The sequence below is a fragment of the Massilia sp. MS-15 genome (assembly GCF_020176695.1).
GTDB lineage: Bacteria > Pseudomonadota > Gammaproteobacteria > Burkholderiales > Burkholderiaceae_D > Telluria > Telluria hydrophila.
The window spans coordinates 171,950-223,333 of sequence record NZ_JAIWIA010000018.1; the positions used below are offsets into that span (position 1 = coordinate 171,950).

Sequence of the window (51,384 nt, forward strand, 5' to 3'; positions counted from 1 at the left end):
CCATAAGGACCGGCCGGCCGTTGCCGGCGGGTCGCCATTCCGTGGGGCGCGATTGTGCCGGCAAAACCAGGGCCTTGCCGGCAGGGTGATCCGGCGCGCGGCCGGATTCAGGGAAACTCAGTGCTGGACCGAGGTGATCGCATACCCTTTTTCGCCGATCTGGCCGGCCACGTTGCGGATGTCGTAGTCGTCCAGCTGGTCGGCATCGTCGGCCACTTCGATGGCGCGGACCTCGATCTCCCAGTCGGTGTTGGTGGCTTCTTCGGGGATGTTGCGTGCTTCGGGTACTGCCAGGTAGGACAGCTTTCCGTTGGTTTCTGCTCTACGGTAAATATCCAGGCGCATAGTCGTTTCCTCAAAGTCAAAGCCCGCTTTCCCAATGAAAGCCGGCAATTCCACAGTAGAAGATCCAGGCACTGTCGTCTGTTAACTGGGCCACGCAGCCATGCGCCCGGCGCAGGCCGCGCCGCCGCTCAGCGGCCGGGAGAGGCCCCGAGGATCCGGGCCGGCAGCATCACGATGGCGCGCAGCAGTTCGAACACGGCGTCGACGCCGATGCCGAGCAGCCGGAACGGCAGCAGCAGCAGCCAGACCAGCGGATACAGCACCAGGGCCAGCAGCGCGATCGGCCAGCACAGGAACAGCAGTAGCAACCATAGCAGGAAACCCAACATTGTTCTCGCTCCTTTGAATGCCGTCACAACCGCTGCGGGTTGACGGCGCAGGGATACTATAGTTCCCTGTTGCGCAGCAGACAATCCATCTGCGACGGATGGGGCAAATGGCAGGGCGAACGGAGGAAATGCGCGCCTGGATGGCACGGCTGGATAGCGCCGGGATGCAGGCGCGCGGCGGGGCCGCCGCTGCGCCTGCTCCGGCTAGTGAAGGGGCTGGCGGGAGGGGCCGGCCTTGCCGGCCCGGGAGATCAGGCGAACGCGGCCAGCTGTTCGTGGACGCGCTGGTTGACGACCTGGGCCCGCAGCGAGGCCTGCAGCGACGGAATCGAGCCGCCGGCGCGGTACTGGAAGGCGATGTGCAGCAGGTCGCCCGCCTCCACCTTCAGCGGCTGGGCCAGCGGCAGGGTCATGTAATGGTTCAGCCAGTCGATCGTGGTGGCGCGCTCCTGCAGCACGGCCAGCACGTTCTTGGTGATGAAGCGCATCGCGTTCAGGGTACCGCTGCGTTCGGCCACGATTCCGCCTTCCCAGGAGAACACGCTGTCCACCTGCTGGCTGAAGTCGATCAGGCTGTACACGGCCGGCTGTCCCAGCTCGACGGTACCCGGATAGACGACGCCGGTTTCCTGGAACTGGACGATGGGCGCGTAAAAGCCCTCGAAATCGTATTCCTGTTCGATCGGCTGGGCCGCCATGATCACCGCTTCCGGCATGAACACCGGCAGCGGGCCGCCGAATTTCGCCAGGTAGCGGCGCTTGAAGGATTCGATCACCTCGACCTGCTTTTCACGCAACATGCCGACATGGATCATCTCGCAGATCACCACGTCCACCGGTTCCGGCGGCAGGTAGTCGAAAGCGTCGGCATGGATCACCTCGACCTTGTGGCCGTTCGGATTCATCGCCAGGAACTTGCGCGCCTCGCGCACCATGTCGGGGTTGAACTCCACGCAGTACACCTTGGCGGCCTGCTGGGCCGCGAAGAAGGACAGCACGCCGGTGCCGCCGCCCAGTTCCAGCACCTTGGCGCCGGGGCGCACGGCGTAGTGGATTGCCGACTTGAAGCTGTGCATCCGGTTCTGGTCCATCAGCATGTTGTGATGGTAGTGCACTGGAATGAACTGCCCCAGGTAGCAGCTTTCGATTTCGCGTTCGTTCAGCATGGTAAGTCCTTGTCCTTCAGGGTCGTTGTACCGTGAAGACATTATGGCCAAGGATGCATGCCGCCCATGCGTGGAGCTGCGGGGTGTTTACCGCCCAGTTTTGAACGAACGTGGAAAATTCAGCGCCCGGACGCTGGAACGGCGGCGGAAATGGCGGCGGCGATGTCGGTGTGGCCGGCCCGGTCGGCGATCCGGGCCGCGCTCAAGCCCTCGGTGTTGCGCAACCCCGGACTGGCGCCGGCTTCCAGCAGCAGGCGCACCATGCCCGGCTGGCCCTCGCGCGCCGCCATCATCAGCGGCGTATATGCACCGCTAGCGCGCGGCGACAGGGCGTCGAGCCTGGCCCGGCGCGCGATCAGGAGGCGCGCGATATCCTCGCTGCCGCTGGCCGCGGCATAGTGCAGCGGCGTCCAGCCCTCGCGGTCGGCCTTCGCGCCCCTGGCGAGCAGGGCTTCGGCGGCGCGCCGGTTGCCCTTGTAGGCCGCCATCATCAGTGCGGTGTTGCCGTTCATGGCCTGGGCTTCGAGGTCGATGCCGGGCAGGCGCAGCAGCGCCTCGAACACCCGCATCGACCCTTCGCGCACGGCCAGCACCAGGGCCGGCTCGCCGCCCAGCGGATTGACGGTGTTCGGATCGACCTCGGCGCCGGCCAGCTCGCGCACCTCATCGACATTGTCGAGCTGTACCGCGCGGAAGAAACTGGCCACCTGGGCGGGCGTTGCCGCGGCGGCCAGTCCGGCCTGCGATGCGGCTGCCGCCAGGCAGGCGAGGAAAATGGCGCGGCGCAGGATCGTCATGGTCTCACGCCCGGGCAGTCTGGAACAGGTGGAAGAAATTCGCACTGGTGCGCTCCGCGACCTCGCGCAGCGACACGCCTTTCAGGTTGGCGATGAACTCGCCCACGTGGGCGACATAGCCGGGTTCGTTCATCTTGCCGCGGAAGGGCACCGGCGCCAGGTAGGGCGAGTCGGTCTCGATCAGCATGCGCTCGAGCGGCACGGCCTTGGCCACTTCCTGCAATTCCCTGGCGCTCTTGAAGGTGACGATGCCGGAGAAAGAAATATAGAAACCCTGCTCCATGGCGGCCTGCGCGACCTCGAGCGATTCGGTGAAGCAATGCATCACGCCAGCCACGCCGCCGGCGTCAAGGCCGGCGCCCTCTTCCCGCATGATGCGGATGGTATCGGCAGACGCGGAACGGGTGTGGATGATCAAGGGCTTGCGCGTCTCGCGCGAGGCGCGGATGTGGGTGCGGAAGCGCTCGCGCTGCCATTCGAGGTCGCCTTCCAGGCGATAGTAGTCGAGGCCGGTCTCGCCGATGGCGACGACCTTCGGATGGTCCGCCAGCGCAACCAGCTGCTGCACGCTTGGCTCGGGGGTGTCTTCGTAGTCGGGGTGCACGCCGACCGAGGCGAAGATGTGCGGGTGCTGCTCGGCAAGGGCCAGCACCTGCGGGAAGTCCGGCAGGTCGACCGACACGCACAGCGCGTGGGTCACCTTGTTCTCGGCCATCCTGGCCAGGATCTCGGGCATCCGGGCCGCCAGTTCCGGAAAATTGATGTGGCAGTGGGAATCGATGAACATGGCGGTATTGTACGCGAGGCCACGGCGCGGCTCAGGCCACCCGCTTGCCAAGGATGACCAGGTCGCGCTCGATCCCGTCCAGGTTCGCCACGCGCGGGAAATGCGCCCACTTCTCGAAGCCGTACTTGCCGAACAGCGCCAGGCTGCGCGCGTTGTGGCCGAAGATGAAGCCCAGCAGGGTATGCACGGCCACCTGCGGCGCATGGGCGATCGCCAGTTCCAGGCAATAGCGTCCCAGGCCACGGCCGCGCGCGCTTTCCGCGATATAGATCGAGACCTCGGCCGTGCCCGCGTAGGCCGGGCGGCCATAGAAATTCGAGTAGGACAGCCAGCCCAGCACTTCCGGCTGGGCGCGCCCGTCCTCGGCGGCGTGGATCACCCACAAGGGCCGGCGCTCCGGCGTGTGATCGGCGAACCATTGCTCGCGCGATGCGACCGTGATCGGCTCGGTGTCGGCCGTGACTTCGCGCGAAGCGACGGTGGAGTTGTAGATGTCGACGATGACGGGCAGATCGTCACGGGTGGCGAGGCGGTGGACGTAGGACGGCATGGAAGGGAGAGAAGCGGAAACGGAAGCGAAACTACAGGGTATGGGTTGCGCGCGCCGAGCGCAGCGCCGCGCCGAGGATTTCCTCGATGCGCAGCCTGGCCTTCTGCCCGGCTTCGTCCGCCGGGAAGTGCACGCCGATGCCCTGCGCCTTGTTGTGGTTGGCGCCGGCCGGCGTGATCCAGGCCACCTTGCCGGCGATCGGGTACTTGTTCGGGTCGTCCATCAGCGACAGGATCAGGTAGATCTCGTCGCCGATCTTGTAGGGCTTGGTGGTGGGCACGAACATGCCGCCGTTCTTCAGGAACGGCATGTAGGCCGCGTACAGCGCCGCCTTTTCCTTGATCGCCAGCGACAGCACGGACGGCCGCGGCGGCTGCGGGGCGCTCGGGTCGGCGGGCATGGGGTTCATCGACATCCTTTCAGGCACAGCACGAAGTGTACTCAAGCAACATATCTTCGACAAACAATTTTGCCGACAGGGGATGGTCGGCCACCGCGCGCCGTTCGCCGGCCGCCTTGATCGCACGGTTCAGGCTGGCTACGGGCACGCGCGCGGCCAGCGCCGCCAGTTCCTTGCGGTAGCGCGGATAGTAGCGCACCTGGCCCGACAGCTTGAGCGCGAACACATCGTACAGCCAGCGCTGCTGCCACGCCACCAGCGCCGGCAAGGAGGCTTTCGCCAGCTTCTCGGCGGTGCGCAGGGCGCCATCGACCGCGGGCCGGGCCAGGAACTGGAGCAGGGTGTCGAGCTCCTCGCGGCTGCCGGCTTCGGCCTCGGCCAGGGCCGCCAGCGGCGCCCCGCCCTGCTCGCGCAGCCAGCTGTCGGCGTCCTGCACGCCCTGCGCCGAGAGCCAGGCCAGCGCCTCCTCGTGCGCAGGCATGGGCAGGGCGAACTTGCGGCAGCGCGACAGGATCGTCGGCAGCAGGCGGTCCAGGCTGTTCGAGGCGAGCAGGAACACGGTGCCGGGCGGCGGCTCCTCGAGGGTCTTGAGGAGCGCGTTCGAGGCCGGCATGTTCAGGCTTTCCGCCGGATACAGCAGCACCACGCGCAGGCCCTGGCGGTGGGTGGAGATGTTCATGAAGTCGGACAGGGCCCGCACCTGCTCGATCTTGATCTCCTTCGAGGGCGCCTTGCCGGCCTTGCCCGATTTGCCGGCCGGGGCGGGTTCCGCGCCGTCCTCGGCCTCGGCCGGAAGCTCGTCTTCCAGCGCTTCCGGGCGCACCCGGCGGTAGTCGGGATGGTTGTTCTGCGCGAACCAGCCGCAGGACACGCAGGCGCCGCAGGCGTGGCCGTCGGGCCGGCCGTTCTCGCACAGCAGGGCCTGGGCGAAGCTTTCCATGAAGCCGGCCTTGCCGACGCCTGCCGGACCGTGGAACAGGATGGCGTGCGGCAGGCGCGCGCGCATCTGCTGCAGGCGCGTCCAGGCGCCGGCCTGCCAGGGGTACATCGTCACAGCAGTTTCTCCAGCACGTGGCCGAGCTGCTCCTGGATCGCGGGAATGCTGCGGGTCGAATCGACCACCACGATGCGCCCCGGATCCTGGGCCGCCCGGCGCAGGTATTCATTGCGGCATTTTTCGAAGAAATCCGCCTCCTCGCGCTCGAACTTGTCGAGGCTGCGGGTGGCGTCCAGGCGTTCACGCGCCACCGCCAGCGGCACGTCGAACAGCAGGGTCAGGTCGGGCTGCAGGCGCGGGTGCACCCAGGCTTCGAGCGCTTCCAGCTTGGCGCGGTCCAGGCCGCGCCCCCCGCTCTGGTAGGCGAAGCTGGCATCGGTGAAGCGGTCCGACAGCACCCAGTCGCCGCGCGCCAGCGCCGGCTCGATGACCTGGGCCAGGTGCTCGCGCCGGCTGGCGAACATCAAGAGGGCCTCGGTCTCGAGGTGCATCGTTTCATGCAGCAGCAATTCGCGCAGCTTTTCACCGAGCGCCGTGCCGCCCGGTTCGCGGGTGGCGACCACGCGCTTGCCGCGTCCCGCCAGCCAGTCGCGCACGAAGCCGATGTGGGTCGACTTGCCGGCGCCGTCGATGCCCTCAAAAGTGATGAACTTGCCTGTCAATTCCGTTGCGCCCCGCTTCATTGCCTGATCCGGCGCTGGTACTGGTTCACGGCGCGGTTGTGGTCGTTCAGGTTGTCCGAGAACTGGCTGGTGCCGTCGCCCCGCGAGACGAAGTACAGGGCCCCGGTCTTGGCCGGCGCCAGCGCCGCCGCCAGCGACTGCACGCCGGGCAGCGAGATCGGGGTCGGCGGCAGCCCGGCCCGGGTATAGGTATTGTAGGGCGTATCGGTCTGCAGGTCTTTCTTGCGGATGTCGCCCGCGTAGCGCTCGCCCATGCCGTAGATCACGGCCGGATCGGTCTGCAGCATCATGCCGACCCGCAGGCGGTTGACGAACACGCCGGCGATCATGCCACGCTCGCTTTTCTGGCCGGTTTCCTTCTCGATGATCGAGGCCATGGTCAAGGCTTCGTAGGGCGTCTTGTACGGCAGGCTCGGGTCGCGCGACTCCCAGGCAGCCTTCAGGTGCTCCAGCATGGCCTGGTGGGCCTGCTTGTAGATCGCCAGTTCCGACGAGCCCTTGGCGAACAGGTAGGTATCCGGGAAGAACAGGCCTTCGGGCTGGGTATAGTCGGCCGAGATCTTCTTCATCAGCGCTTCGTCCGACAGCTGCACGGTGTCGTGCCGCAGGCGCGGGTGGGCGGCCAGCGCGGCGCGCATCTGCCTGAAGGTCCAGCCTTCCACGATGGTCACGGCTTCCTGCGCGAACTCGCCGCGCACCAGCTGGCTCAGCAGGCGGCGCGGCGAAGTGTTCGGCTTGAGCTCGTAGCTGCCGGCCTTGATCCGGCCGGCCTCGCCCGTGACCCGCGCCAGGATGTTGAACAGCTGCGGGTTGAGCGGCACGCCGGCCTTGGCCATCTGCTGCGCCGCGGCACCCACGCCGCTGCCGGGTTCGATCGTGAACGGGATCTCCGGCCCCGCCGTCGTCAGCGGACGCTTGGCCCAGTACGAGAAACCGGACCCCGCCGCCACCGCGACGATGACGCCGGTAACCAGGAGTTTTTTGATGAATGCCATAGATTGTTTTGGTTTGCGCCCTGGCTTTCCGCCCTTCCGGCGCGATTTTGCCGACATCTTTATAATGAGCCCGTAATGATAATGCTTAATCGCTCATACTAACCGGATTTATGCCTAACTGGACAGACACTCTCTCCGCGCTCGGCGCCCGCTTCCACATCGACGAGGCGGCCACGGTCGAGGACTTCGGCCGGCCGCTCGCTGCCGCTGAACTGGCCGACGGGTTCGTGGCCGTGGTCACCGACCTCGGCATCATTGCCGCCGACGGTCCCGATGCCGCCAGTTTCCTGCACAGCCAGCTCACCAACGACGTTACCCACCTGGGCCGTCAACAGGCGCGCCTGGCCGGCTACTGCAGCCCGAAAGGCCGCCTGCAGGCCAGCTTCCTGGTGTGGCGCGGCGCCGGCAGCGACATGGACTCCATCTACCTGCAGTTGCCGCGCGCGCTCCAGGCGCCGCTGCAAAAGCGCCTGTCGATGTTCGTGCTGCGGGCCAAGGCCAGGCTGCGCGACGCCACCGGGGATGCCGCGTTCGCGGCCGTGCTCGGCCTTGGCGGCGCGCGCGCCGAAGCCGCGCTGCGTCGCCACGTGCCCAGCCTGCCGGACGCGCCATATGGCAAGACCGAGGATGCGACCGGCACCGTGATCCGCCTGGCCGACGCGTTCGGCGCGCCGCGCTACCTGTGGCTGACGAGCGAGGAAGCGGCCGCCGCGGCCCTGCCCACGCTGGCCGCCGCGCAGTCGGCAGGACTCGTGCTGGGCGGCAGCCAGGCCTGGCAGCTGGCGGCGATCCATGCCGGCGTGCCGGGCATAACCGCCGCGACCCAGGAGCAATTCGTGCCGCAAATGGTCAACTTCGAGCTGCTGGGCGGCGTCGACTTCAAGAAGGGCTGCTATCCGGGCCAGGAGATCGTCGCGCGCAGCCAGTATCTCGGCAAGCTCAAGCGCCGTACGGCGCTGGCCACGGTCGCCAATCCGGCCGCCCGCGCCGGCGACGAAGTGTACTCGATGGCCGACCCTGGCCAGCCCTGCGGAATGGTGGTCAACGCCACCGCGAACGGCCTGGGCGGCGCCGACCTGCTGGTCGAGCTGAAGCTGGGCGCGCTGGGCGAGGATGTACGCCACGGCGCCCCTGGCGGGCCGGCCCTGGCCTTCCAGCAGCTGCCCTATCACCTCGACCCGCTCGAGCTCTAGGGTCCGCCGCCGATGATCGACCTGTACGTCTACTACAAGGTGCGCGACACCGACGCCGCCCACCTTGCACCCCGGGTGCGCGCCATGCAGGCGCAGCTGGGCTCGCCTGCACAGCTGAAGCGCCGCCCCGAGGCGCGCGCGGGCCTGCAGACCTGGATGGAGGTTTACCCGTCCGTACCAGCCGCGTTCGCCGGCGCCGTCGAGCAGGCGGCGCTGGAAGCCGGCCTGCACTCCTTCATCGACGGACCGCGCCGGTCCGAAGTCTTCACGGATCTGCCCAGTTCCCTATAAACCATGTGCCTGATCGTTTTTGCCTGGCAAGTGCTGCCTGGCGTGCCCGTCATCGCCGCCGCCAACCGCGACGAATTCTACGACCGCCCGGCGGCCCCGGCCGCGCCCTGGCCGGACCATCCCCATGTCATCGCCGGCCGCGACCTGCAAGGCGGCGGCAGCTGGATGGGAGTGACGACCGTGGGTCCGAACGGCCCGCGCTTCGCCGCCCTCACGAATATCCGCGGTCCGGCCGAGCGCCGGCCGGATGCGCCCTCGCGCGGCGAACTGGTGGCCGGCTTCCTCACCGGCAGCCTGGATGCGGCCGCCTACCTGGAGGGGGTGATCGCGCGCGGCGACGTCTACAACGGCTACAACCTGGTGCTGGGCGACCGCGATGCCCTGTACTGGTATTCGAACCGCGGCGCGGGCGATCCGCGCAACGGCCAGCCGCTCGAGCCAGGCCGCATCTACGGCATCTCGAACGGCCTGCTGGATGCGTCCTGGCCGAAGGTGCTACGCACGAAAGCGCAGTTCGCCAGCCTGCTGTGCCAGGGAGCGCCGGAAGACGCCTATTTCGAGATGCTGGCCGACACCACGCGCGCACCGGACCTGCGCCTGCCGGAAACCGGCATGCCGATCGAGGTCGAGCGCATGCTGTCCCCGGTCTGCATCGAGTCCGACGGCTACGGTACCCGTACCTCGACCGTGGTCAAGCTCTACCACGAGGGTGTGCCGGAACTGCACGAGCGCGTGCTCCAGCCCTGCCCGTGAGCGGGTGGCGGCACGGGCCCGGTTGCGTCACGCGCGCCGCGGCTTGAGCGCGGCTTTCAGCATGCCGGTCAGTTCCGGCATGGCGGCGTAGGGATCGGCGGGCTGCTTGCCCTGCACGATGGCGGCGAAGCGTTCCTCGGCCGTGCGCAGCGCCTGTGGATGGGAGTAGATGTAGAAGCGTCCATCGCGGATCGCATCGAAGGTGATGCGCGCCACGTCCCCGGCCGTCACCTTGCCCGACTGCACCGCCTTCTCTGTCATCGCCTGGGCCGCCATCTGGCTGGCCGTGATGCCTTCCTCGCTGGCCAGGTCGTCCGGCCGGGTGCGGTGCGACCGGGCGATCCCGGTCGGCACGAAATAAGGGCACAGCACCGAGGCCCCGATCGGCGCCTCGACCAGCGCCAGGTCGTGGTACAGGGTTTCCGTGAGCGCCACCACCGCGTGCTTGGAAACGTTATAGACCCCCATCGCCGGCGGCGCCAGCAGCCCGGCCATCGAGGCCGTGTTGACGATGTGGCCCGCATAGCCGGGATCGCGCGCCGCGCACTCCAGCATGACCCGGGTGAACACCCGTACTCCGTGGATCACGCCCCACAGGTTCACGCCCAGCACCCATTCCCAGTCCTGCTCCGAGTTTTCCCACACCAGGCCGCCGGAACCGACTCCGGCATTGTTGAACACCAGGTGCACGCAGCCGAAGCGGGCGATCGCGGAATCGGCCAGTTCCTGCACGTGCGCGCCCTTGCTGACATCGCACACCATGGCCAGCACCTCGGCCCCGCCATCCAGCAATTCCGCGGCAGCCCCTTCCAGGGCCTTGGCCTGCACGTCGGCCAGCACCAGCTTCATGCCCAGGCCGGCGGCGATGCTGGCGAATTCGCGCCCCAGGCCGCTGGCGGCCCCGGTGATGACGGCCACCTTGCCGTGAAAGTCCTTCATGTCCTTTTCTCCTCCATGCCGTGCGCCGGCTCAGACACAGGACACGCCGCCGTCCACCGCCAGCGTCTGGCCCGTGATGTGCTTGCCCGCGTCGGAAGCGAACAGCACCACCGCGCCCTTCAGGTCCTCGTCGTCGCCCAGGCGGTTCAGGGGCGCGTCCTTGGCCAGGCTCTCGGCGCCGAAGGCTGCCAGCACCGCCTTGGTCATCTTCGAGGGGAAGAAGCCGGGTGCGATCGAATTCACCGTGATGCCGTAGCGTCCCCATTCGCCAGCGAGCGCGCGCGTGAAGTTCACCACCGCACCCTTCGAGGTGTTATAGGCGATGGTCTGCATCGTGCCCGGCGGATTGCCGGCCAGCCCGGCGATCGACGAGATGCTGATGATACGCCCGTAGCGGCGTGGAATCATGGACAGCTTGCCCACCGCCTGGGTCACCAGGAAGATGCTGCGCACGTTCAGGTCCATCACCTTGTCCCAGGCTTCGAGCGGGTAGTCCTCGGCCGGCGCGCCCCAGCTGGCGCCCGCATTGTTGACCAGGATGTCGATCTGGCCGAGGCGCGCCATGGCCTCGGCGACGAAGGCGTGCACCTGGGCTTCGTCGGACAGGTCGGCGGCAATGCTCGACGCGTCGATGCCGCGCCCCTGCAGGTGGGCCACGGCGGCGTCGAGCTCGTCCTGCTTGCGCGCCGAGACCAGCACGCGCGCGCCCTGCTCGCCGAGCGCCTCGGCCATCTGCAGGCCGAGTCCGCGCGAGCCGCCGGTGACGATGGCGGTCTTGCCCTTGAGTGAGAAAAGTTCCTGGCTACTGCGCATGCTGGGTCTCCGTTGATGATCGGTTGCGTTGTTCCTGGTACGACCGGGCCTGTGCCTGCCCGTTCAGACTTCGTAATCCATGCACTGGCGTTCGGCCCGCACCGCGCCGATGAAGGGCACGACCGCCTGATGGACCGGATGCCCGGCATAGGCCTGCAGGGCGGCCCGGTCCGCGAATTCCGAATACAGCACCACATCGTAGCTCGCCTCGAGCCCGGGCTGCGCCAGCATCACCTCGAAGGCGAGCTGGCCCGGCACGAGCGCCGCGCAGGCATCGAGCCGGCGCTTCATTTCGCGCGCATTGGTGGCCTTGTCCGCACCCTCGGCTTCGTCCTTGAGCTTCCACATCACGATATGCTTGATCATTCGTCTTCCTTTGTACATGAATAGGCCTTCGCCGCGCACAGGGCCGGCGGCCGACGGCCGGATCAGCATAGCATGCTTTAGTACGGTCGTTCGTAAAATAATGGCAATCCCGCATTCCGCAATGCAGCATCCCATCCTCCAGAGTGAAGCAGTACGCGGCGCGGCGGGATGGCCATGCCATCAGCATGTCTTTGTCAGCTTCGTGTAAGTTTCAAGTAATTATCGTGTAAGGAAAGCGGCACACACTCCGCGACAGCTGACCGACAATCAGCGATCCGGTGACACAAAAACTTATACGGAGACACACATGGCAATTACACCCGGCATGACCGCCGGAGGGAAAGCTGCACCTTCCTCCGCCGGAATTACCAAAGAAGAGCGCAAGGTCATCTTCGCTTCTTCCCTCGGCACCGTGTTCGAATGGTACGATTTCTACCTCTACGGCTCGCTCGCCGCCATCATCGCCAAGCAGTTCTTCATCGGCGACCCCACCACCACCTTCATTTTCGCCCTGATGGCCTTCGCCGCCGGCTTCATCGTGCGCCCCTTCGGCGCGCTGGTGTTCGGCCGGCTCGGCGACATGATCGGCCGCAAGTACACCTTCCTGATCACGATCCTGATCATGGGCGCATCGACCTTCCTGGTCGGCCTGCTGCCCAGCCACGCGCAGATCGGCATCGCGGCGCCGATCATCCTGGTCACGCTGCGCATCCTGCAAGGCCTGGCGCTGGGCGGCGAGTATGGCGGCGCCGCCACCTACGTGGCCGAACACGCGCCGGAAGGCAAGCGCGGCTACTTCACCTCTTTCATCCAGACCACCGCGACCCTGGGCCTGTTCCTGTCGCTGCTGGTGATCCTGGGGACCCGCACGATCGTCGGCGAGGAAGACTTCGCGGCCTGGGGCTGGCGTATTCCCTTCCTGGTGTCGGTGCTGCTGCTGGGCATCTCGGTCTGGATCCGGCTCTCGATGAACGAGTCGCCGGCCTTCGCCAAGATGAAGGCCGAGGGCAAGACCTCGAAGGCGCCGCTGTCGGAAGCCTTCCTGAACTGGAAAAACGGCAAGATCGTCCTGCTGGCCCTGATCGGCCTGACCATGGGCCAGGCCGTGGTGTGGTACACCGGGCAGTTCTATGCCCTGTTCTTCCTGACCCAGACCCTGAAGATCGATGGCCCCACCGCCAACATCCTGATCGCCATCGCCCTGCTGCTGGCCACGCCCTTCTTCATCGTGTTCGGTGCGCTGTCGGACCGGATCGGGCGCAAGTGGATCATCCTGGGCGGTTGCGTGATCGCCGCGGCCACCTATTTTCCGATCTTCAAGGCCATCACCCATTACGGCAACCCGGCGCTGGAGCAGGCCATCAACAGCTCGCCGGTGGTGGTCGTGGCCGACCCGGCCTCCTGCCACTTCCAGGTCGACCCGAGCGGCACCCGCAAGTTCCCCTCGTCCTGCGACATCGCCACCCGCATGCTGACCAACGCCTCGGTGAGCTATACGACAGTGGCGGCGCCGGCCGGCAGCGTGGCGCAGATCAAGGTGGGCGAGCAGGTGATCGACTCGTTCAACGCGACCCTAACGCCTGACGGCCTCGACTTCGTCGCCGCCGACAAGGCGCGCCAGACGGCGCTGAACAAGGACGTGGTGGCCACGCTGAAGACCGCCGGCTATCCGGACAAGGCCGACCCGGCCCAGGTCAACAAGCCGATGCTGGTGCTGCTGCTGTTCATCCTGGTGCTCTACGTGACCATGGTGTATGGCCCGATCGCCGCCATGCTGGTCGAGATGTTCCCGACCCGCATCCGCTACAGCTCGATGTCGCTGCCCTACCACATCGGCAACGGCTGGTTCGGCGGCCTGCTGCCGACCATCTCGTTCGCCCTCGTGGCCGCCAACGGCAACATCTACTATGGCCTGTGGTATCCGATCATCATCGCCCTGGTGACGGTCGTGATCGGTGCGCTGTTCGTGCGCGAGACCAAGGACAACAACATCTACGCGGCCGACTGATTTGCCGCTGTCAAGGAACAATGCCGCTGGGAGCGCGAACCGCCCCCAGCGGCATGTTTCATGGCTTCGCGCCCGGGCGCCGTCCAGGTGCGCTATCGAGCAAGGGGCTCGACGGCCTGGCCAGCAGCAGCGCCAGCCAGGCGAGGAAGGAGAACGCGCGCGTAAAGCCGATGAAGCAGCAGAAATACACGAGCCATTGCGCAACACCGTCGGGCGAGCCGATGCCCGCCGCGCGCAGGGTCCACCAGGTGCAGGCCGTGCCGACCGCCCCCGACAGGCCTGCAAACCACCATTTCCGTTCCAGATTCGACATCGTTACCGCTCATGGTTGTGATCGAGTCGACGATGCTAGCACGCGATGCGCAGGGAAAAATCCGCATAAAACCACGCGCGCCTCCCGCAGGGGCGCTCAAGGCCTGCGCGGCAGCTCGATGCCGCCCAGCTTCCAGCTCCACGGGCCGTGGCGGTGCAGGATGAAGGCGCCGCCAACGCGGTCCTCGCGCGCGATCGCCACGCGGTTCCAGCTCCGGTACGACAGGGCATAGCGTGCTTCCCGGCGTCCTGCGTCGGCCGCAGGCTCCGCATCGTGGCCAGCATTGCGCCCCGAATGACGGGCGACGCGCAGTTCGCCCGCCTCCAGCATGGCCAGCACGCCTGCCGGCGACACCGCCGCATCGACCACCGGGTCGATCACCGCCAGCGCCATCGCCTTGCCAAAGGCGGCGAAGGGGTTGTCGCGCGCCGCACCGGGCTGCGCCGTCTCTTCCATGCTGGCCACCACCTGCGCCTTGACGCTCGCGCGCAGCGCCGGGAAATCGACGAAGGCCGCTACCCGGGCCGCATCGCGCTGCGCGACCGCGCCCTGCAACTGGTACAGGCGCCACCATGGACTGGCGTAGCTGGTCGCGGCCAGCAGCAGCGCCGCCACGGCGACAGCGGTCAGGAGCCGCTTGCCACCCCTGCCCTTGCCGGCCGCGTTCATCCGGCGAAGCCCTTGCCTTCCTGCGCCAGGCGCTCCAGCAAGGGCGCTGGCGTCCAGGCTTCGCCATGGCGGCCCGCCGCGTAGCCGCGGATCGCCTCGAGCACCTTCGGCAGGCCGACCGTCTCGGCGTAGAACATCGGTCCGCCGCGGTGCAGCGGGAAGCCATAGCCGCTCAGGTAGACCATGTCGATGTCGGACGCGCGCAGCGCGATGCCTTCCTCCAGGATCTTCGCGCCCTCGTTCACCAGCGCGTAGACCAGGCGCTCGACGATCTCGCTGTCGGCAATCGGGCGGCGCGCCAGGCCGAGCCCGGCGCTATGGCGCTCGACCATGTCCCTGACCAAGGCCGAGGGCTGCGCCTTGCGCTCGCCCGGCTGGTAGTCGTACCAGCCGGCCCCGGTCTTCTGGCCGAAGCGGCCCTGCTCGCACAGCAGGTCGGCGGTCTTCGAATAGGCGATGTGCGGCGACTCGACGGCGCGGCGCTTGCGGATGTACCAGCCGATGTCGTTGCCGGCCAGGTCGCTCATGCGGAACGGTCCCATCGCAAAGCCGAAGTCTTCCATGGCCGCATCGACCTGCTCCGGCAGCGCCCCTTCCTCGAGCAGGAAGAAGGCCTGGCGCAGGTATTGTTCCAGCATGCGGTTGCCGATGAAGCCATCGCACACCCCCGAGACCACGCCCAGCTTCTTGATTTTCTTGGACAACGCCATGGCGGTGGCCAGCACGTCCTTGCCGGTTTTCTTGCCGCGCACGATCTCGAGCAGGCGCATCACGTTGGCCGGGCTGAAGAAATGCAGGCCGATCACGTCCTGCGGGCGCGCGGTGAATGCGGCGATGCGGTCCAGGTCGAGGGTCGAGGTGTTCGAGGCCAGGATCGCACCCGGCTTCATCACCGCATCCAGCTGGCGGAACACGCTTTCCTTCACGCCCATGTCCTCGAACACGGCCTCGATCACGATGTCCGCCCCGGCGATGTCTTCATACGACAGGGTGCCGGTGATCAGGCCGATGCGCTGCTCGGCCTTGTCCTGGGCCAGCTTGCCCTTCCTGACACTGTTCTCGTAGTTCTTGCGGATCGTGGCCAGGCCCTTGTCGAGCGCTTCCTGCGAAGTCTCGAGGATCGTCACGGGAATGCCGGCGTTGGCGAAGTTCATCGCGATGCCGCCGCCCATGGTGCCGGCGCCGACCACGGCTGCGCGCTCGATGCGGCGCACCGGCGTGTCGGCCGGGACGTCGGGCAGCTTGCTGGCGGCGCGCTCGGCCATGAAGGCATGGCGCAGGGCCTTCGATTCGGGCGTCTGCATCAGGTGCAGGAAGCGGGAACGCTCGAACGCCAGGCCTTCCTCGAACGGCAGGGTCGCCGACGCGGCCACCGTCTCGACGCACTCAAGTGGTGCGGGGAAGGCGCCGGACCTGGCCTTGACCGCGGCGCGCGCCGTGGCCAGGAAAGCGTCGCGGTCCGGGTGGCCGACCGCGCGCGCGCGCACTTTCGGCAGCGGACGCAGGGCCGCCACCTTGCCGGCGAAGACGACGCTGGCCGCCAGCAGGTCGGTGCCGGCCGGGAAGACTTCGTTAAACAGCGCGGTGCCGGCCAGCTTCTCGGACAGGACCGGAGTGCCCGTCACCACCATGTCGAGCGCCATTTCCAGGCCGACCACGCGCGGCAGGCGCTGGGTGCCGCCGGCGCCCGGCAGCAGGCCAAGCTTGACTTCTGGCAGCGCGATCTGCGCGCCCGGCAGTGCCACCCGGTAATGGCAGCCGAGCGCCAGTTCCAGTCCGCCGCCCATGCACACGCTATGGACCGCGGCCACCACCGGCTTGCTGCAGTCCTCGACCACGCGGATCAAGGTGTGCAGGGTGGGCTCGGTGAGTGCCTTTGGAGAATTGAACTCGCGGATATCGGCACCGCCCGAAAAGGCCTTGCCGGCGCCGGTCAGGACGATGGCCTCGATGCCGGGATCGGCCTCGGCGCGGCGGATCGCATCCACGGCGGCGCTGCGGGTTGCCAGGCCCAGCCCATTGACCGGCGGATTATTCAACGTAACTACGGCAACGCTGCCTTGGACGGTATAGTCGGCGCTCATGTCTCTTGTTTCTCCTTGTCAGTGGCCGGGTGCGGCCCGGATCGTTTCACTATACCAAAATTAAAAGAACGTTCGTATTATTCGCTGGCCCGCGCCGCTGCCGGTGCATGCCGCGCGTGTGCCACAATAGCGCCTTCATCCAGCACCGCTACCACCATGGACAAACTGATCGCCGCCCTGACCCGCCTGTACCTGATGCCGCAGGCCGCCACGCCGGAAGCGCTGGCGCAGCACTTCCAGGGCGTGCATCCGCTTGCCGTCCCGCTAGCGTCGGACGAGGGCGACACGCGCGCCATCGTAATCGACTTCCCGCCGCGTCGCGACGTCGGTCCCGGGCAGCACTGGACCGACCTGTGCGCGGTGGCAAACCGCCTGCAGGAAGCCTTCGGTTTTCCGGCACCGGCCGTGAGCATCAGCGGCGCCTCTTCATTCCGGCTCTGGCTGTCGTTGGCGGAGTCCGTGCCGGTGGGCGACGCGCGCCGCCTGACCGCGCTGCTGCGCGAGGCCTATTTCCCCGACCTGGCGCTGCAGGGGCTGGACGCGGTGGAATTGCCGCCCTTTCTCAATCCAGCCAGCGGGAAGTGGGCTGCTTTCATCCACCCGGGCATGGGCGCCGCGTTCGCGGAAGAATCGGGCCTGGAACTTGCGCCGCCACCAGCCGCCCAGCTCGCTTTCCTGGCAGGCCTGGACAGCATCAGTAAGGCCATCTTCTTCGATGCGCTCGGCGCAATGAAGCAGGCGGATGCGGCAAGCGGCGTGCCAGCGGCGCCGGCTGCCGTGCCGGCCGCTGCCGATGCCGGCCTGCTGCTGAAGGATGCGACGCTGGAAGACATCGTGCGCCACCTGCATGAGCGCGACATCGAGCCGAGCTTTCGCTATGTGCTCCGTCCTCCTCGGCATTGACTACGCACGTGGCCATTGCATGCCTCGCCCATCACCATCACTGTCGAATCGCTTTACACCTGCATCGCCTGAACGCCGCTGACAGGCGCCAGCCGCTTGATATACAAGGCGTTTTCGATTTGGGCCTGAATCTTGCTTGGCACACCCCAAGCGCTTGGTCCGGCGAGATCCACTTGCCGTGGTGAAAACGCGAACACGGAGGGCAATGCAATGAAGCCTAGATTTCTCAAGTTTCTTGTGGCGGCCAGCTTGCTGGCTGGCTCTGCTGCCTCACAGGCTGGCGTACTCTTCAGCGATAACTTCGATGCCTCTGCGGGTGGCCTGAACGTCACCCCGACCGGCTGGACGGTCAGCGATGGTACGGTGGATGTCGTGTCTGGCGGCTTCTGCCTGGCCGGTCGCTGCATCGACCTCGATGGTTCATCAGGCAATGCCGGTGTACTCTCGCGCACGTTCGCACTCCTTGGCGGAGTGGAATATGTGCTGAGCTTCGACCTGGCCGGCAACCGGCGTAGTGGCATCGACGATGTCCTTGTCAGCTTCGGGAGCGCCAGCCGCTTCTTCGATGACCTGGCATCGAACTCCCCCTACACTGGGTATACGTTGAATTTCACGCCGGACAGTGACGGCATGTACTCCATCTCCTTTGCCAACGCCGGCGGCGACAATGTCGGCGCATTGCTGGAAAACGTCGTCATCACCGCCCTGGACGGGAACCAGGGCGAAGTGCCCGAACCTGCCAGCGTTGCACTGGCCGGACTGGGACTGGCCGCCTTGTACCTGACCCGCCGCAAACGGGCCAAGCCGAACAGCTGAGACGCGTTCCGACCGGGACCCGCCTGCCGGCGGGTTCCCGCCGATGCCCGGGCTTGTCGCTTTTTACGGCTCAGGCCGTCGGGAGGCGGTGCCCCTGATACGCTTCGCGCAGTTTGTTCTTCTGGATCTTGCCGGTGCCGCCCACCGGCAGCGCCTCGGTGAACACGACGTCGTCCGGGATCCACCACTTGGCGACCTTCCCTTCGAAGAAGCCGAGCAGTTCCTCGCGCGCCAGCTCGGCGCCTGGCCGCTTCACCACCACCAGCAGCGGCCGCTCGTCCCATTTCGGGTGCGGCACGCCGATGCAGGCGGCCTGCAGCACCGCCGGATGCGACATGGCGATGTTCTCCAGGTCGATCGAGCCGATCCACTCGCCGCCGGACTTGATCACATCCTTGCTGCGGTCGGTGATCGCGAGGTAGCCGTCCGGGTCGATGGTGGCCACGTCGCCGGTGGGAAACCAGCCATCCTGCAGGATGTCGCCGCCTTCGCCCCGGAAATACCCCGACACCACCCACGGGCCTTTCACCAGCAGGTGTCCATACGTGGCGCCGTCCCAGGGCAGTTCGCTGCCATCGTCGTCCACGATCTTCATGTCGACGCCGTAGATGGCGTGGCCCTGCTTGCGCAGCACAGCCCGCTGCTGCGCGGGCGGCAGCGCCGCATGCCTGCCGAGCAGGGTGCAGGCGGTACCGAGCGGCGACATTTCCGTCATGCCCCAGGCATGCACGACTTCCACGTCCAGCGCGTCGATCAGGGTATCCATCATCGCCGGCGGGCAGGCCGAGCCGCCGATCACGGTGCGGCGGAAGGTGGAAAAGCGCAGGCCATGCTGCATCACGTGGTTGATCAGCCCGAGCCAGACGGTTGGCACCCCGGCCGAGAAGGTGACGCCTTCCGCCTCGAACAGGTCGTACAGCGACTTGCCGTCCAGCGCCGGCCCCGGGAACACCAGCTTGGCCCCGGACAGCGGCACCGAATACGGCAGGCCCCAGGCATTGACATGGAACATCGGCACCACCGGCAGCACGGTGTCGCGTGCCGAGACGTTCAGCCCGTTCGGCATCGCCGAGGCATAGGCGTGCAGCACGGTCGAGCGGTGCGAGTACAAGGCCCCCTTCGGGTTGCCGGTCGTGCCCGAGGTATAGCACAGCGCGGCCGCGGAGCGCTCGTCGAACTGCGGCCAGGCATAGCCGGGGTCGCCGCTCTCGAGCAGGTCTTCGTAGCACATCAGGCCTGGTAGCGCGCCGTCGGGCGGCATGGCGGCGCGCCCGCACAGCGCGACAAAGCCCTTGACCGTCTTGCAGTGGCGCGCCATGGCCTCGATCGCCGGCAAGAAACTCAGGTCGAAGAACAGGTACTGGTCTTCGGCATGGTTGATGATGTAGGCGATCTGTTCCGGATGCAGGCGCGGATTGATCGTGTGCAGCACTGCGCCCGAGCCCGACACCGCATAGTACAGCTCCATGTGGCGGTAGCCGTTCCAGGCCAGGGTCGCGACCCGGTCGCCCATCGCCACGCCCAGTCCCTGCAAGGCGCTCGCCAGGCGGCGCGCGCGGGCCTCGCAGTCGCGGTAGGTGTAGCGGTGGATGTCGCCCTCGACCCGGCGCGACACGATTTCGCTGGCGCCATGGTGGCGGGCGGCGAACTCCAGGATACCGGACACCAGCAGCGGCTGGTCCATCATCTGGCCCATCAGCGGGCTGGTGGGAAAGGCGTGCGGGCTGGCGCTCATCGGGATTCCTGGAATGGCTGACAGAAGCAGTCTGATCCGCCGCTTGACCTTACGTCAATGCAATTCGATGCGGCGGCGCAGCAAGGCGCGCTGCAGGCGTGCGCCGAGGGAAGCGGCCCGGTACGGTAGAATCCTGCCCATGCCACCCGCATGTCCGAACCACGACCGCCCGCACGAAGGAGCCGCCATCACTGCCGACGAACTCCCCTTCAGCAATTCCTTTGCCGAATTGCCGCCAGCCTTTTATACCCGGCTGATGCCGACTCCCCTGCCCGCGCCCTATTTCATCGCGGCCAGCGCGGGCGCCGCCGCGCTGGTCGGGCTCGATGGGCAGACCCTGGCGCAGGACGATTTCCTTGCCCTGTTCACCGGCAACCGGGTCGCGCCGCGCTCCCAGCCGCTGTCGGCCGTGTATTCGGGCCACCAGTTCGGGGTCTGGGCCGGCCAGCTGGGTGACGGGCGTGCGATCCTGCTCGGCGAGCTGCCCGGCCCCCAGGGCCCGATGGAGCTACAGCTCAAGGGGGCGGGCCTGACGCCCTATTCGCGCATGGGCGATGGACGGGCAGTGCTGCGCTCCTCGATCCGCGAATTCCTGTGCTCGGAGGCCATGGCTGCGCTCGGCATTCCGACGACCCGGGCGCTGACCATCACCGGCTCGCACCAGCGCGTGATGCGCGAGTCGGTCGAGACCGCCGCGGTGGTGACCCGCATGGCGCCCAGTTTCGTGCGTTTCGGTTCATTCGAACATTGGCACTACCGTAACAAGCAGGATGAGCTGCGCCTGCTGGCCGACCACGTCATCCAGCACTGGTATCCGGAACTGGCGGGCACCGCCAATCCCTACAAGGCACTCCTGGCCGAGGTCACGCGCCGCACGGCGGTCATGATCGCGCACTGGCAGGCGGTCGGTTTCATGCATGGCGTGATGAATACCGACAACATGTCGATCCTGGGCCTGACGCTGGACTACGGGCCCTTCGGCTTCATGGAAGCCTTCGACGCCCAGCACATCTGCAACCATACCGACCAGGGTGGCCGCTATTCCTACGCCAACCAGGTGCCGGTCGGCCATTGGAACTGCTATGCGCTCGGCAATGCCTTGCTGCCCCTGATCGGCACCCCGGAGGATGCCGAGGAAGCGCTGGATGTCTACCGTTCCGCCTTCGGCGCCAGGCTCGACGAACTGCTGCATGCGAAGCTCGGCCTGTTCGACTCGCGCGAGGACGATGGCGCGCTGTTCGACGCCACCTTCGGCCTGCTGCAGGCCAATCATGCCGACTTCACCCTGTTCTTCCGGCGCCTCGGCGAGCTGCGGCTGGAAGGCGGCCCGGACGGGGACGCGCCGCTGCGCGACCTGTTCATCGACCGCGCCGCCTTCGACGCCTGGGCCGCCCGCTACCGCGCGCGCCTGCGCGCCGAGCACAGCGTGGACGAGCGGCGCCGCGCCGCCATGCACCGCGCCAATCCGAAATACGTGCTGCGCAACTACCTGGCGCAGAACGCCATCGAGCAGGCCCAGAACGGCGACTACGCCGAAGTGCGCAAGCTGCTCGCCATCCTCGAGCGGCCTTTCGACGAACAGCCGGAACACGACGCCTATGCGGCCCTGCCGCCCGACTGGGCAGCCCACCTGGAAGTGAGCTGCTCTTCCTGACGACACCAGCGAGAACGACATGAACGACGACTCCAGCAAGGACACCCGACGCGTGAGCAAGAGCGATGCCGAATGGCGCGCCCAGCTCGATCCGATGCAATACCAGGTGACGCGCCACGCCGCCACCGAGCGCGCCTTTACCGGTAAATATTGGGACCACCACGAGCACGGCATCTACCATTGCGTGTGCTGCGGCACGGCGCTATTCGAATCGGACGCCAAGTTCGAGTCCGGCTGCGGCTGGCCCAGCTATTTCCGCACCCTCGACCCGGCCAATGTCATCGAGAAGGAAGACCGCAGCCATGGCATGCTGCGCACCGAGATCATCTGCGCCGTGTGCGACGCCCACCTGGGCCACGTGTTCCCCGACGGCCCGCCACCGACCGGCCTGCGCTACTGCATCAATTCGGCCGCGCTGCGCTTCGACCCCCTCTAAGACTAGCTATGATCAAGTTCTTGTTCGACATGTTGCCGGTGATCCTGTTCTTCGGCATTTACAAATACGGCGAAAGCCACCAGGACTGGGCCCACGGCCTGGTCGGCGACTATCTCGGCTTCCTGATCTCGGGCGGCGCGGTGCCGGCCAGCCAGGCCCCGATCCTGCTGGCCACCGCGGTGACGATCGTAGCCACGGTGCTGCAGATCGCCTACCTCCTGCTGCGCCGCAGGAAAGTGGACGGGATGCTCTGGCTGTCGCTGGGCGTGGTGGTGTTAGCCGGCGGCGCCACGATTTACTTCCATGACGACACCTTCATCAAGTGGAAACCGACCATCCTGTACTGGGCCTTCGGCGCCGCCCTGCTGCTGGCGCACCTGCTTTACCGCAAGAACCTGATGCGCTCGGCGCTGGGCAGCGCCATGCGCCTGCCGGACGCGGTCTGGACGCGCGTGCTGTACGCCTGGATCGCCTTCTTCGTCGGCCTGGGCCTGCTGAACCTCCTGATGGCCTTCGTGGTCTTCCGTAGCGATACCGGGGCCTGGGTCAGCTTCAAGCTATTCGGCATCACCGGCCTGCTGTTCGCCTTCATCATCATCCAGTCGCTGTTCCTGTCCAAACACATCCAGGAGGACATCCACAATGGAAGCTAACCGTACCGAGCGCCTGCGCGAACGCCTGCAGGCCGAACTGAACCCCTCCGTGCTCGAGATCACGGACGACTCGCACCTGCATGCGGGCCACGCCGGCGCCGCCGGCGGCGGCAGCCACTACAGCGTGAAAATCGTGTCCGACAAGTTCCAGGGCCTCACGCTGGTCATGCGTCATCGTCTTGTGTATGATGCCGTTCACGAAATGATCAACAAGGCGGAAATCCATGCGCTGGCCATCACGGCCCTCGCACCCGCCGAACAGGGTTGAACAACGGTCGGCTTCAGCCAGTTTTAAGAATTGGGGCCGACAATCGGTAACGCGAAGTACCAGAATCACCAGTACAAATAATCAACGAATCTCGTCCAAGCTCTCATCCCCCACAGGAATTCCAGAAATGACTTTTAAGCCAGCACGCCTGCTGTTAGCGCTGATCGCCGTCGCCGCCGCCCCTGCCTTCGCACAGAACCTCGCCGTCGTGAACGGCAAAGCCATCCCGTCCTCGCGCGTGGATGAAGCCGTCAAGCAGCTGGTCGCCGCCGGCCAGGGCCAGGATTCGGTGCAGCTGCGCATGGCCATCAAGGAAGAGATGATCGCGCGCGAAGTGCTGATGCAGGAAGCGGTCAAGCAGGGCTACGACAAGAAGCCCGACGTCAAGCAGGCGCTCGACAACGCGCGCCAGGCCATCGTCGTGAACCAGCTGGCCCGTGACTTCATCACCAAGAACCCGGTGACCGACGCCGAGATCAAGGCGGAGTACGACAAGTTCAAGGCCCAGACCGGCGACAAGGAATACCACGTGCGCCACATCCTGCTGGACAGTGAAGCCGATGCGAAGGCCGTGATCGCCAAGATCAAGGGCGGCGCCAGGTTCGAAGAGCTGGCCAAGCAGTCGAAGGACACCGGCACCGCCGCCACCGGCGGCGACCTGGACTGGGCCACCCCGTCCTCCTTCCCGCCCGAGTTCGCGGCCGGTTTCACCGGCCTGCAGAAAGGCGCCGTTACCGAGACTCCGGTGAAGACCGCGAACGGCTTCCACGTGATCAAGCTGGACGACACCCGTCCGGCCAAGTTCCCTGCGCTGGAAGAAGTCAAGCCGCAGATCGCCGATGCCCTGGCCCAGAAGAAGCTGGCGGACTACCGCGAGCAAATGGTCAAAAAGGCAAAGGTGCAGTAAGATGTACTACCGCCGGTGCCCGAAGGCACCGGTTCCTGCCGCCGCGCGGCGGATTTTTCGTGTTTTGATAGGACCTCAACAATGATTTTGAAGCCAGCCCGACTGTCCTTGGCAATCAGCTTCGCCGTGAGCGCACTCGTCGCCGCGCCCGCTTTCGCGCAAAACGTCGCAACCGTGAACGGCAAGCCGATCCCGGCGGCAAAGCTCGACCAGGTGGTCAAGCAGGTGGTCGCACAAGGCCGCGCCACCGACTCGCCGCAACTGCGCGAAGCGATCAAGCGCGACCTGATCGGCCGTGAAGTGCTGATCCAGGAAGCCGACAAGCAGGGCGTCGGCGGCCGCGCCGACGTCAAGGCAGCGATCGACAATGCGCGCCAGAGCATCATCATCAACGCGATGCTGGCCGACTACGTGAAGAAGAACCCGATCAAGGATGCCGAGATCAAGGCCGAGTACGACCGCTACAAGGCGCAGATGGGCGACAAGGAATACCGCGCCCGCCACATCCTGGTGGCGACCGAGGACGAAGCCAAGGCCATCATCACCAAGCTCAAGGGCGGCGCCAAGTTCGAAGACCTGGCCAAGGCCCAGTCGAAGGACGGCTCGGCGGCCAACGGCGGCGACCTGGACTGGGCAAGCCCGGCCAACTACGTGCCGGAGTTCTCGAAGGCCATGGTTGCCCTGCAAAAAGGCGCGATCACCGACACCCCGGTCAAGAGCCAGTACGGTTTCCACGTGATCAAGCTGGAAGACGTCCGTGCGGCCAAGATCCCGGCCCTGGACGAAGTCAAGCAACAGGTCGCGGAACAGCTGCAGCAGCGCCAGCTGGCGCAGTACCGCGAGAGCCTGGTCAAGAAGGCCAAGATCCAGTAAATTCCGGTCGCTCCGGCAGAAAGGCGCTCCTTCGGGAGCGCTTTTTTTTTGCTTAAGAACTGTCCTACGGCAGCCCGCTGCGTGCGCCTATTCCCTCTTTTCCCCCAAGGGCTAAGATCGGGGTCGAAACCACTCACGATTTGGGAGACCGGCATGGCAAACGACAGGCAGAACGAGCAGAAGGCGATGGACGGCGGGCGCGAAGGCCCGGGCGACGGCATGGGCGCGGGAGAAGGCGGCGACCAGGTGTGGCGCTACCAGGTGCCCCCTCCGGGCCATGGAGCAGAAGCGGGAGCGGGAGCGGGAGCGGGCACCGGCGAATCGAATGCCGGCCACTACACGCCGAACGCGGCGGGCCGGGGCGGCGGGATCGTCAGTGCGCCGGCCGAGAGCAACGTCAACCCGCCGGGCCAGCCGATGAGCGGTGCCGGCAGCGCCACCGATCCCGCGCCGGGCACGATCAGCGGCATCCAGGCCAGCCGCGAGGCTGCGGCCAAGGGCGGCGTCGAGGGCATGCCGGACGACATGGCCTCGAATGCGGACGGCAACATGAGCGGCTCGGCCGGCACTGATCGCAACTAGGAGGACAGCATGGACAAGCAGGAAAGGAAACCCGGCGGCCGGGACCCGGTCGGCAAGCGCCAGCCGGGCGCGGGTACCCCGGCGAGGGATGCGGACGGGATGCCAGGCGGCGCCAGTGCTGGCGATGGCAGTGCCGGCCCGGGCGCCACCGGGACGGGCGGCGCCGGCGGCGGCGCGCCGGCGCCGGTTGGCAATGGCACCCGGGACGAGCCGATCTGGGGCAGCTGAAGAAGCTCGCCCCCCGGCATTCGGACCCGTAGGGTGGGCGGATTCTCCGCCCACGCGGTGGTCGTTAAACCTGGATAAGCAGCGAGCGTGCCGGCGCGCGCTGGACGCGTGGGCGGGAAGACCCGCCCACCCTACGGCTCACCGAGACGCCGGTGCAAGGCAGCCCCGGGTTCAGCCGACCCACTTGCGCGCGTTGCGGAACATGCGCAGCCATGGGGCCTCGTCCGGCCAGCTGTCCGGCGCCCAGGAATGCACCAGTGTGCGGAACACCCGTTCGCCGTGCGGCATCATGGCGGTGAAACGCCCGTCCTCGGTGGTGACCGCGGTCAGGCCGCCCGGCGAGCCGTTCGGGTTGAACGGATAGGCCTCCGTGGCCTGGCCGCGGTTGTCCACGTAGCGCATGGCCTTCACCACCGCATCGCGGTCGCCGGTGAGCGAGAAGTCGGCATAGCCCTCGCCGTGCGCGATCGCGATCGGCGCCTGGGTGCCCGCCATGCCGGCGAAGAAGATCGACGGCGACTCCAGCACCTCGACCATGCCGAAGCGCGCCTCGAACTGTTCCGACTTGTTGCGGGTGAACTTCGGCCAGGCCTGGGCACCCGGGATGATCGACTTCAGGTTGCTCAGCATCTGGCAGCCATTGCACACGCCCATGCCGAAGGTGTCCGGACGAGCGAAGAAGGCGGCGAACTGCTCGGCCAGTCGCGGATTGAACAGGATGGTCTTGGCCCAGCCCTCGCCCGCGCCCAGCACGTCGCCATAGGAGAAACCGCCGACCGCGATCATGCCCTGGAAGTCGGCCAGCTTCGCGCGTCCGGCAATCAGGTCGCTCATGTGCACGTCGATCGCGGCAAAGCCCGCCTCGTGCATGGCCCAGGCGGTCTCGACGTGCGAGTTCACGCCCTGCTCGCGCAGGATGGCCACGCACGGACGCACGCCGGTGGCGATGAAGGGCGCCGCCACGTTCTCGCGCAGGTCGAAGCTCAACACTGGCGACATGCCCGGATCGCTCTCGTCCAGCAGGCGGTCGTATTCCTGGTCCACGCATTCCGGATTGTCGCGCAGGCGCGCGATGCGCCAGCTGGTCTCGCTCCACAGGCGGTGCAGCACGCTGCGCTTTTCCTGATAGATGAGCTTGGCGTCACGGGTGAATTCGATCACGCCGCGCTCGTTATGCTTGCCGATGATATGGCTGCAGGGGCCCAGGCCCAGTTCGCGCAGCACGGCCATGGTGGCCGACTTGTCGTCGGCGCGCACCTGCAGTACCGCGCCCAGCTCTTCGCTGAACAGCGCGCGCAGGGTCAGTTCGTTGCGGCGCTCGCCCACCTGCGTGGCCCAGTTCTTGGCGTCGCCCCAGTCGGCCGCATGTTCGCCTTCCATGGCCAGGATGTCGAGGTTGACCGAAACCCCGGCGCGGCCGGCGAAGGCCATCTCGCACAGGGTCGCGAACAGGCCGCCGTCCGAGCGGTCGTGGTAGGCCAGCAGCTTGCCCTCGGCGTTCAGGCGCTGGATGGCCGCGAAGAAGGCTTTCAGGTCCTGCGGCGCATCGAGGTCAGGGGCGCGGTCGCCCAGCTGCTGGAAGGTCTGGGCCAGGATCGAGGCCCCCAGGCGGTTCTGGCCGCGCCCCAGGTCGACCAGGATCAGGGCGGTGTCGCCCGCGTCAAGGCGCAGCTGCGGGGTCAGCGAACGCCGCACGTCCGGTACCGGCGCGAAGCTCGAGACGATCAGGGACACCGGCGACATCACCGACTTGTCCTTGCCATCGTCATTCCAGGTGGTGCGCATCGACAGCGAATCCTTGCCGACCGGGATCGAGACGCCCAGCGCCGGGCACAGTTCCATGCCCACCGCCTTCACGGTGTCGAACAGGGCCGCGTCCTGGCCCGGCTGGCCGCAGGCGGCCATCCAGTTGGCGGACAGCTTGATGTCGCCGATGTCGCGGATCGGCGCGGCGGCGATGTTGGTGATCGCCTCGCCCACGGCCATGCGGCCGGAGGCGGCGGCGTCGATCACGGCCAGCGGGGTGCGCTCGCCCATCGCCATCGCCTCGCCTTCGACGCCGTCGTAGGACATGGCGGTGACGGCGCAGTCGGCCACCGGCACCTGCCACGGGCCGACCATCTGGTCGCGCACGGTCATCGCGCCCACGCTACGGTCGCCGATGGTGATCAGGAAGGACTTGTCGGCCACGGTCGGGTGCAGCAGCACGCGGCGCGCGGCCTCGCCCAGCTCGATGCCGGTCAGGTCCATGGCCGGGAAGTCGTGGCTGACATGCGCGACATCGCGCAGCATCTTGGGCGGCTTGCCGAGCAGGACGTCCATCGGCATGTCGACCGGGTGGTTGCCTTCCTGCGGATCGATCACGCGCAGCTGGCGTTCCTCGGTGGCGGTGCCGACCACGGCGAAGGGGCAGCGCTCGCGCTCGCACAGTTCGGCAAATTTTGTGAGGTTATCCGGCGAGATCGCCAACACATATCGCTCTTGAGACTCGTTTGACCAAATTTCCTTCGGCGCCATACCCGACTCTTCCAGCGGCACCTTGCGCAGGTCGAACAGCGCGCCGCGCTTGGCATCGTTGACGATTTCCGGGAAGGCGTTCGACAGGCCGCCCGCGCCGACGTCGTGGATCGAGATGATCGGGTTGTCCGCGCCCATCTGCCAGCAGCCGTTGATGACTTCCTGGGCACGGCGCTCCATTTCCGGGTTGCCGCGCTGCACCGAGTCGAAGTCCAGGTCGGCGGTATTGGTGCCGGTGGCCATCGAGGAGGCGGCCGAGCCGCCCATGCCGATGCGCATGCCCGGGCCGCCCAGCTGGATCAGCAGGCTGCCGACCGGGATCTCGTCCTTGTGGGTATGGGCGGCGGAGATGTTGCCGATGCCGCCCGCGATCATGATCGGCTTGTGGTAGCCGTACACGGTGCCGGCCGCGCCGACGTTCTGCTCGTAGGCGCGGAAGTAGCCGGCCAGCACCGGGCGGCCGAATTCGTTGCTGAAGGCGGCGCCGCCGATCGGGCCGTCGATCATGATCTGCAGCGGCGAGGCGATGCGTTCCGGCTTGCCGTACACAGCGGCGCTGGCGCCGGCCGCGCCGCCCGTGACGTCGCCCGCGTTTTCCCACGGACGCCGGGCGTCCGGCAGCAGCAGGTTCGACACCGTGAAGCCGGTCAGGCCCGCCTTCGGCTTGGCGCCGCGGCCGGTCGCGCCCTCGTCGCGGATCTCGCCGCCGGCGCCGGTGGAGGCGCCCGGGAACGGGGAAATCGCGGTCGGGTGGTTGTGGGTCTCGACCTTCATCAGGATGTGGGTCAGCTCCGTCGCCGGCGCATACTCGTTGCCCTGGCGCGGATGGAAGCGCGTCACGCTGGCGCCCTCGATGATCGAGGAATTGTCGCTGTAGGCGACCACGGTGCCCTGCGGGTGCAACTGGTGGGTGTTGCGGATCATGCCGAACAGCGACTTGTCCTGCCTGACGCCGTCGATGATCCAGTCGGCGTTGAAGATCTTGTGGCGGCAGTGTTCGCTGTTGGCCTGGGCGAACATCATCAGTTCGACGTCGGTCGGGTTGCGCTGCGCCTTCGTGAACGCCGCGTGCAGGTAGTCGATCTCGTCGTCCGACATCGCCAGGCCGAGTTCGGTATTGGCGCGCACCAGCGCCTCGCGGCCCTCGGCCAGCACATCCACCGTCTCCAGCGGGCGGCCGGCCAGTTCGTCGAACAGGCGCTGGGCCTCGTCGGCGCTGCGCAGCACGGTCTCGGTCATGCGGTCGTGCAGCAGCGCGGCCACGGCCTGCACTTCCTGCGCGGACAGCTTCTTCGGCGCGCCCAGGCCGGTACCCAGGATGCCGCTCTTCAAGACCACGGTATAGCCGACGCCGCGCTCGATGCGGTGCACGTGGGCCATGCCGCAGTTGTGGGCGATGTCGGTCGCCTTCGAGGCCCAGGGCGAGATCGTGCCCAGGCGCGGGATCACGAAGAACTCCTCGGTCACGCCTTCGTACAGGGTCTCGGCTGCCGGCTCGCCGTAGGTGAGCATGGCGTCGAGGCGCCCGGTATCCTCCGGGCTGAGCGCGGCGCTGGCATCGATGAAGTGGTAGAAGCGGGCCTGGAGCGCGGCAATCGACGGGGCGACGGCTTGCAGTTGCGACAGGAGGCGTTGGCTACGGAAGGCGGACAGGGCGTTGGAACCCGGCAGAATCAACATGGCTGAGAAGTTGGTTGATGCAGCGTCGCTGCTTGGGTGGAAGATAGCCCGTTATTATACAGTGTTGCATTGCAGCGTTAGGTTCCGGTCATGGTTAATCTTATAGTACGGACATTTCTTGATCCTCGGGGAAGTTATCGGTATCGTAAGGGCTCCATGAGACAGGACAGGGCAAGATGCAAGACAATGCGAATCTGACGGTGTTGATCGTCGATCCGAATGGCGGGATGCGGGCAAGCCTGCAGAACATGCTGAACCAGGCCGGCATCACCCGGGTGGAATCGGCGATCAATGCCGGCATGGCGGTGCGCCAGCTGGCAAGGCGCAGCTACGACATCATCCTGTGCGAATACGACCTGGGCGGCCCGCAGGGCGATAGCCAGGATGGCCAGCAGCTGCTGGAAGACCTGCGCCACCACCGCCTGATCACGGCCTCCACCATCTTCATCATGCTCACCTCCGAGGGCGTGTACGACAAGGTGGTCAGCGCGGCCGAGCTCACCCCGACCGACTACGTGCTGAAACCCTTCACGGTCGACATGCTCGGCAGCCGCATCGGGCGCGCGCTGGAGCGCCGCGCCGCCCTGCTCCCGGTCTGGCAGTTGGCGGCCCAGGGCAAGCCGGTCGAGGCGATCCGCGCCTGCGCCACCGCCGCCATGGCCAGCCCGCGCTATGCGCTCGACTTCCTGCGCCTGAAGGCCGAGCTGCACGTGTCGGTGGGCGAGCATGTCCAGGCCGGCGCGATCTACCGCGAGGTGCTGGCCGAACGGCCGCTGGGCTGGGCCGGCCTGGGCCTGGCGCGCACCATGGTCGCGCAGGGCCAGTGCGAGGCGGCGCGCGAGCTTCTTCTCGAACTGGTGCAGTCCAACCCGCGCCTGATGGCGGCCTACGACCTGCTGGCGCGCTGCCACGAGAAACTGGGCGCGCCGGACGCGGCCCAGGCAACGCTGGAAGAAGCGGTGTCGATCTCGCCGCACATGGTGCGGCGCCTGCGCAAGCTGGGCGAGCTCGCACTCGAGAACGGCGACGCGCCAGCGGCCGAACGGTCCTTCAAGCAGGTGGTGAGCAAGGCGCGCCACTCGGAATTCCGCGACCCGGAAGACCACGTCAACCTGGTCAAGGCCATGGTCACGCGCGGCGACGTGCCGGGCGCCGCCGGCGTGCTCCGCGACATGGAACGCTCGCTGCGCAGCAGTCCGGAACTGGACGCCTGCAAGGCCTATTCCAACGCCCTGCTGCAGGAAAAGATGGGCAATGCGCGCGCCGCGGCCAGCGAACTGGAAGCCGCCGCCGGCGCCGCCCGCACGGGCGCCGCACTGTCGCCGCGGCTGCGGATCGGCCTGGCCCAGGCCTGCCTGGCGCACCGGCTCGACGAGGCGGCATCCGGCGTCATGCTCGACGCCATGCAGGACGCGGCGGGCGCGGTCACCGCCGACCAGGCGATGGATGTGTTCGTGCGCGCCGGGCGCCCCGACCTGGCCGACGGCATGGGCCATCAGCTGCGCGCACAGGCCCAGATCCTGCTCGGCGTGGCCGACGAGAAGCGCAACATGGGCGACGTGCGCGGCGCGGTCCAGTCGCTGCTCGAAGCACTCCACCTGGCGCCGGGGAACCTGCAGGTGATGGTGGCGGTGGCCGGCGGCATCCTGCGCCAGGTGCACGAACTGGGCTGGGACAACGCGCTGGCCGACGTGGCCGCCGGGCAGATCGACAGGCTGCGCGCGGCCGACCCGGGCCACCCGCGCCTGGCCGCCCTGCTCGAGGAATTCCAGCAGGCCAAGCGCAAGTACGGTATCGCCGGCTGAAGCGCGCAGGCGCGGCGCCTCAAATGCCGAAGGCCTTCAGGCACGCATCGACCAGCACCTCGACGGGATTGCGCGCGCGCTTCCCGGCCTGGGCGCTGCGCGGCACCTCCTCGTACAGCACATGGGCGCCCTCCCCCGCCACCTCGTCGTGGAACAGTGCCTGCCGCCCGGCCAGGTAGGGATAGAATGGTTCGGCCCGCAACGTCCGGTAGCGCGCATGGGCGCTGAAGCCCAGGGTCGCGTCCTGGCTGATGCTGCGTCCCGCTTCCACGCTTTCCAGCCGCACGCCGCGGCAGCCCTTCACGGCCAGGGTCGCCGGTCCCTCGAAGGCCAGGTAGCGCAGCTGCAGCGTGAGCCAGGCGTGCAGGCTGGCGAGCCGCCAGTGGCTGCGGATGCGCGGCCGCCGTCCGCCCGGACACAACGCAGCGACGATGCAGCGTGGCTGCAGCACCAGCGCCTCGCCGGCACGGATGGTCACCAGCGCCACCTCATCGTAGGGGTCAAGCGTGGAAGACAGGACCAGCTGCGCCGGATGCGCGGCGCGCAGGCGCTTCAGCATCCACAGCTGCGCGGCCATGCTGGTGAGCCAGTGGCGCGGATCGAACAGCAGCCGGGTCGAGACCTGCAGCCCCTCGGACTGGCTCTGGCAGAACTCCGGGCGGACCAGCAGTTCGTCGCCCGCGGCGAGCTGCACCGGCAGCGAGACCGCCGCGATCCTGCCGTGCTCCGCCTGCGGCGAGGCAGGATTCGCCGGGCGCCGCGGGTCGATCACGATGGCCGGCCTGCGCGCGGCGAGCGGCGCCAGCACAAAATAGAAGATGCTGCGGATGGCGAGGGGCGCCAGCAGGAAGCCGAGCAGGATCCACAGCGCAGGCAGCAGCAAGGGGCGCAAGGCCAGGCCGAGCTTCCACAGCAGGTTGTTGGCGGCGAAGGATTCGGCTTGCTGCAGCCTGGCGCGCAGGCCGGCACTGGCGGCGTCCACACGCCGCGCGTCGATGCGCAGCAGCGGCAGCTCGCCGGGCGCGGCCACCTGTGCCAGAAGGCGCTGCTGCGCCTTGACGGCCTGGCTGGCAGCGTTGCTCTCCCAGGCCCGCGTGTTCCTGGCCCGTTCCAGCTGCACCAGGCGCCGATGGGAGGGGGTAAGGGGAATCCGGGCGGCGATACCGGCCTCGCCCCGGAAGCGCAACCAGGCAGCCTGCGCTTGCTGGTATGCCGCATATGCCGCCTCGTGCTGCTGGCGCAGCTGGTCCAGTCGTTGGCGCGCCGCCTCGCGGTTGCCGACGGCCAGTGCATATGCCCGCAGCTGGACCAGGTGCGTCCGGGCCTGGCGCCGCACTTCGAGCTCGGTGGCGCGCAGGGCTGCCGCCTGCAGGCTTGCCGCTACCGAGCCGGATTCCAGCACCGCGCCGAGCGAGGCTGCCGCCGCCCCTTCCACTTCGCGCCGCGCGATGGACGCGTCGAGCGCGGCAATCTCTGCATCGAGCCGGGCGGCTGGCGCTGCGCGCAGCGCGTCGGCACGCGCCGCGACCTCCCCCGTCAGGTCGTGGCGCCGCGCATCGACGCTCGCCTGCGCTGCGCGCAGCGCCGGCAGCTGGTGCGCGATCTCCTGCACTTGCAGCCATTGCGCGCGCACCCAGGCCAGGCAGGCCAGCGCGAACAGGATCAAGAGGAACAGGAGCAGCTTGTGCCGCAGGAAGCGCATTACCGCGAGGAAAAGTTGGAGCACGCTGTCGGTTATCCGGGAGAAGGCGGTCGAAACGTCGGTGCGCGCGGCCGCCTGTGCCGCGCCGCCCGGGCCCTATGTTCCCACATGCGCGGATTCCGGGCAGCGCGCGCCCTTACTGCCCTTCGAAGATGCAGCCGACGTAGGCCACGGTCAGCTCCTGCAGGCGCCCCGTATTGCCGATCTCGCCCGGGAAGCGGCGCGCGGTGGCGGCGGCGCAGGCATCCTCGCGCTCTCGCAGCAGGGCCTTGCAGGCGTGCTCGCTCAGCCCGTACCGGTTGCGCGCGCAGGAATGTTCGAGGCGCCCTGCCAGTTGCGCGAGCAGGCCCGCATCGACCCGCGATTCCTGCAACGCAGCGTCCAGCGTCGCGACGCCGCGTTCCACATCAGCCCGCCGTTCATGCGCGAGCGCGTCGGCGGGCAGCGTGGTGTAGCGGCCTTCGACATGACGGTTCAACGCCCATCCGCCAGCCAGGAGGATGAGCGCCAGCAGCAGCCAGCCGAACCGGGTGTTGCGCACCGGGGGCGGGCTGTGCAGCGGCGACCGCCGGTCGGGCCGCGCGGCGTGCGCGGCCGACCTGGCCCTGCGCGCCGCGCAGCCCGGGCATTGCCACTCGGGTCCGGCGTCAGCGGGACGCACATGGCTGCATTTCAGGCATATCACTGGCATCGACATCGGCTCGCAGGGAAAAGCGGCCAGTCTACCTTGCCGGACCCGTGCAGAAACGCGTGAATTGTCACCGCCGGCGCGGCCCTGGCCCTGTGCTACATTGGACGCGCCGCACATCATCCGCGCCTAGGAGATGCCCATGAAGAAGCTGATCCCGCTACTTGCATTGCCCATGTTGGCCGAGGCACACCAGCCCGCACCCCGACCGATCCCGCCCAAGCCCGGTGCCGCATATGCCACCACGACAGCCACGATCGCCACGCCCGCCAGCAACTACGTCGTCAAGCTCGAACAGATGCAGAAGATCGCGGCGGGAGAAGGCGAGACCATCTACCTGCTCAATGGCGCCACGCACGGCTTTCGCGGCCTGTCCTTCATCCTCACCGAGACCGCGCCTGGCGGCGGCCCGCCGCTGCATACGCACGACAGCGAGGAGGCGCACGTGCTCACCGCGGGCACGATGTCCTACGTGGTCGGCGGGCGGCGCTTCGTGGTGTCGGCGCCCTACATCCTGCGGGTGCCGGCGAACACGCCGCATACTTTCATCAATGCAGGCAGCACGCCGCTACAGCTGACGGCGGTGTTCGACAGTGCCCACTACACGTTTACGCGGGTGGCCGACAATCCGCTGCAGGCGCCCAGGCGCTGAGGGAGGAGCCACGGGCAGGCGTCTCGGTGGCTGCGCGAACGCAAGTCAAGCTGGATGTGGATGACGCTTCAAATGTTTCGCGAAAAAGGCAAGGACGCTGGCATGCATGCGCTTGTGAAAAGCCTCCCTGTCGAACTCCCTCGGGTCGGCGCACAGGAGCGGCGGAGCCAGCACGCCGCAGGGAACGAGGAAGGAGAAATGAGCGGCGCCGGGGACCGCGTGAAATTCCGCGCGCGGGCCGAGCGACGCGCGTACCACACCGGTATTGGTGGCATAAGGCACGTGCGTATCCTGTTCGCCGCTCCAGAGCTGGACCGGCACCGTGACCGCGTCGAGCGCCTCCGGCACCATCAGGAATCCCAGGCCCGGCGCGGCCACTGCGGCGGCCCTGATCCGCGGGTCCGGCGCGAAGGTATTGCCTTTCACGGCAAGCGCCGGGTCCAGCAAGGGGGAGCGGCCCTCGCGGAACAGTCCGCACACGAATTCGGGCGTCGAGGCGCAATGCTGTGCGACGCGTCCCAGGTCGGGGCGAGCGCCCAGGGCGGTGAGCACGGTGATGCCGCCGGCGGAAAACCCGTAGGCGCCGATGCGCGCCGGATCGATGCTGGCACGGCCCTTCCACTGTCGGAGCATGTAGTCGATGGTCGAACGCAATTCGCGGTTGCGTGTGCCAAGCCAGGGCACCGTGCCCGCCGCGCTCTGGTCCTGGAAATTGTCGCCACTGTGCATTGGGGCCGCGACGACATAGCCGGCGTCGGCCAGCGCCAGCGCCAGGTCGGCGTGGCTGCCAGGACCACCGGCATTGCCATGTGAAATCACGACCAGCGGCAGGTCGCGCCCGGCCACCGGCCCCTCGCGCGCCACACGCATCATCCGCAGGCCCAGCCAGGTCGTCGGCTGGGGACGCGCCGTGGTCGGATACCAGACGCCGACCGTGAACGCACGCCCATCGGCGCCGGTGGCCTGCACAAGATCGAATCCTGCCGGCCGCTCGCTACGCAGGGCGGTCCAGAAAACGAGGCTGCCCAGCCCGCAGGCCAGGGCGATCAAGAGGTACACCGTGCGGCGAATCCATTTCATGGTCGTTGCTCGCAGAGATCGACGGATCCGCCATCTTGCGTGCAGACAACTAGCAATGCAAGCGATATCCTAGTTGCATGGAAACGACGCCGTCGCGACGACCCGCACCGGGACGCCGCGGGTCCGCGGAAAGGGCTTGCCCACCGACCTGACGATCGCGACACGAACTTCCATCAAGGTTTCGGACAGCCAAATCCGCCGCCACCCGGGGTCTCGATCACGAACATGTCGCCCGGCGCCATGTCCACCTTGCCGATGTGGCCAAGGATCTCGACCGTCCCGTCGGCGCGCAGCACCGTGTTGCGTCCGCGCTCGCCCGGCTCGCCGCCCGCCATGCCGAAGGGCGCGTATATCCGGTTATTCGACAGGATCGCGGCCGTCATCGCTTCCAGGAAGCGGATCTCGCGCACACCCCCGTTTCCGCCGCGCCAGCGTCCCGCGCCGCCCGAACCGTGCCGGATGGCGTAGCTTTCCAGGCGTACCGGAAAGCGAAACTCCAGGATCTCCGGATCAGTCAGGCGCGAGTTGGTCATGTTGGTCTGCACCACGTCGGTGCCGTCGAAGCCCTCCCCGGCTCCCGAGCCGCCGGCGATGGTCTCGTAGTACTGGTAGCGCGCGTTCCCGAACGTGAAGTTGTTCATCGTGCCCTGGCTGGCCGCCATTACGCCGAGCGCGCCGTACAGGGCATTGGTGATGCAGGTCGAGGTCTCGACATTGCCCGACACCACCGAGGCCGGATAGTGGGGGTTCAGCATCGACCCCGGCGGGATGACGACCTTCAGCGGCTTGAGGCAGCCGCCGTTGAGCGGGATCTCGTCGCTGACCAGGGTGCGGAACACATACAGCACCGCCGCCATGCACACGCTCGAGGGGGCGTTGAAATTGTTCGGCAGCTGGCTCGAGGTGCCCGTGAAGTCGATCTCCGCACTGCGCGTCGCGCGGTCGACGCGGATCGCCACCTCGATGCGCGCACCGTTGTCGATCTCGTAGCGATAGTGGCCATCCTTTAGCGCCGCGATCACCCGCCGCACCGCTTCCTCGGCGTTGTCCTGCACATGGCCCATGTAGGCGCGCACCACGTCCAGCCCGAAATGGGCGACCATCCGGCGCAGCTCGTCCACGCCCTTCTGGTTCGCCGCCACCTGGGCGCGCAGGTCGGCCAGGTTCTGGTCCGGGTTGCGCGCCGGGTAGCGCGCGCCCAGCAGCAGCGCGCGTACCGTGTCCTCGCGCAGCACGCCGTCCACGCCGTCGACCAGCATGACGTTGTCGATCAGGACGCCCTCCTCGTCGATATGCGTGGAGTCGGGCGGCATCGAGCCCGGCGTGGTGCCGCCGATGTCCGCATGGTGACCGCGCGAGCCGACGTAGAACAGCAGCTCCTGCCCCGCTTCGTCGAACACGGGCGTGATCACCGTCACGTCCGGCAGGTGGGTACCGCCGTTGTAGGGGTCGTTCAGCATGTAGACGTCGCCCGCTTTCATGCGTCCGGCGTTCCTGCGCATTACTGCCTTGATGCTCTCGCCCATCGAGCCCAGGTGCACCGGCATGTGCGGGGCATTGGCCACCAGGCCGCCCTCGGCGTCGAAGATCGCGCAGCTGAAGTCGAGCCGCTCCTTGATGTTGACCGAATGGGCGGTGTTCTGGAGGCGCAGGCCCATCTGCTCGGCGATCGACATGAACAGGTTGTTGAAGATCTCGAGCATCACCGGGTCGGCCGTGGTGCCGATCGCGCGCCGCTCGGGCAGCGCCGCCACGCGCCGCAGCACCAGGTGATTGAACGGGGTGAGCTCGGCCTGCCAGCCCGGCTCCACCACGGTGGTGGCATTCGCCTCGGCGATGATGGCGGGCCCGCGGATGGTGTCGCCGGGAGCCAGCGCCGTGCGCAGGAATACCCCCGTGTCGCGCCAGGCCCCGCCGCTGTACATGCGCACCTGCTCGCAATGCGCGGGCGGCGCGTCGCGCCGGATGGCGGGGGGCGGCGCCTCCCCGGGCGCATCCGAGCGGCCGATGGCTTCCACCGACACCGCTTCCACCACCAGCGCGCGCGCCGGCATCAGGAAGGCATAGCGCCGCTTGTAGGCCTGCTCGAAGGCGGCCTGCATCGCCGCCGCGTCGGCAAAGGGCACGACGATGGCCGCGTCGGTTCCTTCGTAGCGCAGGTGCACGCGCTGCAGCACCTCGATGCGCGCGGGCGCCACGCCCTGGGCCAGCAGCCGTTCGCGCGCCTCGGCGCCCAGCCTCGCCAGGCGCTGCGCCAGCGCGTCGGCGCCCGCCTCTCCCAGGCGCTGCTCGACCGCCTCCTCGCGCATCGCGGTCTGGTCGGCCAGGCCCATGCCGTAGGCCGACAGCACGCCCGCCAGTGCATGGATGAACACCGTCTTCATGCCCAGCGCATCGGCCACCAGGCAGGCGTGCTGGCCGCCGGCACCGCCAAAGCTGGTCAGCGCGTAGCCGGTCACGTCGTGCCCGCGCTGCACCGAGATCTGCTTGATGGCGTTCGCCATGTTGCCGACCGCGATCTGGATGAAGCCTTCGGCCACGTCTTCCGGCGCCGGGGTGCTGCCGGTGGCGCGTCCGATCTCCTCGGCCAGGCCGCCGAAGCCCGCGCGCACCGCCTCCAGGTCGAGCGGCGCGTCGCCGCCAGGGCCGAACAGCCGTGGAAAGTGGCGCGGCTGGATCTTGCCGAGCATGACATTGCAGTCGGTGACGGCGAGCGGCCCGCCGCGCCGGTAGCTGGCCGGGCCCGGGTTGGCGCCGGCGCTGTCCGGGCCGACGCGGTAGCGGGTGCCGTCGAAATGCAGCACAGAACCGCCGCCCGCGGCCACGGTGTGGATGCTCATCATCGGCGCGCGCATGCGCACGCCCGCCACCTGGGTCTCGAACACGCGTTCGTAGTCGGACAGGTCCTGGCCCGAGAAGTGCGACACGTCGGTCGAGGTGCCGCCCATGTCGAAACCGATCACCTGCCGGAAGCCCGCCAGCTGGCTGGCGCGGACCATGCCCACGATGCCGCCGGCCGGCCCGGACAGGATGCTGTCCTTGCCCTGGAAGCTGCGCGCATCGGTCAGCCCGCCGCTCGACTGCATGAACTGCAGGCGCACGCCGGGCAGCTCGGCCGCCACCTGGTCGACATAGCGGCGCAGGACTGGCGACAGGTAGGCGTCGACCACGGTGGTGTCGCCGCGCGCCACCAGTTTCATCAGGGGGCTGACCGCGTGCGAGCTCGATACCTGGGTGTAGCCGATCTCGCGCGCGATGCGGGCCGTGGCCGCCTCGTGCGCCGTGTAGCGGTAGCCGTGCATGAACACGATGGCGATCGCGCGCAGGCCGCGTTGGTAGGCTGCCTGCAGGGCGGCGCGGGTGGCCGCTTCGTCCAGCGGCTGTACCACCTCGCCGTGCGCGCCCACGCGCTCCTCGACTTCGACGACCTCGGTGTAGAGCAGCTCCGGCAGCACGATGTGGCGCTCGAACAGGCGCGGGCGGTTCTGGTAGGCGATGCGCAGCGCGTCGCGAAAGCCGCGCGTGATGGCCAGTACCGTCGGCTCGCCCTTGCGCTCGAGCAGCGCATTGGTGGCGACCGTGGTGCCCATCTTGACCGCTTCCAGCGCGCCGGCCGGCAGCGCGTCGCCCGCGCCCAGCCCCAGCAGGTGGCGGATGCCGGCCACCGCCGCATCGCGGTACTGATCCGGATTCTCGGACAGCAGCTTGTGCGTCACCAGCTGCCCGTCCGGGCGGCGCGCCACGATGTCGGTGAAGGTACCGCCACGGTCGATCCAGAACTGCCAGTCCATGCCGTCTCCTGCGCTCGAAGCCAAAACGCCTATTGTAGTCCCGGCGCGCGACCATCCCGCCGAAAATGCGGGACAATACGGCGATGGACGATACCCTGTATACCGTCGCGCAGGTGCGCGCGATCGAAGCCGGCGCCCGCGCGCAGCTGGCGCCCGGCACACTGATGCGGCGCGCGGGCGAGGCGGCGGCCCGCTACGCCCTGGAACTGCTGGGCGAGCGGCGCGACCTGCCGGTGCTGTTGCTGGCCGGTCCAGGCAATAATGGCGGCGATGCCCTCGAGATGGCGGCGGTGCTGGCCGACGCGGGCATCGACGCCACCGTGCTCTACCCGCCCGGCCAGCGCGAACTGTCTGAGGAAGCGGCCGACGCCCACGCGCGGGCGCGCGCCGGCACGGTCGGCTTCATCGACATGCTGCCCCCGGATGGCGAATGGGGCCTGGTGGTCGATGGCCTGTTCGGCATCGGCCTCGCGCGTCCGCTCGAGGGCGAGTACCGGGACCTGGCCGCGGCGCTGGCGGACATGCGCTGTCCGGTGCTGGCGCTGGACGTGCCGAGCGGCCTCGATGCCGATACCGGCATGCCTGTCGGCCCGGACGGCATTGCCGTGCGCGCGACCCACACCATCACCTTCCTCGCCAACAAGCCGGGCCTGCATACGGGGGATGGGCGCGATCATGCGGGCCTGGTGCGGGTGGAAGCGCTCGGCATCGATCCGGCCACGCTGCCCGAACCGGCCGCCCGCCTCGATTCGCGCGCGGTATTCGCGCGCTGCCTGCGGGCGCGCCGCCACGGCAGCCACAAGGGCAGCTACGGGGACGTGGCGGTGCTCGGTGGCGCCGAAGGCATGCTGGGTGCGCCGGTGCTGGCCGCGCGCGCGGCCATGTATGGGGGTGCCGGGCGCGTGTACGCCGCCATGCTGGGCCCCCACCCCGGGGTAGACAGTGTCCAGCCCGAGATCATGTTCCGCGCGGCGGCCGAGCTGGCATTCGGCAGCCGCACGCTGGTACTCGGCCCCGGCATGGGCGGCTCGGCCGAGGCGATGCGACTGCTGGCGCAGGCCCTGGACAGCACGAATGCGCTGGTGCTCGACGCCGATGCCCTGAACCTGCTCGCGGCCAGCCCCGAACTGCTGGCCCGCCTCGCGCGGCGCGGCGCCGGCGCGGTGCTCACGCCGCACCCGCTGGAGGCAGCGCGCCTGCTGGGCGTGACCGCCGCAACGATCCAGGCCGACCGGCTGGCGGCGGCGCGCAGCCTGGCCACGCGCACCGGCGCGGTGGTGGTGCTGAAAGGGTCGGGGACCCTGGTCGGGCGTCCGGATGGGACGCTGCTCGTGAACCCGACCGGCAATCCGGGCCTGGCCACCGGCGGCAGCGGCGACGTGCTGGCCGGCCTGTGCGGCGCCCTGCTGGCGCAGGGCTGGCCGGCATGGGAAGCGGCGGCGGGCGCGGTGTGGATCCATGGCGCGGCCGCCGACTGGCTGGTCGAACAGGGAATCGGCCCGATCGGATTGACGGCGGGAGAATTGCCGGCCGCCGTGCGCGCCGTGCTGAACCGGCTGGTGCGTGAAGCGGGGGCGGGTCGTCCCTAGGCCAGCCGTCCCGCCGCAATGGTAAGCGTGCGGCCGCAGCGCGCCGCCATCGCCGGATCGTGCGTGACCAGCACCAGGGTCGATCCGCGTTCGCGGTTCAGTTCGAACATCAGGGCGATGATCGATTCGCCGGTGGCGGCGTCGAGACTGCCCGTGGGCTCGTCCGCGAACAGCAGCGGCGGCTCGGTGACGAAGGCGCGCGCCAGCGCCACGCGCTGCTGTTCGCCGCCGGACAGGTATTTCGGATAGTGCCGCAGGCGGCTGGACAAGCCCACGCGGCCCAGCATCGCCTCGGCCCTGGCACGGGCATCGCGCTCGCCGCGCAGTTCCAGCGGCAGCATCACATTCTCCAGTGCGTTCAGGTGGGCCAGCAGCTGGAAGGACTGGAACACGAAGCCCAGCTTGGCCTTGCGAAAGGCGGCGCGCCCGTCCTCGTCGAGGGCAAAGATGTCGGTGCCGTCGAGCACGACTGTGCCGCCCGATGGCGTGTCCAGGCCTGCGAGCAGGCCGAGCAGGGTCGACTTGCCGGAACCGGATGCGCCGACGAGCGCGAGCGTCTCGGCCGCTTGCACGGTAAAATCGATGTCTTGCAGGATGGTGAGTTCGCCGCTGGCGTCCGCCACGCGTTTCGACAGGCCGCGCACGGCGATCGCCGGCGGCCTTGACCGGGACACATCCGCTACGCCGGCCGCGCCGCTTGCCGGCCCATTCTTGTACACCTCGGGTTGATCACGCATGCTAGCTTTTCTGAGAAAATTCATTGTTTTGTCGCTCGTGGCCAGCTGCATGCTGGCCGCATCGGCGAGCGCCTATTCTGCACCAAAAACCGTGCTCGTGCTGGGCGACAGCCTGTCGGCCGAATACGGCATCGCACGCGGCGCAGGCTGGGTCGCCCTGCTGGAGCGCCGCCTGCAGGCGGAGAAGTTCGCCGCGCGCGTGGTCAACGCCAGCATCAGCGGCGAGACCACGATCGGCGGGCGTACCCGACTGCCCGCCCTGCTCGACCAGCACAGGCCCGACATCGTGGTGATCGAACTGGGCGCCAACGACGGCCTGCGCGGCCTGCCGGTGGCCGCGGCCGACGCCAACCTGCGCGCCATGGTGAAGATGGCGCAGGCCAGGCAGGCGCGCGTGGTGCTGGTCGGGATGCGCATGCCGCCCAACTATGGCCGCGCCTATACCGAAAGCTTCTTCAACATGTTCAAGAAGGTCGCCCAGGATACCGGCTCTCCCCTCGTTCCCTTCATGCTCGAAGGCGTGGCCGACAAGCCGGCCCTGTTCCAGCAGGACCGCCTGCACCCGCTTGCCGCCGCCCATCCGGTTATCCTGAACAATATCTGGCCCCATTTCGCGCCTCTCCTGAAAAAACGATGAAATACCCTGCCGTCCTGAGCTTCACCGACATCCTTCCCGAACTCGATCGCTTCGACACCATCATCGACGCACGCAGCGAGTCGGAATACGCGCTCGACCATATCCCGGGTGCGATCAATGCGCCGGTGCTGGACGACGTCCAGCGCGTCCGCGTCGGCACCCTGTACAAGCAGGTCGGCGCGTTCGAGGCGAAAAAGGTCGGTGCGCCGCTGGTGGCCGCCAACATCGCACGCCACATCGAGACCCTGTGGGCGGACCAGCCGCGCGAGTGGAAGCCGCTGGTGTACTGCTGGCGCGGCGGCAACCGCAGCGGTTCCATGGCCCACATCCTGGCCAAGGTCGGCTGGCCGGTCGTCCAGCTGGACGGCGGCTACAAGGCCTACCGCGCGCACGTGGCGGCGGCGCTGGAAGATCCGCCCGCGCTCGACCTGCGTGTCGTGTGCGGCACCACGGGCAGCGGCAAGAGCCGCCTGCTGGAGACCCTGGCCGGCATCGGCGCCCAGGTGCTCGACCTCGAGCAGCTGGCGGCCCATCGCGGCTCGGTGCTGGGCCACCTCCCTGGCGAGCCGCAGCCAACCCAGAAGATGTTCGAGAGCCGCATCTGGGACAAGCTGCGCCATTTCGACCCGAGCCGCCCCGTGTTCGTCGAATCCGAGAGCAAGAAGGTCGGCAACCTGCGGGTGCCGGATGCGGTAATGGCGCGCATGCGCGCCGCGCCCTGCATCGCGCTGCAGCTGGCGCGCGAGAACCGGGTACGCCTCCTGATGCAGGACTATGACCACTTCTGCCGCGACCCCGACGTGCTGACCGGCCAGCTGGCGCACCTGGCCCAGCTGCACGGCAAGGAGAAGATCGGGACATGGCGCGACCTGGCCCATGGCGGCGAGATGGCGGAGCTGGTCGAGCAGCTGCTGCAGGACCACTACGACCCTGCCTACCTGCGCTCGATCGAGCGCAACTTCGTGCGTTATGCGCAGGCCGAGGTGCTGGAGCTGCGCGACATCGGCACGGCCGACTTCCTGGCCGCCGCCCGCCAGCTGCACGCGGGCTGAAGACGCGCCCGGCAGTCCGGGCCAAGGCCGTCTTCCAGGCAAACATGCAAAAAAGCCCGGCTGCTCACACAGCCGGGCTTTTGTTCGTGGGCGCTGCGCTTACTCGGACTTGGTACCGAGCTGCGCGGCCTGCACGTTGACCTTGGCCTTGGCCTTGGCCTTGAGCGCTTCCACGAAGTTGAACAGCTCGGCCTGGCCGACCATGCCCGAGATCTGCTGCGCTTCCTGCTTGCGGCGTTCCGCGTCCGGCTGGGCCGGCTGCGCGACGCGGTTGATCCGGTACACGCCATAGCCCTGACCCGGGATCTCCACGCCGACATAGGCCGGCAGCTTGCTGACGTCGGCCTTCAGTACCGCGATCGCCGCGGAGGTATTGATCGCCGGTTCCCTGGTGCGGGTGACAACGGACGGCGCACCAAAACCGGTGGCGTCGCCCGAGGTCTTGGCGGCGGCCATTTTCTGCTCGCCGGCCGCGCGCGCCAGGCGCGCCGCCTCTTCCAGCGTCACGCGCTGGCGGATCTGGGCATCGACCTCGGCCAGCGGACGCTTGGTGGCCGGCGTGAATTCCAGCACCCGGCCGGAGATCAGGACGCTCGGCGAGACTTCGATCGCTTCGGTATTGCGCTTGTTCTTGACGGCGTCCGTGCCGAAGATCGCGGCCAGGAACTTCTCGTTGTTGAACGGTGCCTGGGCCAGTTGCGGATTCGGCTTGCGGGTCAGGTCGTCGACGGTCTCGATCTTCAGGCCCAGCTTGTCGGCCACCGGCTTCAGGCTTTCCGACTGCTCGTACACCATGTTGGTGAAAGTTTCGGCCATCTCCGAATACTTCTTCGACATCTTCTGCTTTTTCAGCTCGGCAGCGATCTCTTCCCTGGCCTCGGCCAGGGGCTTCTGCGCCGCCGGCTTGAGCGCGGTGAGCTTGATGACGTGGTAGCCGAACTCGGACTGCACCAGGCCGCTCGTCTCGCCTTCCTTCAACGCGTAGATCGCATCCTCGACCGGCTTGACGAAGGTGCCCTTCTCGACCACGCCCAGGTCGCCCCCAACCGAGGCCGAGCCCGGGTCCTGCGATTGCGCCTTGGCGATCTCGGCGAAGTTGGCCGGATTCTTGCGGACTTCGGCCAGCACCGCCTCGGCCTTGGCCTTGGCGGCAGCCTGCTCGGGCGCCTTGGCGTCGCGTGCCAGCGTGATCAGGATGTGGCTGGCGCTGCGCTGCTCGGGCGTGGTGTAGTTCTTGAGGTTCTTGTTATAGAAATCGGTGACCTCGGCGTCGCTCACCTGCACCTGGCTGGCCACGGCTTGCGCATCGAACAACACGTATTCGGCCTTGACCTGCTCCGGAACCGTGAACAGCGCGGCGTTCTTGTCGTAATAGGCCTTGACCATCGCGTCGCTGACCTTCACCTGCGGCAGGAACTGGGCGATCGGGAACACCATTTCCTGGACCTCGCGTTCCTGGTCGTTGATGTCGGACAGACGCGCCGACACGCTGCGCGGGGCAAACGCCGTGGACTGGATCGAACCCGTCAGCTGCTGCACGGTCAGGTCGCGGCGCAGGCGCTGGTCGAACATGGCGGGCGTCATGCCCTGCGCGGCCAGCGCGCCCTTGTAGGCGTCCATGTCGAAGCTGCCGTCGGCCTTGCGGAAGGACTGGACCTTGCCGATTTCCCTGGCCAGGGCGGCATCGTTCACGGTCATGTGGGTGCGCGCGATCTCGGCGGCCACGGCGCGCTCGGCCACGAGGTTGTTCAGGATCGCCTGCTTGGCTTCCGGTGTCTCGAACATCTTCTGGTCGAACTGCGGACCCATCATCTGGCGCGCCTGGTCGATCTGGCGGCGCTGGGCTTCTTCCCATTCCTGCTGGGTGACCTTCTGGCCGGCCACGGTTGCCACACCGGTAGCGGCGTCGCCGCGGTCCTGGTAGCTCTCGACACCGACTAGCACGAACGAAGGCACGATCAGCACCAGCAGCAGACCCTGCATCACGCGCTTGTTGTTACGGACAAAATCAAACATGGTCAGCCATTCAAGGTTGAAAATGCTTTAACAGCACAGGTTAAAAAAAAAGGCGAACTCGCGTTCGCCTCTTCTCGGTTTCCGTCCCCTTTCAAGGGTCCGGAGCTTACTGGATTCTGGCGGAGCGGACGGGGCTCGAACCCGCGACCCCCGGCGTGACAGGCCGGTATTCTAACCAACTGAACTACCGCTCCAGATTGTGAGGTGAATGTTGGCGGAGCGGACGGGGCTCGAACCCGCGACCCCCGGCGTGACAGGCCGGTATTCTAACCAACTGAACTACCGCTCCAACAAAAACACGTCAGCGCTCACCGGAAAGGTGGATTGCGAGAGGCCCGCAACTCCGAACTGCTCTCCTTCCGGCTAGTGCTCCCTGCATGTCACTGCAGAGAAGGCATTAGTTTACAGCATCTTTCAGAGCTTTACCAGCCTTAAATTTCGGAACCTTCGCAGCCTTAATCTTGATCGGTTCCTTGGTGCGTGGATCGCGGCCGGTACGGGCCGCGCGCTCGCCCACGGTGAAGGTACCGAAGCCGACCAGCGTCACGCTATCGTTGTTCTTCAGCGATTCGGTCACGGCGGTGATCAATGCGTCGAGAGCACGGGTCGCCGAGGCCTTGGTAATGTCCGCGGACTTCGCGATTTCTTCGATCAGTTCTGTCTTGTTCACTTCTAACCCTCGTATACGTTTGGACGCCACGGCGCCTTGCTGCAAAAGTGCAAGGGCGTATTAAACAAGGGCAACATTGGTCTGTCAAGCAACATACGTGGAGGCGTCCGTCGGTTGCGCCGATGCATCACCGCTGCGTTCGGACTGATGGCGGCAGCGGCAAAAAAACAGGCGTCCCGCAGGACGCCTGTTTCTCGGCGCATGGCTTGCGCTCAGTGCTTGACCACGTCCGACGAAGGATCGGCCGCCGCCGGCGTCACCGCCACCGTAGCCGGCACCTCGACCAGCGCTTCCGGCTGGCGCTCCAGCGCGACTTCGAGCACCTTCTCGATCCAGCGCACCGGCACGATCTCGAGCTTGTTCTTGACGTTGTCCGGGATCTCGGCCAGGTCTTTCACGTTCTGCTCGGGAATCAGGACGGTCTTGATGCCGCCGCGATGGGCCGCCAGCAGCTTTTCCTTCAGGCCGCCGATCGGCAGCACTTCGCCGCGCAGCGTGATCTCGCCCGTCATGGCCACATCGGCGCGCACCGGAATGCCGGTGAAGGCCGACACCAGGGCGGTGGTCATGCCGATGCCGGCAGATGGACCATCCTTCGGCGTCGCGCCTTCCGGGACGTGGATGTGGATGTCGGTCTTTTCAAAAGCCTCGGCCTTGATGCCGAAGCGCTGGGCGCGCGAACGCACCACGGTGCGCGCCGCCTCGATCGATTCCTTCATCACGTCGCCCAGGGTGCCGGTGCGGATAATGGCGCCCTTGCCGGGCACGTTGACGGCTTCGATCGTGAGCAGGTCGCCACCGACCTCGGTCCAGGCCAGGCCGACCACCTGGCCGATCTGGTTTTCCTTCTCGGCCACGCCGAAGTCATAGCGGCGCACGCCCAGGAACTTGTCCAGGTTCTTGGCGTTGACAGTCACCTTCTTCTCGGCCTTGGTCAGCAGCAGCATCTTGACGACCTTGCGGCAGATCTTCGAGATCTCGCGCTCGAGCGAACGCACGCCCGCTTCACGGGTGTAGTAGCGGATGATGTCGCGGATCGCCGATTCCTCGACCTTGATCTCGCCTTCCTTCAGACCGTTGTTCTTGATCTGCTTCGGCAGCAGGTAGCGCTGCGCGATACTGGTCTTCTCGTCCTCGGTATAGCCCGACAGGCGGATCACTTCCATCCGGTCCAGCAGCGCCGGCGGGATGTTGAAGGAGTTCGAGGTCGCCACGAACATCACGTCCGACAGGTCGAAGTCGACTTCGACGTAGTGGTCGCTGAAGGTGTGGTTCTGGGCGGGATCCAGCACTTCCAGCAGGGCCGAGCTTGGGTCACCGCGGAAGTCCGCGCCCATCTTGTCGATCTCGTCGAGCAGGAACAGGGGATTCCTCACGCCGACTTTCGACAGCGACTGCAGCACCTTGCCCGGCATCGAGCCGATGTAGGTACGGCGGTGGCCGCGGATCTCGGCTTCGTCGCGCACGCCGCCCAGGGCCATGCGCACGTACTTGCGGCCGGTGGCGCGGGCGATCGACTCACCCAGCGAGGTCTTGCCCACGCCCGGCGGGCCGACGAAGCACAGGATCGGCGCTTTCAGCTTGTCGACGCGCTGCTGCACCGCGAGGTATTCGAGGATGCGTTCCTTGATCTTGTCGAGGCCGTAGTGGTCGGACTCGAGTACCTGCTGGGCCTTTTCCAGGTCGATCGTGACCTTCGACTTCTTCTTCCACGGCAAGCCGACCAGGGTGTCGATGTAGTTGCGCACGACCGTGGCTTCGGCCGACATTGGCGACATCATCTTGAGCTTCTTGATTTCGGCCTGCGCCTTCTCGAGTGCCTCTTTCGGCATCTTGGCGGCGATCACCTTCTTCTCGAGTTCCTCGATGTCGGCGCCGTCCTCGCCCTCGCCCAGCTCCTTCTGGATGGCCTTGACCTGTTCGTTCAGGTAGTACTCGCGCTGCGATTTTTCCATCTGGCGCTTGACGCGGCCGCGGATGCGCTTTTCCACCTGCAGGATGTCGAGTTCGCCTTCCAGCTGGCCGAGCAGGTGCTCGAGGCGCTTGGTGACATTGAAGATTTCGAGGATCACCTGCTTCTGCTCGAGCTTGAGCGGCAGGTGGGCGGCAACGGTGTCGGCCAGGCGGCCAGCGTCGTCGATGCCGGCCAGCGAAGCCAGGATCTCGGGTGGAATCTTCTTGTTGAGTTTGACGTATTGGTCGAACTGCTGGACGATGGCGCGGCGCATCGCCTCGACCTCGGAGTCGTCGCCGACCTCCGATTCGACCGGGGTCAGCTCGGCCGTGAAATGGGTGGCGCCATCGACGATGTGGTCGATGCGCGCGCGCTGGGCGCCCTCGACCAGCACCTTCACGGTGCCGTCGGGGAGTTTCAGCATCTGCAGAATATTCGCCACGCAGCCGATCTCGTAGATGTCTGCGGCGGAAGGTTCGTCCTTGGCGGCCGCCTTCTGGGCAGCCAGCATGATGCTCTTGCCCTGCTCCATGGCGGCTTCCAGCGCCTTGATGGACTTCGGACGGCCGACGAACAGAGGTATCACCATATGCGGGAACACGACCACGTCGCGCAGCGGCAGGAGAGGCAGCGTCGTTTGCTCGGTTAATTTCGAAGTTGTCATGGCATACCTTATAGAAACGTGTTGCTGAACTTGGGCACGCGCGGCGCAAATCTCAAGACCACCGCCGCGAATATATTTTCTACTGGTAAAAGAATGTCCACAGTTGAAAATATAGCCGTTTCAATAAAAACCCCATTTTCAAATGAAAAAGCCACTGCGCGAGACGCTCCCGCGAGTGGCTTTTCGATTGAAGCCGGCTTTCTTATTATGACCTAGTGTACCGTCAAGAATCCGTAGGGCAAGACTTTTGTGACAAGAGTGCGCGTCTTTTTTCAGTTCTCGCCAGATGCTTTTGGCGTTTCGCTGTAAATCAACAAAGGCTTTGCGGCATTCGTGATCGTATTTTCATCGATCACGACCTTGACCACATTCTGCTGGCTCGGCAGCTCATACATCACGTCCAGCAGCGCATGTTCCAGGATCGAGCGCAGGCCACGCGCGCCGGTCTTGCGGGCCAGTGCCTTGCGCGCGATCGCGTGCAGGGCGGCCGGACGGATCTCCAGTTCCGCGCCTTCCATCTCCAGCAGCTTCGAGTACTGCTTGATCAGGGCGTTCTTCGGCTCGATCAGAATCTGGATCAGGGCTTCCTCGGTCAGCTCGTTCAGGGTCGCGACGACCGGCAGGCGGCCCACCAGTTCCGGAATCAGGCCGAACTTGATCAGGTCTTCCGGCTCGGCGTCCATCATGATCTCGCTGGCCGCGCGCTCGGTCTGGCTCTTGACGGTGGCGGCGAAACCGATGCCGCTCTTTTCCGAACGGTTCTGGATGATCTTGGCCAAGCCGTCGAAGGCGCCGCCGCAGATGAACATGATGTTGGTCGTGTCGATCTGGACGAAGTCCTGGTTCGGATGCTTGCGCCCGCCCTGCGGCGGCACCGAGGCCATGGTGCCTTCGATGAGTTTCAGCAGTGCCTGCTGCACGCCCTCGCCCGAGACGTCGCGCGTGATCGACGGGTTGTCGGACTTGCGCGAGATCTTGTCGATCTCGTCGATGTAGACGATGCCGCGCTGGGCCTTCTCGACTTCGTAATTGCAGCTTTGCAGCAGCTTCTGGATGATGTTCTCGACGTCCTCGCCGACATAGCCGGCCTCGGTCAGGGTGGTCGCGTCGGCGATCACGAAGGGGACGTTGAGCATGCGCGCCAGGGTCTGGGCCAGCAGGGTCTTGCCGGAACCGGTCGGACCGACGAGCAGGATATTGCTCTTGGCCAGCTCGACTTCGTCCTTCTTGCCCAGGTGCTTCAGGCGCTTGTAGTGGTTGTACACCGCCACCGACAGGATGCGCTTGGCCGTCTGCTGGCCAATCACGTACTGGTCGAGCAGTTCGGTGATCTCGTGTGGCGTCGGCAGATCGGACTTGGTGCCGGCCACCGACTCGACGTTGGAAGTCTCGTCGCGGATGATGTCGTTGCACAGATCGATGCATTCATCGCAGATGAATACCGACGGTCCCGCGATCAGCTTCTTGACTTCGTGCTGGCTCTTTCCGCAGAACGAGCAGTACAGAAGTTTTTCGCCGCTGGAGGATTTTTTGTCAGACATGGGGCAGGAGTGAGAGTGACTCGGCTAATAAGTTGCTGGAATATAACGCTGGAATATAACGCTAATAGGGGCACGCAACAAGTGCGCACACGGACATGCTACCCGAAATAAAAACGAAACGCCCGAACGTGCATGCGCCCGGGCGTTTTTTGGCAACACCTGCAGGGTGTCGCAAGGCGCTATTTAGGCGCGGTTGGTCAGCACGCGGTCGATCATACCGTATTCAACCGCTTCTTCCGCGGACATGAAGCGGTCGCGGTCGGTGTCGCGGTGGATCTGCTCGATGCTCTGGCCGGTGTTGTCAGCCATGATGCGCGCCAGGCGCTCGCGCAGGTACAGGATTTCCTTGGCCTGGATCTCGATGTCCGAGGCCATGCCCTGCGAACCGCCGGAGGGCTGGTGGATCATCACGCGCGAGTTCGGCAGCGAGAAGCGCTTGCCCTTGGCGCCGGCGGCCAGCAGGAAGGCGCCCATCGAGGCGGCCAGGCCGGTGCACAGGGTCGAGACGTCCGGCTTGATGAAGTTCATCGTGTCGAAGATCGCCAGGCCCGCCGAGACGGAACCGCCCGGCGAGTTGATGTACAGCGAGATGTCCTTGTCCGGATTTTCGCTTTCCAGGAACAGCAACTGGGCCACGATCAGGTTGGCCATCTGGTCGTTGACAGGGCCGACCAGGAAAATCACGCGCTCCTTGAGGAGGCGCGAATAGATGTCATAGGCGCGCTCGCCGCGGCCGCTTTGCTCGACCACCATCGGCACGAGGCCGAGTGCCTGGGTATCCAATGCGGGATTACGAATCATACCTGTCTCGTTCCTTGTAAATAGGGGTTCAGAAACCCAATCTTAGCAGACGTATGCGGTTCACACAGACACGTAGGGTGGGCAGCTCCGCTGCCCACGCGGTGATCGCCGTCGGCACCATCATCGTGCACGATGATCTTGCTCCCGACTATCACCGCGTGGGCGGGAGACCCGCCCACCCAACGATACAAGCCCGCTGTCCTCGCAGACCAGCAAATCTTAGCCCTGCGGATTGCCGCCCATCAGTTCATCGAAAGCGATCGCCTTGCTGCTGA

At 66.9% G+C, this 51,384-nt stretch carries 47 protein-coding genes and 2 tRNA genes; 19 read left to right on the forward strand and 30 right to left on the reverse strand.

Annotated elements, in window-relative coordinates:
• Positions 1 to 117 precede the first annotated feature (117 nt).
• The 10 genes from LCI23_RS08335 to mltG all read right to left on the reverse strand — a co-directional run bounded on the left by LCI23_RS08335 (position 118) and on the right by mltG (position 7,049).
• On the reverse strand, positions 118 to 345 hold the full coding sequence (locus LCI23_RS08335; RefSeq protein WP_224945989.1) for a DUF6139 family protein: 228 nt from the start codon (positions 343 to 345) through the stop codon (positions 118 to 120).
• Positions 346 to 473: 128 nt separating this feature from the next.
• On the reverse strand, positions 474 to 674 hold the full coding sequence (locus tag LCI23_RS08340; RefSeq protein WP_224945990.1) for a hypothetical protein: 201 nt from the start codon (positions 672 to 674) through the stop codon (positions 474 to 476).
• A 251-nt stretch (positions 675 to 925) separates the two neighbouring features.
• Positions 926 to 1,840 (reverse strand): methyltransferase domain-containing protein, encoded by a 915-nt coding sequence (locus LCI23_RS08345; RefSeq protein WP_224945991.1) that lies wholly within the window; start codon positions 1,838 to 1,840, stop codon positions 926 to 928.
• A gap of 119 nt (positions 1,841 to 1,959) precedes the next feature.
• Positions 1,960 to 2,637, reverse strand: coding sequence for an ankyrin repeat domain-containing protein (locus LCI23_RS08350; protein ID WP_224945992.1), 678 nt, complete (start codon positions 2,635 to 2,637; stop codon positions 1,960 to 1,962).
• A 4-nt stretch (positions 2,638 to 2,641) separates the two neighbouring features.
• Positions 2,642 to 3,424 (reverse strand): TatD family hydrolase, encoded by a 783-nt coding sequence (locus LCI23_RS08355; protein WP_224945993.1) that lies wholly within the window; start codon positions 3,422 to 3,424, stop codon positions 2,642 to 2,644.
• Positions 3,425 to 3,455: 31 nt separating this feature from the next.
• On the reverse strand, positions 3,456 to 3,974 hold the full coding sequence (locus LCI23_RS08360) for a GNAT family N-acetyltransferase (protein ID WP_224945994.1): 519 nt from the start codon (positions 3,972 to 3,974) through the stop codon (positions 3,456 to 3,458).
• Between the two features lie 31 nt (positions 3,975 to 4,005).
• Positions 4,006 to 4,374: a PilZ domain-containing protein gene (locus tag LCI23_RS08365; RefSeq protein WP_374041157.1), complete on the reverse strand. Its 369-nt coding sequence runs from the start codon at positions 4,372 to 4,374 to the stop codon at positions 4,006 to 4,008.
• Between the two features lie 19 nt (positions 4,375 to 4,393).
• Positions 4,394 to 5,422: a DNA polymerase III subunit delta' gene (locus LCI23_RS08370; protein ID WP_224946041.1), complete on the reverse strand. Its 1,029-nt coding sequence runs from the start codon at positions 5,420 to 5,422 to the stop codon at positions 4,394 to 4,396.
• A 2-nt stretch (positions 5,423 to 5,424) separates the two neighbouring features.
• Complete coding sequence (gene tmk, locus LCI23_RS08375) at positions 5,425 to 6,054, reverse strand: dTMP kinase (protein WP_224945996.1); 630 nt, start codon at positions 6,052 to 6,054, stop codon at positions 5,425 to 5,427.
• Positions 6,051 to 7,049 carry an endolytic transglycosylase MltG gene (gene mltG / locus LCI23_RS08380; protein WP_224945997.1) on the reverse strand — a complete coding sequence of 333 codons (999 nt, stop codon included), beginning with the start codon at positions 7,047 to 7,049 and terminating at the stop codon, positions 6,051 to 6,053. The genes tmk and mltG overlap by 4 nt, the downstream gene beginning before the upstream one ends.
• Before the next feature lie 110 nt (positions 7,050 to 7,159).
• On the opposite strand from mltG, the gene LCI23_RS08385 reads away from it, so the two are divergent.
• The 3 genes from LCI23_RS08385 to LCI23_RS08395 are packed head-to-tail and all read left to right on the forward strand — an operon-like array spanning position 7,160 to position 9,286.
• Complete coding sequence (locus tag LCI23_RS08385) at positions 7,160 to 8,242, forward strand: folate-binding protein YgfZ (RefSeq protein WP_224945998.1); 1,083 nt, start codon at positions 7,160 to 7,162, stop codon at positions 8,240 to 8,242.
• Positions 8,243 to 8,254: 12 nt separating this feature from the next.
• On the forward strand, positions 8,255 to 8,533 hold the full coding sequence (locus LCI23_RS08390; protein WP_224945999.1) for a DUF4936 family protein: 279 nt from the start codon (positions 8,255 to 8,257) through the stop codon (positions 8,531 to 8,533).
• A gap of 3 nt (positions 8,534 to 8,536) precedes the next feature.
• The gene (locus LCI23_RS08395; protein ID WP_224946000.1) at positions 8,537 to 9,286 is read left to right on the forward strand and encodes an NRDE family protein; all 750 of its coding nucleotides are present in this window, start codon (positions 8,537 to 8,539) and stop codon (positions 9,284 to 9,286) included.
• Positions 9,287 to 9,313: 27 nt separating this feature from the next.
• Here LCI23_RS08395 and LCI23_RS08400 read toward each other — a convergent pair whose 3' ends face one another.
• The 3 genes from LCI23_RS08400 to LCI23_RS08410 form a co-directional block, all read right to left on the reverse strand.
• Positions 9,314 to 10,225 carry an SDR family oxidoreductase gene (locus LCI23_RS08400; protein WP_224946001.1) on the reverse strand — a complete coding sequence of 304 codons (912 nt, stop codon included), beginning with the start codon at positions 10,223 to 10,225 and terminating at the stop codon, positions 9,314 to 9,316.
• 30 nt (positions 10,226 to 10,255) lie between these two features.
• Positions 10,256 to 11,038, reverse strand: a complete 783-nt coding sequence (locus LCI23_RS08405; RefSeq protein ID WP_224946002.1) for an SDR family oxidoreductase — start codon at positions 11,036 to 11,038, stop codon at positions 10,256 to 10,258.
• Between the two features lie 63 nt (positions 11,039 to 11,101).
• Entirely contained in the window at positions 11,102 to 11,404 is a 303-nt protein-coding gene (locus LCI23_RS08410) for a Dabb family protein (RefSeq protein ID WP_224946003.1), read from the reverse strand.
• A gap of 307 nt (positions 11,405 to 11,711) precedes the next feature.
• Here LCI23_RS08410 and LCI23_RS08415 point away from each other — a divergent pair, with 307 nt between their 5' ends.
• Positions 11,712 to 13,412, forward strand: a complete 1,701-nt coding sequence (locus LCI23_RS08415; protein ID WP_224946004.1) for an MFS transporter — start codon at positions 11,712 to 11,714, stop codon at positions 13,410 to 13,412.
• 58 nt (positions 13,413 to 13,470) lie between these two features.
• On the opposite strand, the gene LCI23_RS08420 is transcribed toward LCI23_RS08415, so the two are convergent.
• From LCI23_RS08420 to LCI23_RS08430, 3 genes are all read right to left on the reverse strand, one after another.
• The gene (locus LCI23_RS08420; protein ID WP_224946005.1) at positions 13,471 to 13,725 is read right to left on the reverse strand and encodes a hypothetical protein; all 255 of its coding nucleotides are present in this window, start codon (positions 13,723 to 13,725) and stop codon (positions 13,471 to 13,473) included.
• 96 nt (positions 13,726 to 13,821) lie between these two features.
• Entirely contained in the window at positions 13,822 to 14,394 is a 573-nt protein-coding gene (locus tag LCI23_RS08425; RefSeq protein WP_224946006.1) for a DUF2939 domain-containing protein, read from the reverse strand.
• Positions 14,391 to 16,478 carry a 3-hydroxyacyl-CoA dehydrogenase NAD-binding domain-containing protein gene (locus LCI23_RS08430; protein WP_224946007.1) on the reverse strand — a complete coding sequence of 696 codons (2,088 nt, stop codon included), beginning with the start codon at positions 16,476 to 16,478 and terminating at the stop codon, positions 14,391 to 14,393. The genes LCI23_RS08425 and LCI23_RS08430 overlap by 4 nt, the downstream gene beginning before the upstream one ends.
• Positions 16,479 to 16,634: 156 nt before the next feature.
• Here LCI23_RS08430 and LCI23_RS08435 point away from each other — a divergent pair, with 156 nt between their 5' ends.
• Together LCI23_RS08435 and LCI23_RS08440 are read left to right on the forward strand one after the other, a co-directional pair.
• Positions 16,635 to 17,381 (forward strand): hypothetical protein, encoded by a 747-nt coding sequence (locus LCI23_RS08435; protein ID WP_224946008.1) that lies wholly within the window; start codon positions 16,635 to 16,637, stop codon positions 17,379 to 17,381.
• Positions 17,382 to 17,591: 210 nt separating this feature from the next.
• The gene (locus LCI23_RS08440; protein WP_224946009.1) at positions 17,592 to 18,197 is read left to right on the forward strand and encodes a PEP-CTERM sorting domain-containing protein; all 606 of its coding nucleotides are present in this window, start codon (positions 17,592 to 17,594) and stop codon (positions 18,195 to 18,197) included.
• Positions 18,198 to 18,267: 70 nt separating this feature from the next.
• Here the strand turns inward: LCI23_RS08440 and LCI23_RS08445 are convergent, their stop codons facing one another.
• A complete protein-coding gene (locus tag LCI23_RS08445) occupies positions 18,268 to 19,932 on the reverse strand; it encodes a 3-(methylthio)propionyl-CoA ligase (protein WP_307727714.1) in 1,665 nt (554 codons plus the stop codon).
• A 139-nt stretch (positions 19,933 to 20,071) separates the two neighbouring features.
• On the opposite strand from LCI23_RS08445, the gene LCI23_RS08450 reads away from it, so the two are divergent.
• From LCI23_RS08450 to LCI23_RS08485, 8 genes are all read left to right on the forward strand, one after another.
• Complete coding sequence (locus LCI23_RS08450) at positions 20,072 to 21,586, forward strand: YdiU family protein (RefSeq protein WP_224946010.1); 1,515 nt, start codon at positions 20,072 to 20,074, stop codon at positions 21,584 to 21,586.
• A gap of 19 nt (positions 21,587 to 21,605) precedes the next feature.
• Complete coding sequence (gene msrB, locus LCI23_RS08455) at positions 21,606 to 22,022, forward strand: peptide-methionine (R)-S-oxide reductase MsrB (RefSeq protein ID WP_224946011.1); 417 nt, start codon at positions 21,606 to 21,608, stop codon at positions 22,020 to 22,022.
• A gap of 11 nt (positions 22,023 to 22,033) precedes the next feature.
• The gene (locus LCI23_RS08460) at positions 22,034 to 22,675 is read left to right on the forward strand and encodes a septation protein A (RefSeq protein WP_224946043.1); all 642 of its coding nucleotides are present in this window, start codon (positions 22,034 to 22,036) and stop codon (positions 22,673 to 22,675) included.
• Positions 22,665 to 22,943: a BolA family transcriptional regulator gene (locus tag LCI23_RS08465; protein ID WP_224946012.1), complete on the forward strand. Its 279-nt coding sequence runs from the start codon at positions 22,665 to 22,667 to the stop codon at positions 22,941 to 22,943. Before LCI23_RS08460 ends, LCI23_RS08465 begins: the two co-directional genes overlap by 11 nt.
• Before the next feature lie 127 nt (positions 22,944 to 23,070).
• Positions 23,071 to 23,850, forward strand: coding sequence for a peptidyl-prolyl cis-trans isomerase (locus tag LCI23_RS08470; RefSeq protein ID WP_224946013.1), 780 nt, complete (start codon positions 23,071 to 23,073; stop codon positions 23,848 to 23,850).
• A gap of 81 nt (positions 23,851 to 23,931) precedes the next feature.
• Positions 23,932 to 24,723: a peptidyl-prolyl cis-trans isomerase gene (locus LCI23_RS08475; RefSeq protein ID WP_224946014.1), complete on the forward strand. Its 792-nt coding sequence runs from the start codon at positions 23,932 to 23,934 to the stop codon at positions 24,721 to 24,723.
• 153 nt (positions 24,724 to 24,876) lie between these two features.
• The gene (locus LCI23_RS08480) at positions 24,877 to 25,305 is read left to right on the forward strand and encodes a hypothetical protein (RefSeq protein ID WP_224946015.1); all 429 of its coding nucleotides are present in this window, start codon (positions 24,877 to 24,879) and stop codon (positions 25,303 to 25,305) included.
• Positions 25,306 to 25,314: 9 nt separating this feature from the next.
• A complete protein-coding gene (locus LCI23_RS08485) occupies positions 25,315 to 25,533 on the forward strand; it encodes a hypothetical protein (protein ID WP_224946016.1) in 219 nt (72 codons plus the stop codon).
• A gap of 171 nt (positions 25,534 to 25,704) precedes the next feature.
• Here the strand turns inward: LCI23_RS08485 and purL are convergent, their stop codons facing one another.
• The gene (purL, locus tag LCI23_RS08490) at positions 25,705 to 29,730 is read right to left on the reverse strand and encodes a phosphoribosylformylglycinamidine synthase (RefSeq protein ID WP_224946017.1); all 4,026 of its coding nucleotides are present in this window, start codon (positions 29,728 to 29,730) and stop codon (positions 25,705 to 25,707) included.
• 176 nt (positions 29,731 to 29,906) lie between these two features.
• Between purL and LCI23_RS08495 the strand changes: the two genes are divergently transcribed.
• The gene (locus LCI23_RS08495; protein WP_224946018.1) at positions 29,907 to 31,535 is read left to right on the forward strand and encodes a response regulator; all 1,629 of its coding nucleotides are present in this window, start codon (positions 29,907 to 29,909) and stop codon (positions 31,533 to 31,535) included.
• 19 nt (positions 31,536 to 31,554) lie between these two features.
• Here the strand turns inward: LCI23_RS08495 and LCI23_RS08500 are convergent, their stop codons facing one another.
• Both LCI23_RS08500 and LCI23_RS08505 read right to left on the reverse strand, forming a co-directional pair.
• On the reverse strand, positions 31,555 to 33,261 hold the full coding sequence (locus tag LCI23_RS08500) for a hypothetical protein (protein ID WP_224946019.1): 1,707 nt from the start codon (positions 33,259 to 33,261) through the stop codon (positions 31,555 to 31,557).
• Positions 33,262 to 33,373: 112 nt separating this feature from the next.
• On the reverse strand, positions 33,374 to 33,778 hold the full coding sequence (locus LCI23_RS08505) for a hypothetical protein (RefSeq protein WP_224946020.1): 405 nt from the start codon (positions 33,776 to 33,778) through the stop codon (positions 33,374 to 33,376).
• A gap of 289 nt (positions 33,779 to 34,067) precedes the next feature.
• On the opposite strand from LCI23_RS08505, the gene LCI23_RS08510 reads away from it, so the two are divergent.
• On the forward strand, positions 34,068 to 34,577 hold the full coding sequence (locus LCI23_RS08510; protein WP_224946021.1) for a cupin domain-containing protein: 510 nt from the start codon (positions 34,068 to 34,070) through the stop codon (positions 34,575 to 34,577).
• 45 nt (positions 34,578 to 34,622) lie between these two features.
• Here LCI23_RS08510 and LCI23_RS08515 read toward each other — a convergent pair whose 3' ends face one another.
• Both LCI23_RS08515 and LCI23_RS08520 read right to left on the reverse strand, forming a co-directional pair.
• Positions 34,623 to 35,657 carry a dienelactone hydrolase family protein gene (locus LCI23_RS08515; RefSeq protein WP_224946022.1) on the reverse strand — a complete coding sequence of 345 codons (1,035 nt, stop codon included), beginning with the start codon at positions 35,655 to 35,657 and terminating at the stop codon, positions 34,623 to 34,625.
• A 173-nt stretch (positions 35,658 to 35,830) separates the two neighbouring features.
• Positions 35,831 to 39,448, reverse strand: a complete 3,618-nt coding sequence (locus LCI23_RS08520; protein WP_224946023.1) for a hydantoinase B/oxoprolinase family protein — start codon at positions 39,446 to 39,448, stop codon at positions 35,831 to 35,833.
• Between the two features lie 83 nt (positions 39,449 to 39,531).
• Between LCI23_RS08520 and LCI23_RS08525 the strand changes: the two genes are divergently transcribed.
• Positions 39,532 to 41,037, forward strand: coding sequence for an NAD(P)H-hydrate dehydratase (locus LCI23_RS08525; protein WP_224946024.1), 1,506 nt, complete (start codon positions 39,532 to 39,534; stop codon positions 41,035 to 41,037).
• Here LCI23_RS08525 and LCI23_RS08530 read toward each other — a convergent pair.
• Entirely contained in the window at positions 41,034 to 41,774 is a 741-nt protein-coding gene (locus tag LCI23_RS08530) for an ABC transporter ATP-binding protein (protein WP_224946025.1), read from the reverse strand. The two genes, LCI23_RS08525 and LCI23_RS08530, sit on opposite strands and share 4 nt — an antisense overlap.
• A 49-nt stretch (positions 41,775 to 41,823) precedes the next feature.
• On the opposite strand from LCI23_RS08530, the gene LCI23_RS08535 reads away from it, so the two are divergent.
• Positions 41,824 to 42,411, forward strand: a complete 588-nt coding sequence (locus LCI23_RS08535) for an arylesterase (RefSeq protein ID WP_224946026.1) — start codon at positions 41,824 to 41,826, stop codon at positions 42,409 to 42,411.
• A complete protein-coding gene (mnmH, locus tag LCI23_RS08540; RefSeq protein WP_224946027.1) occupies positions 42,408 to 43,463 on the forward strand; it encodes a tRNA 2-selenouridine(34) synthase MnmH in 1,056 nt (351 codons plus the stop codon). Before LCI23_RS08535 ends, mnmH begins: the two co-directional genes overlap by 4 nt.
• A gap of 99 nt (positions 43,464 to 43,562) precedes the next feature.
• Here mnmH and LCI23_RS08545 read toward each other — a convergent pair whose 3' ends face one another.
• The 7 genes from LCI23_RS08545 to clpP all read right to left on the reverse strand — a co-directional run bounded on the left by LCI23_RS08545 (position 43,563) and on the right by clpP (position 51,109).
• Positions 43,563 to 45,479 carry a SurA N-terminal domain-containing protein gene (locus tag LCI23_RS08545; protein WP_224946028.1) on the reverse strand — a complete coding sequence of 639 codons (1,917 nt, stop codon included), beginning with the start codon at positions 45,477 to 45,479 and terminating at the stop codon, positions 43,563 to 43,565.
• A gap of 117 nt (positions 45,480 to 45,596) precedes the next feature.
• A tRNA-Asp gene (locus LCI23_RS08550) sits at positions 45,597 to 45,673 on the reverse strand.
• An 18-nt stretch (positions 45,674 to 45,691) separates the two neighbouring features.
• Positions 45,692 to 45,768, reverse strand: a tRNA-Asp gene (locus LCI23_RS08555).
• A 108-nt stretch (positions 45,769 to 45,876) separates the two neighbouring features.
• Positions 45,877 to 46,149, reverse strand: a complete 273-nt coding sequence (locus LCI23_RS08560) for an HU family DNA-binding protein (protein ID WP_224946029.1) — start codon at positions 46,147 to 46,149, stop codon at positions 45,877 to 45,879.
• A gap of 212 nt (positions 46,150 to 46,361) precedes the next feature.
• A complete protein-coding gene (gene lon / locus LCI23_RS08565; RefSeq protein WP_224946030.1) occupies positions 46,362 to 48,767 on the reverse strand; it encodes an endopeptidase La in 2,406 nt (801 codons plus the stop codon).
• Positions 48,768 to 49,039: 272 nt separating this feature from the next.
• On the reverse strand, positions 49,040 to 50,308 hold the full coding sequence (clpX, locus tag LCI23_RS08570; RefSeq protein ID WP_224946031.1) for an ATP-dependent Clp protease ATP-binding subunit ClpX: 1,269 nt from the start codon (positions 50,306 to 50,308) through the stop codon (positions 49,040 to 49,042).
• A gap of 183 nt (positions 50,309 to 50,491) precedes the next feature.
• Positions 50,492 to 51,109, reverse strand: a complete 618-nt coding sequence (gene clpP, locus LCI23_RS08575; RefSeq protein ID WP_159696901.1) for an ATP-dependent Clp endopeptidase proteolytic subunit ClpP — start codon at positions 51,107 to 51,109, stop codon at positions 50,492 to 50,494.
• Positions 51,110 to 51,384: the final 275 nt, after the last annotated feature.

Coding starts and splice junctions, on each gene's coding strand:
- LCI23_RS08340 (WP_224945990.1), bottom strand. CDS start 674: ATGTTGGGTTTCCTGCTATGGTTGCTACTGCTGTTCCTGTGCTGGCCG.
- LCI23_RS08485 (WP_224946016.1), top strand. CDS start 25,315: ATGGACAAGCAGGAAAGGAAACCCGGCGGCCGGGACCCGGTCGGCAAG.
- LCI23_RS08495 (WP_224946018.1), top strand. CDS start 29,907: ATGCAAGACAATGCGAATCTGACGGTGTTGATCGTCGATCCGAATGGC.
- LCI23_RS08530 (WP_224946025.1), bottom strand. CDS start 41,774: ATGCGTGATCAACCCGAGGTGTACAAGAATGGGCCGGCAAGCGGCGCG.
- LCI23_RS08425 (WP_224946006.1), bottom strand. CDS start 14,394: ATGAACGCGGCCGGCAAGGGCAGGGGTGGCAAGCGGCTCCTGACCGCT.
- mltG (WP_224945997.1), bottom strand. CDS start 7,049: ATGGCATTCATCAAAAAACTCCTGGTTACCGGCGTCATCGTCGCGGTG.
- LCI23_RS08360 (WP_224945994.1), bottom strand. CDS start 3,974: ATGCCGTCCTACGTCCACCGCCTCGCCACCCGTGACGATCTGCCCGTC.
- LCI23_RS08515 (WP_224946022.1), bottom strand. CDS start 35,657: ATGAAATGGATTCGCCGCACGGTGTACCTCTTGATCGCCCTGGCCTGC.
- LCI23_RS08545 (WP_224946028.1), bottom strand. CDS start 45,479: ATGTTTGATTTTGTCCGTAACAACAAGCGCGTGATGCAGGGTCTGCTG.
- clpX (WP_224946031.1), bottom strand. CDS start 50,308: ATGTCTGACAAAAAATCCTCCAGCGGCGAAAAACTTCTGTACTGCTCG.
- LCI23_RS08370 (WP_224946041.1), bottom strand. CDS start 5,422: ATGTACCCCTGGCAGGCCGGCGCCTGGACGCGCCTGCAGCAGATGCGC.
- clpP (WP_159696901.1), bottom strand. CDS start 51,109: ATGATTCGTAATCCCGCATTGGATACCCAGGCACTCGGCCTCGTGCCG.
- LCI23_RS08445 (WP_307727714.1), bottom strand. CDS start 19,932: ATGAGCGCCAGCCCGCACGCCTTTCCCACCAGCCCGCTGATGGGCCAG.
- LCI23_RS08345 (WP_224945991.1), bottom strand. CDS start 1,840: ATGCTGAACGAACGCGAAATCGAAAGCTGCTACCTGGGGCAGTTCATT.
- LCI23_RS08510 (WP_224946021.1), top strand. CDS start 34,068: ATGAAGAAGCTGATCCCGCTACTTGCATTGCCCATGTTGGCCGAGGCA.
- lon (WP_224946030.1), bottom strand. CDS start 48,767: ATGACAACTTCGAAATTAACCGAGCAAACGACGCTGCCTCTCCTGCCG.
- LCI23_RS08415 (WP_224946004.1), top strand. CDS start 11,712: ATGGCAATTACACCCGGCATGACCGCCGGAGGGAAAGCTGCACCTTCC.
- LCI23_RS08355 (WP_224945993.1), bottom strand. CDS start 3,424: ATGTTCATCGATTCCCACTGCCACATCAATTTTCCGGAACTGGCGGCC.
- LCI23_RS08365 (WP_374041157.1), bottom strand. CDS start 4,374: ATGCCCGCCGACCCGAGCGCCCCGCAGCCGCCGCGGCCGTCCGTGCTG.
- LCI23_RS08470 (WP_224946013.1), top strand. CDS start 23,071: ATGACTTTTAAGCCAGCACGCCTGCTGTTAGCGCTGATCGCCGTCGCC.
- LCI23_RS08335 (WP_224945989.1), bottom strand. CDS start 345: ATGCGCCTGGATATTTACCGTAGAGCAGAAACCAACGGAAAGCTGTCC.
- mnmH (WP_224946027.1), top strand. CDS start 42,408: ATGAAATACCCTGCCGTCCTGAGCTTCACCGACATCCTTCCCGAACTC.
- LCI23_RS08405 (WP_224946002.1), bottom strand. CDS start 11,038: ATGCGCAGTAGCCAGGAACTTTTCTCACTCAAGGGCAAGACCGCCATC.
- LCI23_RS08450 (WP_224946010.1), top strand. CDS start 20,072: ATGCCACCCGCATGTCCGAACCACGACCGCCCGCACGAAGGAGCCGCC.
- LCI23_RS08420 (WP_224946005.1), bottom strand. CDS start 13,725: ATGTCGAATCTGGAACGGAAATGGTGGTTTGCAGGCCTGTCGGGGGCG.
- LCI23_RS08385 (WP_224945998.1), top strand. CDS start 7,160: ATGCCTAACTGGACAGACACTCTCTCCGCGCTCGGCGCCCGCTTCCAC.
- LCI23_RS08400 (WP_224946001.1), bottom strand. CDS start 10,225: ATGAAGGACTTTCACGGCAAGGTGGCCGTCATCACCGGGGCCGCCAGC.
- LCI23_RS08395 (WP_224946000.1), top strand. CDS start 8,537: ATGTGCCTGATCGTTTTTGCCTGGCAAGTGCTGCCTGGCGTGCCCGTC.
- LCI23_RS08440 (WP_224946009.1), top strand. CDS start 17,592: ATGAAGCCTAGATTTCTCAAGTTTCTTGTGGCGGCCAGCTTGCTGGCT.
- LCI23_RS08390 (WP_224945999.1), top strand. CDS start 8,255: ATGATCGACCTGTACGTCTACTACAAGGTGCGCGACACCGACGCCGCC.
- msrB (WP_224946011.1), top strand. CDS start 21,606: ATGAACGACGACTCCAGCAAGGACACCCGACGCGTGAGCAAGAGCGAT.
- LCI23_RS08430 (WP_224946007.1), bottom strand. CDS start 16,478: ATGAGCGCCGACTATACCGTCCAAGGCAGCGTTGCCGTAGTTACGTTG.
- LCI23_RS08410 (WP_224946003.1), bottom strand. CDS start 11,404: ATGATCAAGCATATCGTGATGTGGAAGCTCAAGGACGAAGCCGAGGGT.
- purL (WP_224946017.1), bottom strand. CDS start 29,730: ATGTTGATTCTGCCGGGTTCCAACGCCCTGTCCGCCTTCCGTAGCCAA.
- LCI23_RS08535 (WP_224946026.1), top strand. CDS start 41,824: ATGCTGGCCGCATCGGCGAGCGCCTATTCTGCACCAAAAACCGTGCTC.
- tmk (WP_224945996.1), bottom strand. CDS start 6,054: ATGAAGCGGGGCGCAACGGAATTGACAGGCAAGTTCATCACTTTTGAG.
- LCI23_RS08520 (WP_224946023.1), bottom strand. CDS start 39,448: ATGGACTGGCAGTTCTGGATCGACCGTGGCGGTACCTTCACCGACATC.
- LCI23_RS08475 (WP_224946014.1), top strand. CDS start 23,932: ATGATTTTGAAGCCAGCCCGACTGTCCTTGGCAATCAGCTTCGCCGTG.
- LCI23_RS08350 (WP_224945992.1), bottom strand. CDS start 2,637: ATGACGATCCTGCGCCGCGCCATTTTCCTCGCCTGCCTGGCGGCAGCC.
- LCI23_RS08525 (WP_224946024.1), top strand. CDS start 39,532: ATGGACGATACCCTGTATACCGTCGCGCAGGTGCGCGCGATCGAAGCC.
- LCI23_RS08435 (WP_224946008.1), top strand. CDS start 16,635: ATGGACAAACTGATCGCCGCCCTGACCCGCCTGTACCTGATGCCGCAG.
- LCI23_RS08480 (WP_224946015.1), top strand. CDS start 24,877: ATGGCAAACGACAGGCAGAACGAGCAGAAGGCGATGGACGGCGGGCGC.
- LCI23_RS08465 (WP_224946012.1), top strand. CDS start 22,665: ATGGAAGCTAACCGTACCGAGCGCCTGCGCGAACGCCTGCAGGCCGAA.